The organism is Corynebacterium sp. HMSC29G08, assembly GCF_001806875.1.
Taxonomy (GTDB): Bacteria; Actinomycetota; Actinomycetes; order Mycobacteriales; family Mycobacteriaceae; genus Corynebacterium.
Window position 1 is genome coordinate 1 of the sequence record NZ_KV786268.1, and the last position, 57,671, is coordinate 57,671.

Below are 57,671 nucleotides of genomic sequence, written 5' to 3' on the forward strand. Positions count from 1 at the left end.
CACCGCCACACATACTCACATGGAATTCACATATGTTCCGAGGGTTCAAGGTTCCACCGGAACGAGCCCTAACCATCCGCACAGCACACGAGCGTCCATGCCCATCCGGACGGGGAGACGGAGCCCATTTGCCTACAACTGTTTGCTCGCAACGAAGCGTCCGTGATCCTAGACCGGCGCGCTGTGAGCTAACCGGGATTGGGGCATCACCCTGCCTGTATGAACCACCGAGACCAACCGGCAGATCAAGGCTACGTTGGTTGCCGTCGAAAAGATTGCGGGCTTACGCTTAAATAAGCCCGACCAGCTGCAGCCTTTTCGGCCCGTGCTGCTCGGCCCACACCTAGACTGCGGTAGCCCCAGAGGCAGCTGCTGCCGTGCGGATATACCTCCACCACAACCCCAAACCCAAACCCACAGGCAACAATGCAAAGGGCGATCTTCATCACCTCCCCGCGAGCCAAGACAGTGCAGAAAACTTCAACGGCGTTCGGGGCCGCGGCAAGCACGCATTCTAAGATATTCCGGTGTGGGAACATTTATCGCGCTGATCGGGCTGCTACTAGCCACCGTTTTCGTTGCTGCGATTGGTGAGCGCACCGGCATCCCCTGGCCAGCGCTTCTGACCATTGTCGTCGTGCCGTTTATTTTCATCCCGGGCATTGACACGGTGTCTATCCCCCCGCACCTGATCTTGCCGATCTTCCTGCCGCCCTTGTTGTGGTCGCTGGCGAGGCGCACAAGCTGGGGGCAGATTGCGTCGCAGCTGAACGTGGTGCTGACCATGAGCGTGATTTTGGTGTTTCTCACCATCGCGGCGCTCACGGCAACGGCGATGTGGATCCTGCCAGGGTTGAGCTTGGCCGCCGCGATGGTGATCGCCGCTGCGATCGCCCCGCCAGACCCGGTGGCTGTGGAAGCGGTCGCAGGACCCGCCGGTATCCCGAAACGCATTACCGGAACGTTGCAGACAGAGGGCTTGTTTAACGACGCCGCCTCCATCGTCACCTTCAACATGGCCATGGCCGCAGTGGTTGCGCACGGCGAAGTGAACTTCACCAAAGGCTTCTTCGAGTTCCTCTACGCCGCTGCGGTTGCTGTGGTGGTGGGTTTGATTGTGGGCAGGTTGGCCGCGTTGTTTGCTAACTCCGTTCCAGATTCGGTGATTCGTACCGCGTTTACCTGGGTGTTGCCGTTTGCCATCTACGCAGGGTGCGAAGCAATCCACGCTTCAGGCGTGATTGCGATTGTGATTGCCGCGGTGGAATTGTCATCACGCTCCACCATGACCGCGGAGGATCGTCTGACCGGTCACTCCTTCTGGGCCACCGTGGAGCTGCTGTTCACCGGTGTTGCCTTCGGCCTGATCGGCATGAGTGTTCGCGACGCTATTGATGACGCAGGTACGTCCATCTGGCCAGCAGTAAAAGTTGGCGTGGTGCTCTCCATCGTTGCGTTTGCAGTGCGCTTGGTTTGGATGTGGGTGCTGTACAAACTCAATCAACGCAAAGGACGCACCCGCATTGCCCCGCTTCGACTACAGGAAGTACTGCTGATGGCGTGGTCCGGCATGCGCGGCTTGGTCACCCTGGCGCTGGTGCTGGCGATTCCGCCCTCAGCCACCGAGTACCACCACGAGCTTTCCGTTATCGCGTTGACAGTATTGACGTGCACGATGGTGGTGCCGGGGTTGATGTTGCCGTGGCTCGTCGGGAGGCTTGACCTGCGAAAAGCGCCCGATGCAGACCGGGTGTACGAGGAGCTGAACCAACGGGCCTACGCCGCGGCGCGCCGGGCAGTGCGTGAGCACGGGCAGGAGTACGCGACGGAGGCTTACGCCATGGTGCAGGACTGGCTGGAATCCATCGCGGACAAACGCCTCCTGGATTCCGAGACCACCGACGAGCGCATGGCCACCTTTGAACGTGCCCGCGAAAGCGCCCGTGAGATGCAGAGAGTTGCGCTCAAAGCCGCAAGTCGTGAGCTGCACAAAGCGCGCAGGGAGCGCCGGTACGACCCGGCAGATGTTGATGCGGTCCAAGCGGATCTGGATCGCGTGATCCTTGGTACGAAGCGAAGCGTGCTGGCGCGCCCCAGCCAGGTCATCAAAATGGAGCGCGAGCAGCGCTAGCCCCAGTTGCGCTTGAACTCGGCGTCCCAATCCACACCGGAATCCGGGATGTCAGTGTTCAGCGGGTCGTAGCCGCCGGGCTGAATGCCGGGCTGAATGTCAGGCTGGTCGCCGGCCTGGTTACTGGCCTGCACACCTTTGATAATGAAGATCGCGCCGCCGATAGCACCGGCGATTGCGATGAACACGGCGGTGGTGCCGCTTAGAAACACAACCGCCGCTGCGCAGAGCACGATCAGCGCGACGCCGATGGCGTAGTCCCTCCCAGAATTCTGCATGGTGGCGAGACTACGCCTTTTCAATCACCGCAGCCAAGCCCTGGCCGCCGCCGATGCACATGGTGATCAGAGCACGCTTGGCGTCCGTACGCTGCATGCGGTGCGCCGCGGTGACCAACATGCGGGCGCCGGTGGCGCCAACCGGGTGGCCAAGGGAGATGCCGGAGCCGACTGGGTTGACACGCGGGTCGTCCTCGGAAATGCCCCAAGCGTCCAGCACGGCCAGTGCTTGGGCGGCGAAGGCTTCGTTGAGCTCAATCAGGTCAATGTCATCAAAGGTCAGGCCCTCGCGGTCGAAGACCTTCTTGGTTGCGGACACGGGGCCGATGCCCATGGTCTCAGGTGCAACGCCTGCGACGGCCCAGCCGCGCAGCACCGCCATCGGGGTCAGGCCCAGCTCCTCTGCCTTCTCGCGGGTGGTCACGATCATGGCTGCCGCGCCGTCGTTCTGGCCGGACGCGTTGCCGGCGGTTACGGTGGCGCTCTCAAGCTTCTTGCCCATTACCGGACGCAACTTGGCCAGGGACTCCACGGTGGTATTAGGGCGGATGTGCTCATCCTTGTCCACAATGATCGGGTCGCCCTTGCGCTGCGGGACGGACACCGGCACGATCTCAGCGTCAAAGTCACCAGCCTCCTGGGCTGCTGCTGCACGACGGTGGGACTCAGCCGCAACCTTGTCTTGGCGCTCACGGGTGATCGTGTACTCCTCGCGCAGGTTCTCTGCGGTTTCGATCATGCCGCCGGCGATCGGGTGGTGCTTACCGCCGGCTTTCTCGCGGCCTTCCTGCAGGCGGTCCGTCAGCTCCATCGAGCCGCCCTTGGCGCCCCAACGGATCCTGCCGTCAACGGTGTACTCAGTGTTCGACATGGATTCGGCACCACCGGCAATGATCAGGTCTGCCGCACCCGAGGCGATGTGCGCAGCCGCGGTGGTGATCGCCTGCAGGCCGGAGCCGCAACGGCGATCCAGCTGCATGCCCGGAACCTCGATGCCCAGCTCAGCGTCCAATGCGACGATGCGGCCCAGTGCGGGTGCAGCGCCGTTGGGGGAGGCCTGGCCAAAGATAATGTCATCAATATTGGCGCCGGAGATACCGGCTTCTTCGATCACTGCCTTGACCACGGTGGAGGCCAACTCCTGGACCGGGACGCCGACGAATGCGCCGCCGTAGCGGCCCACGGCGGTGCGCTTCGGGTTACAAATAACAATGTCAGACATGGTGTTCCTCATTTCTTTGTCCTAATAATGTCGTTGGAAATGGCGGTCGCTGTTTCCTTCAGTGGTGGCAAGAGCGTGTCTTTCAGTTGCTCAACCGAATACGCCGCAACGTGCGCCGAAACGTTGACCGCAGCAACCATCTCACCGTGGGCGTTAGTTATCGGGCAGGCCACCGAGCGAAGACCAAGCTCTAGCTCCTCATCCACGATGCAGTAGCCCTGCTCGGCAGCCTTGTGGATTGCTGCTTGAAGCTCGTCCCTGTTGGTGATGGTGCGCGGCGTGAGGTGTTTCAGCGTCACACCAGCCAAGTACGCATCCAGCTCCCGCTGACTTAAGCCGGACAGCAGCATCCGCCCCATGGACGTGGCGTGCGCCGGGAAGCGCGTGCCTATGGTGATGTTCACGCTCATGATCCGGTTCGCCGCCGCACGCGCCACGTACACCACGTCGGTGCCGTCCAGTACGGAGGTGGAGCACGACTCATTGAGTAGGTGCGACAGCGCTTCTAGGTGCGGCTGGGCGATCGCGGGCAACCCCAGGCTGGAGAGGTAGGAGTAGCCCAGCTCCAGGGTTTTGGGGGTGAGCCAGAACACGGTGCCGTCGGTACGCGCGAAGCCCTCTGCAACCAAGGTGTGCAGGAAGCGGCGGGTGGTTGCCCGCGGGAGGCCAGTGACCTCAGCTACTTGGGCGAGTGTCTGGCGTGGGCGAGTGCCGTCGAAGGCGCGGATAACCGCTAGTCCGCGGCTCAAGCTTTGGACGAGTTGTACGTCACTCTCTTTCATGAATGTGAGCCTACCTCATCAAGTTCACTTTGTGAACCCTTGTGCAACAGGCGAACTGGGGTTAGGATGGCCGCATGATCAACAAGGTGGTTTCTTCAGCGGAGGAAGCGGTCGCTGATATTCAAGACGGTGCATCGATTGCAGTCGGTGGCTTCGGGCTGGTGGGTATCCCCGCCCGGCTTATCGACGCATTACGTGCCCAAGGCGCCCGCGACCTCACAATCATTTCCAACAACCTGGGCACCGACGGCTTCGGTCTCGGCCTCCTCCTGCAGGACAAGCGCATCTCGCGTTCCATTGGTTCCTACCTGGGCACCAACAAGGAATACGCACGCCAGTACCTGGAGGGCGAGCTGACTGTGGAGTTCACCCCGCAGGGCACCCTGGCTGAGCGCATGCGCGCCGGCGGCGCGGGTATCCCGGCGTTCTACACCAAGGCAGGTGTTGGCACACCACTGGCCACCGGCGAAATCCCGACCCGCTACAACCCGGACGGCACCATCGCCGAGTACTCCAAACCGAAGGAGCTGCGCGAGTTTAACGGTGAGCAGTACGTGATGGAGACCGCCCTGACTCCGGACTTCGCATTCGTCCACGCGGCAAAGGCGGACCGTTACGGCAACCTGGTGTTTTCCAAGACTGCGCAGAATTTCAACCCGGATGCAGCCGTGAGCGCCAAGATCACGATCGTGCAGGCAGAAGAAGTAGTAGACGAAATCCCCGCAGCAGAGGTCAACCTGCCCGGCATCTACGTGGACCGTGTGGTCAACGTAGGCCCGCAGGAGACTGGTATTGAGTTCAGGACGGTGAGCGAATAATGGCTTGGTCTAGGCACGAAATGGCAGCGCGCGCTGCACAAGAACTGGAAAACGGCCAGTACGTCAACCTTGGTATTGGTATGCCAACGTTGATCCCGGGATACTTGCCCGAGGACATTGAGGTAGTGCTGCACTCCGAAAACGGCATCCTTGGCGTCGGCCCATACCCGAAGGAAGACGCCGTTGATCCGGAGCTGATCAACGCCGGCAAGGAAACCATCACGGTTGCGCCGGGCGGTTCCTTCTTCAGCTCCTCGGCGTCCTTCGGCATGATCCGCTCCCGCGCAATCGACGTTGCAGTGCTCGGCGCGATGGAAGTGTCCCAGTTTGGTGATCTTGCCAACTGGATGATCCCGGGCAAGATGGTCAAGGGCATGGGCGGCGCCATGGACCTGGTTCACGGTGCAAAGAAGGTCATCCTACTCATGGAGCACGTGAACAAGCATGGCAACTCCAAGGTGCTCAATGAGTGCCGCTTGCCGCTCACTGGCGCAAAGTGCGTCGATGTGATCATTACCAACCTGGCGGTGTTTGCGGTTGATCAGAAGAAGGGCCTAACCCTTGTAGAGGTTGCCCCGGGCGAGACCGTTGAGTCTGTCCGCGAAGCAACCGAAGCACCGTTTGAGGTAGCGGTTTGATACGCCGGTTTTAGTACGCCACCGCGTCCGTCGTGTTGGGGTGATCCGCAAGCGGGGTTACCTTGATCTTCATGTACGGGTACATGGGGAAACCAGACAGGACGCGGTGCAGCTCGTCGTTATCAGCAACGTCATAAATGGAGTAGTTGGCGTACTCGCCAACCACGCGCCAGATGCCCTTCATGGTTCCCTTGCGCTGCAGGTCCCCGGAGTATTGCTTTTCCGCTGCCTGGAAGTCAGCGACCTGCTCAGGGGTCAGGGACTCCGGGAACGTCACGTCCATACGGGCAAGAAACAACATGGTGTTTTCCTTTCGGTTGATTGCTTGAGAACTACTTGTTGGCCAAGGCGCGTGGCAGCTCGCCTCGGGAGCGAATGCCTAGCTTCCTGTATACGCGGGTCAGGTGGTATTCCACCGTCTTTGTAGACAGGTAGAACTCATCCGCAACCTCACGGTTGGTTGCCCCGGCTGCCACCGCCTGCGCGATCTCCTCTTCTTGCGGGGTCAGCCCGGCAAACTGCGGTGATTGCTGGCCCAGGCCACTGGCTCGCCGCTCACGGTTCGCCATGGCTAGGAAGTCGCCAGCCCCCATCGCTGAGAACAGGTCACCAGCCTGTGCAAGCACATCGTCGGCGTGCTTTCGCTTACCGACGCGACGCAGCACCTGCCCCATATTCAACAACAATCGAGCCTCGTAACAGGGCAGTTGCAATGGCCGCAGCATCTCCACGGCGTTATCAAGAACGGTCAGCCCTGCGCTAACATCGCCGCGCTCGATGAGCAGGTGCGCCTTTGGTCCGGCGATGCGTGCACGGGCCGAGGCGATACTGCCGGATGCGCTTCGCTCCTCAGCTACCTCCACAACCTTCTCAGCGGTCTTGGTGTAGCCCGATGCAAGCAGGAGCCTCGCATACGTGTCCTCCCACGGCCAGAACCCTGGCTGTGAAAAATCGATCTTCTCCTGCAGGATCGCTAGCTGTTTGCCGGCACGTACACCAGCGCTGACGTCTCCCAATAACACGGCGGTGTCCATTTGGGCCATGAGGGATGTGATGCGTTGGATCGTCGAAGCGTCGTAAATCAGCCCTGCTCGCTGACTGTAGTTTCGGGCCAGAGCTTGATCTCCCAAGATAGATGCAGCGGCGCAGCCCGTCCACACCAGTGGGCCGGTGAGAAACGTCAACCCGAACTGCTCGACGCGGTTTAAGCCGCGCTCCACCACGCGAAGCGCAGCCAATGGTTCCCCTAACAGCAGGATCGCCCGTGCGAGCCAGACGTCCATCCACAGCGAAATCCGGTGGGAGCCCTCAATGCGGGTGGTGAACTGGAGCCGCTGGCGTGTCTCCGAGGGGTTGTCATGAACTAGGGAAAGCCAGCCCAGCATCATTTCCCGCCGAAATGCCAGGACATGGTGCTCATCGGGTAGTGGCTCAAAGGGGGCGACGCGGCCGCTGAGCGCGCTCTCTGCAAGCTGCGCTTGGTAGTAGCTATCCGCTGCAGGTGCACCACCGTTTTCTCTGCGTGCTCGCGCGTCCCACGCAAGGACGTCATCTAGCTGCCACTCATGCAGATGAAACATGGCGCGTCGGACAGCTACATCGGTTCGTGCCTTCGGATCTGCTTCCGTTGCCCAAGCGCGATGAAGAAGTTGATCGGCGGTGCTTTGCCGGCCCTCATGGATTGCCAGGTACGCACGCATGGAATCGATGCGCGGGTTACTGAGCGAGGACGCCAAGTTTGAGGCATGGAGCTTCGCCTGCCTGATGTCAGAGGCAGAGATAAGCGACTCAACTGCGCGAAGGTTGCTCTGCTGCTCCTCTTCCACAGTCGATGCAATGGACGCCGAAAGGAGGTGGAAGCGCGCTGCGGCCTCCCATTGACCCGCGTTGGCAAGACCAGTAGCACGTTGCAGCAGCGCCTCGCATGCTTCAGACCTCGTGGCTGTTCGCCCCATCGCCCAGTGGAATGTTGCGGCGTCCATGTCACCGCGGTTTTGCCTTGGCTAGTGGATTTGCTTCTCCAGTCCTTCGGCAAAGTCTCGCAGGACCTTGTAACGACCAACGGCGTCGGTGCTCTCTTGCCCTTCGTAGGTGCGGAGGTTGCCGAGCTGCCACTCGGGCGGAGTCGGCTCCCCAGACAGTGCCCATGCAGCCTGTCGCGCCGCACCGAGTGCTACGAACTCTGACGAGGTGGGCACCACAACCGGAACACCGAAGATCGTCGGGGCGATCTTCCGTACTGCCTTGCTTTTCGCACCGCCGCCGATGAGCAGGATGTGCTCGGTGTTCACACCAGTCGCTCGCTGCAGCGCCTCAACCGCGTCGCGCATGGAGCACAGCAGGCCCTCCACCACAGCGCGCGCGATGTCCTCGCGGCTGGTGGTCGTGGTGATGCCGTAGAACTGCCCCTTCGCGTTGGGGCGGTTCGGGGTGCGCTCCCCGTCCAGGTATGGCAAGAGTGTCACACCGTTCGCGCCGGGCGTGCCGGCGAGCGCAAGCTCAGCGAGTTGCTGGTGGTTCACGCCCAGCATGTTCGCGGCGAAGTCGAGTACCTTCGCGCCGTTGAGGGTGCAGGCCAGAGGCAGGTAGTTGCCGGTGGCGTCGCAAAAACCGGTCACTCCCCCACTCGCATCGTGGACGCTCTTGGTAGATACAGCGCTCGCCACACCGGAGGTGCCGATGGAAACGCAGACGTCGCCGGGCTGCAGGTTCATGCCCAAAGCGGCCGCCATGTTGTCGCCGGTGCCTGCGGCGATCTTTGCGCCGTGGGCGGTGGTGCCGACGACCTCGCTGGGCTCGGCTATGCGCGGTAGCGTGAGCGGAGAGCCGAGGTACTGCTCGGCGAGCTCGGGGAGGAAAACCCGATCGCGGGTGGAGTAGTAGCCGGTGCCGGAGGCGTCTCCGTGGTCCGTGGTCAACTGCTCGCAGCCGCCCAAATGCCAGGTGAGGTAGTCGTGCGGCAGACAAACGGACGCGGTGCGCTTGGCGTTGTCCGGCTCGTTATCACGCATCCACCGCAGCTTTGTGCCGGTAAACGAGGCGACGAGCACGCTGCCGAGCTTTTCGGCAGAGGCTTCGGGCCCGCCGAGCTCGTCGATAAGCTCGAGCGCCTGCGGTGCGGAAGAGGTGTCGTTCCACAGCATGGCGTTGCGCACGACCTGGTCGCTGCTGTCTAGCGCGATCATGCCGTGCTGTTGCCCGCCTACGGCTACGGCCTCTGCGCGAGGTAAAAGCTCCGCGGTCATTTCCTGCATCGCGTCCAGCCACGCGGTCGGGTCGACCTGGGTGCCGGTGGGGTGGGCTGCGCGGCGTTGGTCGAGGATTTCGCCGGAGGAGGCGTCGACAAGCAGTGCCTTTGTCGACTGGGTGGAAGAGTCAATTCCAAGTACGAGTGACATGAGTACTCCTAGCTGCTTGCGAGGGCGGTGGGCAGTGCTGGTTGCTGTGTCTCAACGACGTGTAGCCGCGCCCCCGATTGCTCGAGGAGTCGGCTTTGCTCCGCGTTCGTGTGCTGGTCGATGACAATGTCATCAAACGTAGAGAGCCGAGCGACGAAATGCATCCCCTCGACCGCGAACTTCGAGGAATCCGCCACCAGCACCTTGCGCTGGCCGAGCCGGATCAGCTCAGTCTTGGTCACGGCGGCGTCCTCGTCGGGGTGGCACAGCGCATCGCCGTGAATCGCGGTGGTGGAGACGAAAGACATCGAAGCGGTGAGCGTCTCCATCGCCCGGCACGTGGAGACGCCGAGGAAGGAGTCCGTGGCGGGGACGTACCGCCCGCCCAGTGCGGTCAGCACCAGCTCATCCTGAGCCTGTGCGGTGTACGCGACGTGCTGCAGAATTACCAGCGAATGGGTGATCAGGCCTGCGGGCTGTGCCTTGAGCACCGCGTCGATCATCGCCCCGACTGTGGTGGAGTCATCGAGCGCGACGACCATGCCCGGCTCGATGAGCGATGCAGCTTTTGTGGCTAGGGCCTGTTTGACCTCGGTGTTGGTAGCGCGGCGGATCGCTACATCGCGCTCACGGAATTCATGGTCTCTTGCCCGTGCACCGCCGCGGAAAAGCTCGACCTTTCCGGCGTCCCCAAGCGCGCGGAGGTCGCGGTGGACGGTCATTGCGCTTACGCCAAGTCGATCAGCTAACTCGACGGTGCGTAAATCACCGTGTGTGCGCAGCTCATTCAACAGCGCCGCGTGCCTGAGGGTTCTTTGGCTCATTGTGTACTTCCGTGGTGGATCGGGCTCGGGTGTTCCACCCAATTCTAGTGGTGCAGACCGTCTGTGTTGAAGACAATCTAACATCTGCGTGTTATAAATTGTTGTAAATATGTGGGGTAGACCCCTATAAAGGGCGAGTTCCCGGCAAAATATGTCACAGAATGTTGTATATTTTGTGAAGTCGGTGTTGGTTGTTGGTTCAGTCACACCAAGCTCGATTATTGTGACAAGCAACAATCGTTTCTCAACTTCTCGCTGGAGTACACCTTGAACACTCAGCCATCACCTCCAAAGGATTGGGCAGAGCGACTCGGCTTCCCCAAACCGTTGCTCTGGGGCTTTATCGGTCTCACGATCTTCATGATCGGCGACGGTGTTGAAACCAACATCCTCGAACCCTTCCTGTCGGGCGAGCACGGTTTTAACGTCTCGCTCGTCGGCACACTCGTCACCGTCTATGGCGTGAGCGTCGCTATCGCAGCCTTCTCGGCCGCGGCACTGTCCGACCTGTGGGGCCCGCGCAAGGTGATGATCCTCGGCGCGGTGATCTGGGTCGTTCTGGAAATCCTGCTGCTCACCGTGGCACTACCCATGAGCAGCAAGTTCCTCATTTTCACGCTCTACGGGCTGCGCGGGTTGGGCTACCCGCTGTTCGCATACGCCTTCCTCGTCTGGATTACCGCAGTGTCCACGCCCGAGCACCGCGGGGCGGGCACCGGCTGGTTCTATGTCGGGTTCTCCGCAGGCTTGCCTACACTCGGCGCACTCGTAGCCACGATCTCGCTCGGAGTGCTGAACCTCTCCTTCTACCAAACGCTGTGGATCTCGCTGGCGCTCGTCGTCATCGGAGCGGTGATCGCCTTCGTCGGCGTGAAAGAGGCTCGCGGTCGCAAGCCATTGGTGGACAACCCCGAGGACATCAAGGAAACGCTCGGCGAGTCCTTCCGCCTGCTGGCCCACGACAAGCGCGCGGTCTACGTTGCCGCCATGCGCACCATCAACTCCATCCCCACCTACGCGATGGCCGTGTTCTTCCCGGCGTACTTCTCCGAACGCCTGGACTGGCCGCTCGAGTGGTTCCTCATCATGACCACGGTGATCTACCTGGTCAACCTGCCATTCAACCCGCTCTTCGGCATCGTCGGCGACAAGATCGGCTGGTCCAAGACGGTCGTGTGGGCCGGCGCCATTTCCTGCTGCATCGCGCTTGCACTCGTGTACTTCGTCCCAATGCTCTCGGTTGACGCAGGCCTGCCCGATGGTGTCGGCTTCGGCCTCTCACTCGTTGCCGCATGCCTGCTGGGCATCGCGCTGGCAGGGTTCGTGCCGCTTTCCCCCATCGCCGTCTCACTCAACCCGGAGCGCCCGGGCGCAGCCATGGCCGCATACAACCTGGGCATCGGCGGCGCAGTCGCAGCCGGCCCGCTGCTCGTCGCCGTGTTCTACCCGCTGGTCGGCGCCACCGGCCTCATCCTCATCTTCTGCGGACTGTTCCTCATCGCCGCGTGGATGGGCACCCAGCTCAAGGGCACCCAGCCAGGCTTTGACGGAGTACCGCACTCCGATGAAACCGTTGCACCCACAACTACCTCTCTTGCCTAAGGAAGAAATCATGACTCTCCACCTCTCCAACGACAGCCTGCAGCAGATCGCCGAAACCACCGACGTTGCTGTGCCGAGCTACGACCGCTCGGCGCTTACCCCCGGCATTGTCCACTTCGGTGTGGGCGGCTTCCACCGCGCACACCAGGCGCTCTACCTGGACAAGCTTCTCGAGCTCGGGCTGAATGCCGACTGGGGCATCGTCGGCATGGGCGTCATGCCTGGCGACGCCCGCATGCGCGACGCCCTCAAAACCCAGGACTGCCTCTATACCGTCACTGAGAAGGCACCCGATGGTTCCGAGCACTCCCGAGTAGTCGGCTCCATCGTGGACTACGTGTTTGCCCCCGATGACCCGAAGGCAGCCGTCGAGACGCTTGCGGACGAACAGATCAAGATCGTCTCGCTCACCGTCACCGAAGGCGGCTACAACTTCGACCACGTCCGCGGCGAATTTGACCTCAAGAACCCGCACATTGTAGCCGACATCGAGGCGCTTAAGCGTGGTGAACTCGCGTCACTGACCACCTTCTACGGGCTCATCACCGCGGCGATCCTTACCCGCAAGGAGCGCGGCACCCGCCCGTTTACCATCATGTCCTGCGACAACATCCAGGGCAACGGCCATATGGCGCAGCGCATGTTCCACGCGTTCGCAGACGCTGTCTCGCCGGAACTGGCCGCATGGGTTGAGGCCAACGTTGCCTTCCCCAACTCCATGGTTGACCGCATCACTCCGGAGACCACCGACGGAGACCGCGCCGACATTACCGAGAAGTTCAATTACGTCGACGAGTGGCCGGTGGTCTGCGAGGACTTCACCCAGTGGGTCCTAGAGGACAACTTTGTGGCCGGTCGCCCCGACTACGACAAGGTAGGCGTCGAGCTTGTGCAGGACGTGGTGCCGTACGAGCTGATGAAGCTGCGCTTGCTCAACGCCTCCCACCAGGGCCTGTGCTACTTCGGGCACCTCGCCGGCCACGAGCTGGTGCACGACGTGATGGCAGACAAGCGCTTCCGCGACTTCCTGCTCGCCTACATGGAGCGCGAGGGTACCCCGTCGCTGCGGCCACTGCCGGGTGTGGACCTCGACGCCTACCGCCACCAGCTCATCGACCGCTTCGGCAACGCCGCGGTCAAGGACACCGTCGCCCGCCTCTGCGCGGAGTCCTCCGACCGCATCCCGAAGTGGCTGCTCCCTGTCGTGCGCGAAAACCTCGGATCGGGTGCCGCGCCTGTGACGCTCTCCGCCGCAATCGTCGCCTCTTGGGCCCGATATGCAGAAGGTGTGGACGAGCAGGGCAACCCGATCAAGGTGGTCGACCGCATGGCGGATCGCCTGCAGGAAACCGCGCATAGCAACCGCGAGGACATCCTTGCCTTCCTCCGTGACCGCGAGGTCTTCGGCGACCTGGTTGATGACGAGCGCTTCACCGAGCCCTACGCGCGTGTGCTGAAGTCGCTGCACGAGGTTGGCGCGGAGGCGACGCTGGACGCGTTGCTGTCTGAGCTGGGGTAAGTGCCTGCCCTGTGTCTCAGGGCCATTACCTACTCATCCAGGGATCGGATTCGACGTGATTACTCCCATCTACAATTCTGTTCACAAATTCCCGACTCCGCTCGCGACGACTATCCCTTTCCCTACCAGGCCGTCTATCCACCGGTTGTCCGGCGAGATCATCGTGCGCGGCTCTGTGCGGTGGGTGGGGTGCTCCAGACAGGAAGCTGCTCCCAGTTTCGAGGGAAGCCCATGCGCTTCAAATAGTCCACGCAATCTGATTGTGGAAGGCCATCGTCGAGAAGCTTCTTCAGGCTCTTGCTCCAATCCATCTGGGGATGAATCTGAGTTATTAAGTACGAAATGATTGCCAGAGTGGGGTAAATGCGCGCATGGTGTTGAGGACTGAGCTCTGCAAGATCCTTCAAATCGGTTGGGAAAGGTTCAGAAGGTGCAATCTGTTCGACCATGTTGATGTTCCACAGCCGAGAGTGATGAGCACACGTATTTCGCGCAAAAGTCAGAGCTCGCAGCCAAGAACGCAGCGATTCTGCGAGTGGTTTTCCGTCCTCATCTGTGACGCCTAAGCTCCCAGCCACAGTGGAACGATCATCGTGGTTCATTCCTTCGTAAATTCTAGAAAGATCACTGAAATCGATGACTTCAGTGACTACCCAAATAGGAAGTGACATTCCGTACTTGCGTTTAAAATGCTTAACGAAGTCAGCCTTAGACCGGTCCGTTTTTCGGCTTGCTGTTTTTAACCATTCGTAGTGATCTGAACGCATCCAGTAATAGCGTTCGGCCGCTTCACCGCAAAGGTGAGCGTTCGTAAAGGAGTCACGGAACAATGAGGGATCAGTGTGTGACATGCTTCCGCGAGCGCCAAGAGTATGACCGATTGCTGCGCGAAGTGCCACCTCGATACGTTCAACTGCACTGAAGACAAGCATTCGAAGATCTCGGTCGAAGTTGTAGAGCTTCTCGATATCCCGGAGTGAGACGCCTTCCACAAAGGTGCCTTTTCGATGGGAGGCGTTATCTCTGTAGATGTACCAGTAGCCACTCAGTCTGTAGTAGCCCACACGCTGGAGAAGTTCGCGGGCATGATCGTAGTTCTCTATCTCCATCCCTCTGTCGTGGAGATGTTCGATTTGCTCACTGAGCGTGAGAAACTTCTTCTTATAGGGTTCACGAGTGGTACGTCCCGATGCCGGTTGCTGCCTGCGCTTCCCCTTGCGACTTCTAGACCCCATGGTCAGCATCCTTTAGTAGTGCAAATAAAAACACACCCCCTCGCGCGGAGGGGGTGGCCATGTTGCAGACAAGGATACCTAACCTGTACTGAGGAAGTCAAACCTCCTGCAAGTCCGCATAGTCCCCTGTCCTGTCCCCATGCCTACTATTCGCCGCGCCACGCCCGCCGACGCCGAAGCCTACGACCTCCAGAAACACAAAACTCTCCTCGCTGACCCGTCCCACGCCGCCCGGCTCGTCGAGGATGACGGTGCCCTGGTCGGCTACGCGCTGGCCGGCCCCTGCGGCCTCCCTCACCCCGACGTCCTTCCCGAGGACCGCGAACTGAAACCCCTTTACCTCCTTGCTGGTCACCAACAGTCAGGTTTCGGCTCCACTCTCATCGAGCTCGTCCTCGACTGGATCGGTTCGCGTACCGCGTGGTTAGGGGTGTGGTCCCAAAACTTTGGGGCGTAGCGCTTCTATCACCGCTACGGTTTCTCCAAGGCTGGCGAGTACTTCTTCAAGGTCGGCGGCCACCGCGACCACGAGTTCATCTATCGACGCCCCCGCCCCACTCGGTTGAGCCCACGGTGGTGAGGCAATCATTGGGCGTGAGTGCGCTTTTTCACCTGTCCTTTGACGTTTTTGTAAACCGGAAGCTTAATAAGCCAAATTTGTCTCGCGCTGAAGTGGCCCGCGCAATGCCAAATTACGCAGTTGACCGTCTCAGCTAGAACTGCTCCGATACTCCTATGATGACCGATCCTCGAAAAGAAACCTACCCACCCCGTAGCCGCTCGACCGCGTAGTCGAAGACGATGCGCTCCTGCTCGATGCGCAGGCACCCGGAGGATGAGTGGCTGCGCAGGTAGTCCAGGGCGTCGGCCTCCCCAGAAGTAAGTCGCTCCGAGATGAAGCGGCTGGGGTTCGGCTCCTCGACGGCGAGCGCGTCGTGGTCGCGGGCGGTGTCGATATCCATGAGCACGGACCGGACGTGTGGCAGGTACTTGCGCACCGTGTCCAGGATGTAGAAACCGTAGGAGTCCAGGTCACCCCAGTACAGCACCTCTTTCGAAGCAAGCCACGGCAGCTGTTTCGCCAGTACCTGTCCCAGTAGGCCACTGCTGAAGACGGCAACCGTGTCCGGCAGCTCCGGCAGGGCGAGGAAGGTCTGGTGGTTTTCCACGAACAGCACGCGGCGGGCAGGCAGTTCGGTGAGGTCGGAAAGTGGGCAGGACCAGTGCCTCACTCCGCAGAACGTCACGCCCGGGGCTAGGCTCCGCAGCTCCACCAAGACGGGCTTTTCGCGAAAAGCCAGGTCACCAACCACTGCGGTCAGTACCGCGCGGTGGGCCTCCACCCACTTCGAGTCCACGCCGAAGATTGGGAGCTCGCGGACGTGGTAGGCGGACGCGTCGTGGGTGCGCAGCCACTGCACCACGCTGACAAAGCGGGCGGCGGTGGCATCGTCCCATGCCTCCCACGCTGCGAGCTTGGTGGTCAAAGGGGTGCGAACCTGGGTGCCGAGCGAGTCGCAGAACCCGTCGAGAAGCATGTTGATGCGCTGCCACTGCTCCGCGCGCCCGGCCACAAAGGCGGCGGTGGTGGGTCTGTCCAGCACCACGCGCGCCGGGAGCGAGTAGGTGCCGAGGTAGCCGAGCTTTTTGTCCTCCCACTCGGCGGGAATGCGGCTGCGCTTCCATTCTTGGATCCAGGCTTGCACGGCGCGGCCGTCGTCAAGTTCGGCGGCGCGACCTGTCGGCGGCTGGAGGTTGATGGCCAGCGGAGTGAACTCGCCGGTGAGCCAGGCCCGGTGGTTGCGGGCGTAGAATGTCGCTGCGCGGGTGCGCACCTGGTCACAGGTTTTCATCGAGGGCCTCCTCGATGGTTAGCACGCTGGTCTGTGAGTGCTTGCGGTCGGGGCACTCGACTATGAGCACGCCGCCAATGTAGTCCTGCACCGGCTGCAAGAGCTTGTCGGGTGTTGCGAGGATCATGTGGAAGCCGAACTTGCGGAATGCCTCCATCCCTGCGCGGGTGAACTCGGCGTCGGCGAGGTCGAAGGCCTCGTCCAGCACGATCGTGCCGAAGCGGGGGTACATTGCGTCATCAACCTGGACCACCGAGGCCTGCGCCTGCGAGGTGGTGGCACCCATTCCGGTGAGCCGGTAGCGCAGCGCCGCGGCAAGGCAGAACGACGAGAGTTTCTGGGCTTGTCCGCCCGAGAGCCCTTCGGCTGAGTCGTAGACAGCGCCCCGGACACCGTCGGTGCCGTACTCCACGCCGAGGAACTTCACGTGCTGGCGGGTGTCCAGGCGGAGCTTCTGCTCGCGGGCGCTCGTGGTGTCGGAGATGGTCACGGCCTCGATGACCTCGCGGATTGTGTGGAAGCGGCGCTCGCTGTCCTCGAGATCGGCTTCGTTGATCATGCCTTCCAACGTGGCGTCGATAAGCTCGATGAAGTTGCGGGCGATCTGCGGCTGTGCCTCGCGGACCTCGATTTGCAGGTGCGTGCCCGGGTAAAACTCCACCTGGGCGAGTGAAGCGTTGATGGTCTCAATGGACTTGCGGGTGTTAGCGGCGGCCTCGCGGATGAGACGGCGCAGCCTGCCGAAGTGCGTGCGAGTCTGCTCCTGGAGCAGATCTTTGAACTCCTGCTCAACCTTGGGAAGGTTCTCGGTCTCCAGCCGGTCTAACTCTTGCATGAACGCGTGCTGGTAGCCCGCCTCTGCCTGGAGATCGCCCTTGCGGTTTTCCCACCTGTGCAGGTAGCGACGCATCGCGTCGAGCATTTTCGCCTCGAATTCGATGTCGCGGCGGTTGAGCTTCTCCAGCTCCGCGCTGATGGTTGTGCGCAGCTGCTGATGGACGCGGTCGACGTTCCCTTCGGTAATGTCGTCGGCCCGCTCGGCCAGCCTGCCCTGGATCTCCTCCGGCGGATGTCCCTGCTCCAGGCGCGCCTGCGCTTCGGCCAGCATTTGCTCCGCGTGCTCGAGCTTTTGCCGCAGCCCGCCACGCTGTTCAATCAACCCGTTGAGCTGGCCTTGCGCCTCGTGCAGCCGCGTCTCTCGGACGTGGAACTGCTTCTTCAGCTCGGCGATCTCCGCGTTGCCGTCGGTGAGCCGGTCCACCAGCTCTTGCGCCTCGTGAAGCAGGCGGGTGGCGGTGGCGGTGTCGATGGCGCTGAAGTCCGTGGTTTCCTGCAGCCGCTTCACCGTAGAGCTCTGTTCGCGGGCTGTGTCCACGCGGCGCTTCGCGGTATCGCGCGCCTTTCTCGCCTGCGCAAGCTCGTCTCCCACACGCCGCAGCTGCCCTACGAGCGCGTCGATCTTGTCGTCCAGGTTGCCCCACAACACCCACGTGCTCGTGTCGTCGATACGCCGGCGGTCGTCTTTTACGTGGTCCGTTTCGCTGTGTTTGACCTGGCCGCTTAGGGTCACCGCACGCCGAGCGCGGCGGAACTCATCCATGGATTCGCAGCACTGGTGGTCAAAACGGCGGGAGAGCTGCGACTGGACCCAATTGTGGAAGCGCCCCTCGGCCACGTCAATCTTCGTGCCAAGCGAGCCGCGCTGAAAGCGCATCGGTGCCGCGAGCTCGTGCTCCGGTGTGATGCGAGTGTACTGCAGCTTTGCGCCGAGATGCGTGGCGTCGATCGCCGTGGACACCGCCCGGTAGTGCTCCTCGGGCACCAACAACGTGCGGGCGAAACCGCCCATGACGCGCTCGGCCGCGCCCTGCCACGTGCCCTCTCCTTCTGTGACGGAGATCAGGTCGGCCACGAACGGCAGCTCCTTCTCCCGGATCCCGGCCGCGTCCGCGATCTTGGCGCGGGCCCGCAACAGCTTGGCGTCCATGGCGGAGCTGTACTTACGCAGCGTTTTCAGCTCGGTCTCGAAGGCCTGTTTTGCTTCTTCCAGTTTGCCTACCTGCTTGATCGCGGTGGTGGCTTTGGCGTCCTCTGCCTCCTGCTGCGCGTGCAGGTTCTCCAGGTCCTTGCCTAGCTGGTGGGTCAGTCGCGCGAACTCCTCGGCGGTGCCGGGAGGAGTCAGCTGGAGCGTCTGCAGGCGGGTGGTAAAGGCCTCCGCGGCTGCTTCGACCTGCACCAAGCGCTTGCGGCGGGTGTCGCGGGCTATTGCGGCTTTGACCAGGCCGGTGTCCTGTTTGCCGTCGATAAGCTGGCGCAGCTCCTCGCGCTCGCGGGAAAGCGTCTCAACCTCCGCTTCGCCCACGGCGATGGTGCTGCTGAGCGCGACCATGTCGGTGCTGTGCCGCTCGCAGGCGCGCTGGGCAAACTGCGCCTTCCAGCTGAAGACGAAGGGGTCGACCCAGGCCTGTTCCTCGGACACCGCGGCGGTGGCACGCGCGATTTTCTCACGCCCGAGCGCTGCCTCGCGGACGGGGACCAGGTGCTCGATCTGCTCGCGGGCGTTGACCACCGAGGTGTACGCGCCGTGCAGCGCGTTGAAATTCTCGGCGGCCTGTTTGGCCACGGCAAACGTGTCCGGCTCCGGCAGCATGAAGGTGCGCATGAGGTGGTTCAAATCGCCCAGCGTTTTCGCTGACTGCGTGCGGTGGAGCAGCTCGAGCGCGCCGCTATCGGCAATGCCCAGCGCGCGCTGCAGGGCGTGGATGAACTGGGAGTGCTTGCGGCCCACGTACAGCGCGTCCGCGTAGTCCTGCTTCGCCTGCGTGACTAGGAGGTTCTTCACCGCGAGCGCCTCAAACTGCGTCAGCTCTGCCTCCTCCGGCAGCAGCAGATAGAGGTCGGTGATGTCCTGATCCGTGTGCGCGTTCGCGCTTAAGAACATGAGCCGGCAGGCCGTCACCGTCTGGCCGAGTCCGTTGTCGTAGCGAAGCACCACGCCGCTCCAGGTCGCACCGAGGCGCAGGTAGGAGCGGGTCAGCTCGTCCAAGTCCTCGGAGTGCTCGCGACGCCAGGCACCACGGCAGTAGGTGATCATCGTGCGGCCCGAGCGCTTCTGGTTGTCCGCGGCCGCGTTGAAGGAGCGTTTACTCGGTGGGACGAGAAGCGCGGAGATGGCGTCGATAAGCGTGGACTTGCCCGAGCCCGAAGAGCCCGTGATCAGGTAGCCCTCACGCGCGATGTCGATGCTGTGCAGACCGTTGAAGGTGCCCCAGTTGTACACCTGGATGCGCGAAAGACGGAATTGGCCGGGGATGGGTGTCATGGTTGCTCCTTGGTCAGGGTGCGGAAGGATTCGGTGACGGCGGCGATTTCCTCGCCGCTGAAGACGATGCGCAGCACGGGAGAGACCTCGAAGCGGCCCTCAGTAGGGGTGTCGATGACTATTGAGCTCCGCTTCATCTTGTTCCAGGACGCGTTGAATTGCTTCCGCGGATTCGTCTTATCTGTCGTCGCCTGCCCCTGGTACGGCACGGTGGCCTCGAAGACTTCGTCCTCGTTAACGATCGTGCGCTCGTTCGGACTGGTGGAGACGAGCTCGCGCCGCAGGTGCAGAATGACCACCGTATCCATAAAGGTCAGCGGCAATTTCCGCAGCATCGTGCGCTTGTCCGGCACCTCCACGTCCCACGTCTTGGTGTAGGCCACGCCGGCGTCGTCGTCCACGATCAGCGTGAGAAACAGGTTGTCCAGCTGCTGCGCCAGTACCTCGCGCGAGGCCGACACCGTTTGAAACACCTCGCGCGTCTTCATGCTGGACACGTACGGTCCGCGGATCAGCTCGGCGAGCGCGCGCCGCTGCGGTCCGGTGAGCGTGCCCGTGTCGCCGTCGTAAAGCATGGTGTCCATTTATGCTCCAATCTTCGAGTCAAATTCGTATCGTTCGTACCGCGCGCGCCACCGCGTGCCGTCGGCCCGCTGCCAGTGCAGCCACTCCGTGCCGTCGCGTCGTTTACCGTGCGTGCGCGCGAGCTTGATCAGCCCCACCACGCTCGCCAGTCCCTGGGTCGCCGGGTGTGCGCCGAGCACATCGCTTATCGACGCCACACCCTCCCGCCCCACTACCTCATCCACAGCCCCACGCAACTCCGCCCAGTCGATCTCGTTCTCCCGGATACGCCTGCGCATCGCCTCCATGTCGATCGTGCCCTGCTCGTTGATCTCCATGCCCCGCTCGACCTTGTACTCCATCGGGTCGTGCAGCTTCCAGCTGGACAGCGACGTCGGCTGCATCGTGGTTAACTCCAGCTCAACACCGACCGACGACTGCGTGCCGATGTCCTCCTGCGCAAGCTGCAACGCCAACTGCTGCGCGGCATTAATGGACTTGATCAGCGCCTGCTGGGACTCGGCCTCGCGGGATTGCACGAAGCGCCGCAGCGAGCGCGAAAGCGTGGTCATCGAGTCGTGCACCTGGCCCGAGGACACATCCAGCGTGTCCACGAACTGGCCGAGCTCAGCGCGCTCCAGCGGCGAGAGCTTATGCACAAACTCGCGCGATAAGACGGTGTCCACCGTCGCGTCTAGCTGCTTCGACTGCTCCGGATCCAAGAACACCTCGTAGAATCCGCTGAACGCCTTGCCTGCCTCCGACTGCGTGATCAGGTCCACGCCCCGGAACACGTTGTCCAGCACGTCGCCCGCGTGCAGCGTCTCCTCCACAATGGACTCGCGTAAGTGCCGGTCCACCTCCTCGATCTCTTCGCGCACGCGCGAAAAGTCCGTGGGCAGGTCGCTGACTAGCGAGAGGATCTCGCGCGCCTTCTCGACCGCCTCTTCGTCCGAGATGGTGGCCACGCCGCCCACGCGAATCTGGTCGATCTTGCGCTGGATCGCGTCACGCTGCGCCTCCAACCTGCGGATCGCGTTGGTCTCGTCCTCATCCGTCTCGGCGGCCAGGTCCTCGAGGCCGGTGATCAGGGTGCTCAACCGCGATTTGGTCACCGAGCGCTGCGGGTTTGTCAGCTGCTGCACGTAGTCCAGCGCCTGGTGCGCATCCGTAGACAGCTCGTAGAACTCCTCGCGCGCGCTCTGGGGACTGCGGCGGATCAGGTAGCCTGCTTTGACCCAGTCGTTGATGTACGCGACCGCCGACTTCGGCAGCTCCAGCTCCGTCTGCTCGCGGATATCGGTGAGCAGCGCCTCTACCGACAGCGCGAGATCCGACCCCGCTACCTGCCGGTTATCCGCCTGGAAAACGGAGCTGAATATTGCCAGGATCGCTGGCGCGTTCGTGGCGCGCAGTAGAGCCCAGGCCGGGGTGTGATCCGCCAGTCTGAGCATCATCAGCGTGTCCGCAATGGCAGTTGTTCGGTTCATAGTTTTGAAGCTAGCAACGCCGTCGGACACGCCCCCGCTATCTTTCGAACAAACGCGCTACTCGGGGCTGTTCAGGCCAGATTTCCAGCCTGCGAGCGGGTACTTTGCGTTGAACGGCGTGTAGTTGACGGTGTATGTTCCCTCGGCAATCGGAGCCTGATAGCACTGCACCCCACTGGTGGTTTGCCCAAGCAGAACGGACCCGTCCCAGCGCGGAAATGCGGAAGGCTGCGCGTACTCCATCTTTTGTCCAGTTGGGGGTGAGAAGCGAGAAGTTGCAAGCCGCGTGCCAGGCAGTAGCTCGAAAGCTGGGGGTTTCATAGCACACGGCCCGTCAAAGGACCCAGTAGGCCCGCCGTGCTGGAAACATCCCAGAATCTGTGCCTGAAGATTTGGCCGCTGAGAACGCGAGACTACGTCGTGAACATCAAGAGCTACGCGACACTTACGAGCTGCTGAAAGCTGCCGCAGCTTTTTCGCGTCAGAACTGGACCCAAAACGTGGGAAATGATCCGGTTTATCGATGAGTACCGGAGTATTTTCTCTGTCGAGTTCATCTGTAAGACGTTGAAAAATAACCGGGCTGATGGGTTTATCACCTCGCGTGGGTACCGCCAATCCAAGGCCCGTGGGTCATGTGCTCGTCGTCTTCGCGATGCTGTGCTGGTTGAACGCATTAGTGCTGTTCATCGGGATAATTACGGTGTCTATGGTGTGTGGAAAATGTGGCATGCTCGCCGCCGTGACGGAATTGATATCGGTCGTGAACAAACTGTGGGTGGCTGACATTACGTATGCGCGCATTAAGAAAGGTTTTGTGTACGCCGCGTTTGTCACCGACGTTTTACTCCCGCCGGATCGTTGGGTGGGAGTTATCAGATTCCATGCGCACCGAAGCTTTGCCCAGGTGACTATTGCTGCTGCGGTCCTTTGCTTCCTAGTGCCAGCTGGCAAGAACGCAGCTAACCAGGACCGCAAATATCTGCTGGAGTGGGCAGATTCGAAGGATGTTCCCTGGGGTCTTCTTCTGTTCGGCGGTGGCCTGTCGCTTTCGGCAATGTTCTCGGCAACGGGATTGAGCGAATGGGTAGGTCAGCAGGTGAGCGGGTTGCAGTCGCTTCCTCACTGGGTGATCTTGCTTGCAGTGATGATTGTTTCGCTTGCTTTGACGGAACTTACTTCGAATACCGCAACTGCTGCTGCGTTCCTCTCCATCTTTGGATCCGTGGCAGTTGGCCTTGGAATCGACCCATTACTGATGACCGTGACGGTTACGCTGGCAGTGTGCTCCGCATACATGTTGCCGGTTGCTACTCCATCTAACGCTGTGGCGTACGGATCCGGTGAGATTTCGGTTGCACAAATGGCACGTGCAGGCGTGTGGCTGAATTTCATCTCGATCGCAGTCATCATGGCGGTCCTGCACTCGCTGGTACCTCTGGTATTTGGAACCTCAATTAGCTAATTCGAGGAGTGAACAAACGATGAGTGATCTACGCATTGAAAAAGTTGAAACGCGGATTCTAGATGTCCCGCTGTTTAGGCCCCACGGTTTTGCAACGTACACGGCAACGGCGCAGCCGATCTTGCTGGTGAGTGTCACGTTGGAGGGCGGCGTTACCGGTTTTGGTGAAGGCGTGGTGCCGGGTGGCCCGTGGTGGGGTGGGGAGTCGGTTGAGACGATGCAGGTGATCGTCGAAAAGTATCTTGCCCCAATCATGATCGGCCGTGAGGTGCATGACCTGGTTGGCATCCTGCGTGACTTCGAGGGGTCCGTGGCCAACATGCGTTTTGCCAAGGCGGCATGCGATGTTGCCATGCATGATGCGTGGGCGCGGGCGCTGAACGTGCAGGTACGCGACCTGCTTGGCGGTCGCGCGCGGGATGCGGTGGATGTGACCTGGGCGCTTGGCGTGCTCCCGCTGGAGGATGCGCTGGCTGAAATTCAGGAGCGCCGCGAGACACTCGGCACCCGCTCCTTCAAGCTCAAGATGGGTGCGGGCGACCCAGATCGTGACACCAAGCGCATCGCCGAGCTTGCGGCCGCACTCAATGGTGAGGTGGGCTTGCGTATCGACGTCAACGCCCGCTGGGACCGCCTCACCTCCCTGCGCTTTTTGCCCAGGCTTGCCGACGTCGGCGTAGAACTCTTCGAACAACCCACCCCAGCCCACGACCTGGACACCCTGCGCGAACTCACCACCCGCATCGGCGTACCCGTCATGGCGGATGAGTCAGTGTGCTCACCGGCAGACGCCCTGGCCGTGGTGCAGCACAAGGCTGCCGACGTGGTGGCGATCAAAACGACGAAGCTTGGCGGCCTGATCGAATCGAAGAAAACCGCCGCGATTGCCGAGGCCGCAGGGCTTGCATGCCACGGCGCAACCTCGCTTGAAGGCCCGTTCGGTACCGCGGCGTCACTGCACTTCGCGTGCGCGACGCCTGCGATCAACTTCGGCTCCGAGCTCTTCGGCCCGCTGCTGCTGAAGGAGTCCTACACCACCGAAGACCTGGTGTACGAAAACGGCGAAGTCCGCCTGCCTACCGGCCCGGGCCTGGGCCTGGAACCGGATTGGGACAAGGTCAACTTCTTTACGCGCAAATAATCCCGCGCGTTAGGCGGCGATGAACTCGCGCAGGGCCTCGGTGACTTCCTCAGGCACCTCGACGGTAGGAACGTGCGCACCAGCGCTCAGCGTCACCGCTGTCGCAGGCCCAGCCGTAGCCTGACCAATAGCGTGGACCACCTCGGGCGGTGTGGAAGCATCATCAGGTCCAGCGACGGTCAACACCGGGACCTGCACCTTTGCTAGATCCTCAGTGAAATTCCACTTTGCCAACGCATCCGAGCAGGAGGCGTAGCCGATACCGCGCGTGGTTAAAATCATGCGGCGCAACGCGTCGTTGGTGGCGGGGTGGGACTTCGCGAAAGCGTCGCTAAGCCAAAGCCCAACTACCGCATCTGCCATCGGCGCGATGCCCTCGGCGCGAGTGAGCTCCGCACGCGGGTCCCACTTCTCCGGGCCACCGAAATAGGAAGCGGTGCACAAAAACGCGGCCTTTTTCACGCGATCCGAGTTCGCAGCGAGGTATTGCGCAACCGCCCCACCAAGCGAAAGCCCAACCACAATGAACTCCGTCACGCCCGCGCAATCCAGTGTGTCCAGCACGTCCTGCGCCAAGTCCCCAACGGTGGTCTCGCCAGGCGCCACGGTTGGGTCAGAGGAGAGGCCGTGGCCGCGATGGTCAATCGCAATAACCCGGTTCTCTGCCGCCAGCGCGTTCAGCTGCGGCAGCCACATGTCCACCGTCGATGCAATGGAGCCAAGAAAAACAACCGTTTTTTCGGGTTTCGTTGGGCTTGTCGGGTTTGTCGGGCCAAAATCCACGTAGTGCAAAACCGTCATGCACAAAGACTACCCAGCAACAATGCCCACTGCCATCGTATGCAGCGTTGTTTGTGCCTCCGCGAGTTTGCTTGGGCGCTTGGCAAAATCCGCCGCCCGCAGGATCGCGGCGTTGAGTAGCGAGATGTCCACCGCCGACACCCCAGGACAAAATTTGGCCACAATTGTTTGGAAACCGGCATGCACGCGCTGCACCTCCGGGTCCGCAAAGGCCTCCGGAATATGCTGCACCGCCGTCATCAGCTGGCCGTGCGAGCTCTTCGTAAACAGCTCAAGCGTTGCATCGACGTAGGCGCAGATGCGCTCCTTGGGTGCTGGCGGCGCCTGTTGAATCTTCGCCTCAAGCTCCGCGTTCCACTCCTCAGTTGCTGTGATGAGAAGTTGCACCAGCAGGTCGTGCTGCGAGGACGCGTAGCGGTAGATGCTCGGGCGCGCCAGCCCAACCTCAGCGGCAACCTCCGCAAGTGACGGCACCTTGCCGCGGCCCTCAACGATCAACCTTTCCGCAGCCTCAAGCACCGCGCGGTGTTGCATGGCGCGGTGCTCGGCGACAGTCGGCTCTGTGATCTTGGGCATACTCGCCAGTTTACGACGCCTACCGCCCATGACATAACAACGCCGTGTTTCTAAGGTGTGCTGCCGCGTGTCTTGCGCTGCCGTGGGCTTGTGCTGCCGTGCGTCTTGTGCTGCCGCAGGCTTTGTAGCTAAACCCCGAACACAAGACTACGGATAGGCCCTCAAAACATGGCGTATCCGTAGTGTTCCGTTCGGGGTTTGCGGGAGATTCCGTTTCCGGGACCCCGTTTAGTCCCCGAAAACTCGGCGAAAACGGGATTCTTCAATCGGAGTTACTCCCAGAGTGCAGCTGCGGCGGGGCCCGGGGTTGGAGCGGGCGCCGGGGCTGCGGGGAAGCGCTGGAATAGTGCAGGGTCTGTGGGTGCCTCCGAAATTACGAAACGCAAAGTGAAACCGTTTCGAAACGCAAATTGTGCAGGTGGGGCGGGGTGAGTGTCGAGAGGTGAGCGTTGCCGCCAACGGCCAACGTTTTTGCAGTGCCCGGGTGGGCCGGAGCTGACGGTCCAGTTGCTCTTACTTCCAGGTCAGTTGCGCTGACCTTGTGTTTTTATGTCGAGGTGTTTTTATGTCGAGCTCCAGATCGAAACGGGGCAGCACGTTTCGATGTTGGTTAGGGGGCACGGTTGTCTCAGCGCCCGGTTCCCAGGATGGCTGCGGCGAACTCATCTACTCGAGGTCTGTAGGAAATCCGCGGGCTTTGTAGCTAAACCCCGAACACAAGACTACGGATAGGCCCTCAAAACATGGCGTATCCGTAGTGTTCCGTTCGGGGTTTGCGGGAAAACGCAGGAAAGCGCGCCAAACAACGCCGCCCGAGCGCAGCAAACCGCCCCGGCGGGAGCGGTTCAGAGCCCTGCTCAGCTCCTCCACAGCGAGCCACACCTGGATTCGGCCCTCGAGCGGTTACGCTGTGTGCTGTGGTATCTCAAAATGCTCAGAACACCCAGAACGCGCAGAACACGCAGAACGAAGACGCGGATCTGATGGATCGCGTGCTCGCGCGTGTGCTCATGCCGAAGAAGGGCGAGCCGCACGATGTGCGCATGCTGTACCTGATTGAGCAGGAGCGCAATAAGCAGCGTCTGACGTGGTCGGACCGCACGAGCTTCAGCATCCCGGCTGGCAACGAGGTCAGCTTCCAGACGTATTTCAACGCGTTTCCGGCAAGCTACTGGCGCCGCTGGTCGCAGCTGGACACCGTTGTCCTGGCCATGGAGGTTGAGGGCCGCGCGACGGTGTCGGTGTACCGCTCGAAGTACGACGGCACCCGCATCAGCGTGACCAACGTGGACGCCACCGGCTACACGGAGATCCCGCTGAAGCTCAACAACTTCGAGGACGGCGGCTGGCTGTGGTTCGACATCACGGCTGAGGAGGACTCGCTGGTCCGCAACGCTGCGTGGGTTGCTCCGCAGGCTCCGCAGGAGCAGTTGCTTGCCGACGGCACACGCATCGCCCCCCAACCCAAACAAGTAGCAGTGGGCATCCCTACGTTTAACCGCCCCCGCGACGCTGTCAACGCGTTGCATGCGTTGGGTGAGGACTCGTACGTGGGGGCGTCGATAAGCCATGTGCTCATGCCGGACCAGGGCAACCAGCACCCGGCGGACGAGCCGGACTTTAACGAGGCTGAGGTCAACCTCAACGGCAAACTGCAGATCTTCCACCAGGGCAACCTCGGTGGCTCCGGCGGCTACTCGCGCATCATGTACGAGGCGCTGAATAGCACCGACGCGCCGTTCATCCTGTACATGGATGATGACATTGCGATTGAGCCGGACTCGATCGTGCGCGCGGTGCAGGCGGCACGCTACGCCAAGCAACCGATTCTGGTGGGCGGGCAGATGCTGAACCTGCAGGATCGCTCGCAGCTACGCACCACGGGTGAGACGGTGGACGCGAACATCTTCATGTTCTCCGCCGCGAAGCACGCCGTGTACGACCACGACTTTGCCAAGTACCCACTCGGCTACGTGGGTACGGAGGAAGAGGACCTGGATCCGCGCAAGACCACCTCGCGCCCGCTGCATCGCCGCATCGACGTGGACTACAACGGCTGGTGGATGAACCTCTTCCCGCGCGTCGTCGCAGAGAAGATGGGCCTGCCTCTGCCGCTGTTTATCAAGTGGGACGACAACGAGTACGCCCTGCGCGCCAAGGAAGCAGACTTCCCAACGGTGACCTGGCCGGGCGTTGCCATTTGGCACATGGCGTGGGCGGATAAGGACGACGCGATTGATTGGCAGGCGTACTTCCACATGCGCAACCGCCTGATCGTAGCCAGCATCTACGGCCCGGAAAACCCAAAGGCGATGCTGAAGAACATGCAGAAGTCCACGCTCAAGCACTACTTCTGCATGGAGTATTCGACGATCGCTATCCAAAACGAGGCGATGCGCGACTTCCTTAAGGGCCCGGACCAGCTCTTCGACATCCTGGAATCCTCGTTACCTCGGATTCAAGAGATCCGTAAGGAGTACTCGGATGCGCAGGTTCTGCCGTCTGCAACCGAACTGCCGGCGCCCACCGGCGCGCCGGGCGTGCCCACCAACAAGCTTGGCGGGCGCCTGGCCAAGGTGAAGAAGATCCCGTGGGCGGCGAAGGCGTTGCTGCACTTGCGTAAGGAGGAAGACCGTGCCCACTGGGAAGCACCGCAGCTGAACCTGACCGCGGAGGAGGCTCGCTGGTACACGCTGGCACGTGTGGATTCCGCAACCGTGTCCACCGCTGGTGGTACCGGCGTGGCGTTCCGCAAGCGCAACAAGAAGTTGGCGGATCAGCTGGTGGAGGAGCAGAAGCAGCTGCGCGCTGAGATCAAGGAGCGTTGGGCTGAGCTGAGGCGCACGTATCGTGAGGCTCGCCCGGAGCTGAGCAGTCATGAGAACTGGGGGAAGATTTTTGATGCTCAATAAGGAAACCGACCTGTTGGTCGCCATCCAGGACGCGTTGTACTGCCCATCCACCGTCAAGGGTGCACGTGCGTTGAGCCACTTCGGCGAGCACGACCTTGGTTGGTTGGCGCTCGCGGCGACGGGCGCTGTTGCCAGTGCCGCGGCTGGGGAAAAGGCGAAGAGTAGGAAGTGGGTTGCGTTGGGCGTGGGTACGTTTGCGGCGCATGCCGCAACAGTGGTGCTCAAGCGCATCGTGCGTCGCCCGCGGCCGAACGATTCGCGGGTGAAGATTGGCGTGAAGACGCCTTCGCAGCTGTCGTTTCCTTCCTCCCACGCCGCAAACACGGGTGCCGCTGCCGTGCACTTGGTGGACATCACCGGAAAGAAGTGGCCGTGGCTTTTGGTTCCGGTGATGATGTTGTCGCGTAACGTGCTGGGCGTGCATTACCCAACTGATACGCTCGCCGGCGCAACGTTGGGTGCGCTGTCAGCAAAGGTTGTGATTGAGGGAGAAAGGCGAACGCGATGACTTTGCCCCCAGAGCCGCTTCTCAGGCCTGAGCCGCACACGGCCGGGGTGGATGTGGTGGTGTCTAAGACGCCGCCGAAGAACGTTCCGGATGCGATGATCAAGGGGCTTCGTCCCAAGCAGTGGGTGAAGAACGTCCTGGTGCTGGCCGCTCCGCTTGCGGCTGGTTTGGATACGTTGCATGCGCGCACCTTTGTGGATATCGCGTTGGCGTTTGTGGTGTTCTGCTTCGGCGCCTCCTCGATTTACCTGATCAATGACGCGCGTGATGTGGAGTCGGATCGTCAGCACCCAACGAAGCGTTTCCGCCCGATTGCCTCGGGCATGCTGCCAATCAATTTGGCGTATGCCATGGCGGTGATCCTGATTGTGCTGGCGGTGGGGCTTTCCTTCTTTGCGACGGACGGCGTTTCCCTCGCCACCGTCATCTCCGTCTACATCGCGCTACAGCTGGGTTATTGCTTTGGTTGGAAGCACATTCCGGTGATTGATATCGCCCTGGTGTCTTCTGGCTTCATGCTGCGCACAATGGCCGGTGGTGTGGCCGCGGGCATTGTGCTTTCGCAGTGGTTCCTGCTGGTTGCGGCGTTTGGTTCGTTGTTTATGGCTTCGGGTAAGCGTTATGCGGAGCTGATTTTGGCGCAGGAGACTGGTGCGAAGATCCGCAAGGCGCTGGAGGGTTATACGCCGACGTATTTGCGTTTCGTGTGGACCTTGTCTGCTGCCGCCGTGGTGATCTTCTACGCCCTGTGGGGTTTTGAACTGTCTGCCGCCGTGGGTGGTGCGCCGGCGTTGTGGTACCAGATCTCCATGGTGCCGTTTGTGATTGCGATTCTGCGCTACGCCGCTGAGGTTGACGGCGGCCGTGGTGGCGCGCCTGATGAGATCGCTTTGGAGGACCGTGTGCTGCAACTGCTGGCTGCGGCGTGGCTGGTGTGCATCGCTATGGCTGTGTACGTGGCGCCTGCGTTGGGTGGGACTGCACTGTAAACATGCGGTCTGAAACGATGCGGTCTCAGGAGAGGGTTTCGCTCTACGTTGCCACCGTCATTGCGGCGGTGTTGGCGTTTTGGGGTGGCTGGAATCGGCGTTGGATGTCAGATGACGGGCTGATTGTGCTGCGCACCGTTCGTAACCTGCTGGCTGGCAACGGGCCGGTGTTCAACATCGGGGAGCGTGTAGAGGCCAACACGTCCACTCTCTGGCAGTACCTGATTACCGCGTTTGCGTGGGTGACCGGTGGGCGTTTGGAAGACATCGCAACGTCGCTCGCCTTGACGTTGACTGTCCTTGCCGCGGGCGTTGCCACGTATGCGTCGGGCAGGCTCTGGCAGCGAAGCGCGTTGCAACCGCTTCCTGTCGTGCCGTTTGGCATTGTCATCTACCTGGCGCTGCCGCCGGCGCGCGACTTTGCCACCTCTGGTTTGGAGTGGGGCCTGTCGCTGTTCTGGATGGCCACGTGGTTTGCGCTACTTGTAGATTGGGCAACGCCCGCCCGCCGCGCCATGCCCGGCGCCGGTTACCTGCTGGCGTTTTGGGCGGGGCTTTCGTGGTTGGTGCGCCCTGAGCTTGCGCTTTACGGCGGGCTGACCGGTATCGTGTTGCTCGCGTTTTCCCCGCGCAAAACGTTGGGAATCTTGGCCGCCGCGCTGCCTGTCCCGGCCGCGTATCAGATTTTCCGCATGGGTTACTACGGCCTGCTCACTCCGCATACGGCGGTGGCGAAGTCGGCGTCGGATAGCCAGTGGGTCCAGGGTTGGGTCTACGTGCGTGACTTTGTGGACCCGTACGTGTTGTGGCTGCCGCTTCTCGTCGCGTTGGTAACCGCCGTTGGTCTGGTGGTGGCCAGGGGGGTGGCGCGTGGACGTCGACAAGCAATTGTCCTGCTCATCGTGGGTTGCGCCTTCGTTCATGTGCTGTATGTCACCCGTGTCGGCGGCGATTTCATGCACGGCCGCATGTTGCTGCTTCCCCTGTTTGCCCTGCTGCTGCCGTTGATGACGGTGCCGTATTCCCGCAAGGTCGCCGTCGGCGTCACCATCGTTGCGGTGTGGGCGACCGTGATCGTGTTCCGTGGGCATGAGGCGGATCCGGCGAAGTTCAACCGTCCTAACGCAGAGCTTGGGATTGTAGACGAGCGCAGTTTCTGGACTGCCGCCCTCGGCCGCGAGCAAGGTGACGCCCCCATGTACGCCGAGGACTTCCTCACCTCACCGCTGATGGTGAGCTATGAGCCCGTGCTGCGCCAGGCGCTGAAGGATGACGCGGCGCAGATCGCGCTGGTGCGCACCTCGCAAGATCCGTTGACGTACGAGTGGTACCCGCGCGAGCGCATGCAGGAAGACTCGGACCTACAAAACCTGGGCACCACGGTCTACTGGATCAATCTGGGCATGACCAGTATGAACGCTTCTTTGGATGCGCGCATCCTGGACACTGTTGGCCTTGCCACGCCGCTTGCCGCCCGCATGCCGCGCGACCCAGACGGCCGCGTGGGGCACGACAAACAGCTTTCCGCCGAGTGGCAGGTTGCTGATAGCGCCGTTGACCTCAGCCAGCTTCCGGAGTGGATTGATGCAGAAACCGCCCGCCAGGCCCGCGCCGCGCTGCGCACCCCGCAGATCGCCGAACTGCTCGCCACCTCGCGCGAGCCGATGAGCCGCGAGCGCTTCCTGGCCAACCTTCGCTACAGCATTGGCCCAGGTAGGAGCCTTATGCTTGACGACGCCCCCACGCACTACCTCAACCCCACCACCCTTAGCCAAATACGCAACGGCGCCGATGTGGGGTTGAAGCCAAACGGCAATCAGATCGCTTGGTGACTTATTGTTTGGTAAGGTTCTGTGAATGTTGCGATCACAGACCCGCCGCTCACCACTGGCGCTTCTCACTGCTCTGCTTACTGTCCTGTTGACGTTTGTTGTCACCTTCGTCGTGCCGCCGCAGGCCTCGGCCGCAAACCGTGATTGGTTGCGCCCGGATTCCACCGGCCACTGTGAGTGGGACGGCGTTGGTTTTTGGGTGCAGCGTTGCACGGTCTGGTCGCCGGCAATGAACCGCCACATCACGGTGCAGATCCAGCCGGCCGCTCGCGGCGGCAACGCGGGTCTGTACATGCTCGACGGCCTGCGCGCCCAGGAAACCTCCAACGCCTGGGTAGTAGATGTCAACGCCGCCCAAACCTTCGTTGACAGCAACATCACCCTGGTCATGCCGGTTGGCGGCCAGTCCTCCTTCTACACGGACTGGAACGCGCCTGCCACCTATGATTTCAACAGCCCGGTGACCTACAAGTGGGATACGTTTTTGACCAAGGAGCTTCCGCCGTACCTGCAGCAGCACTTCGGTGTGTCGCCGACCAACAACTCCATCCTGGGCCTGTCCATGGGTGGCACCGCCGCGATCAACCTTGCGGCGCTGCACCCGGAGATGTTCCGCCAGGTGTTGAGCTTCTCCGGCTACCTCACCACCACGATCCCGGGTGCGCAGACGGCGTTGCGCCTCGCGCTTCTCGACGGCGGCCTGTACAACCTCAACGCCATGTGGGGCTCCATCCTGAACCCGCGCCGTTACGAGAATGACCCGTTCCTTAACATGGGCAACCTGCGCGGCAAGGACGTCTACGTCTCCGCTGGCTCCGCGACCCCGGGCCCGGCGGACGCGAAGTATCTGCCTGAGCACCAGGCCGCCGGCATCGCGCTTGAGGTCGTGGCGAACTTCACCACCCGCATGTGGAGCGCAAAGGCAACCGCCACCGGCGTCCAGCACACCGCAGTGTTCACGCCGACCGGCCTGCACAACTGGGACCAGTTTGGTACGCAGCTTGAGGCGAACAAGGCGCGCATCCTCGACGTGATGAACGCCTGGTAGCCCCGGCCCGACTGGCCCCGGCCCGCTCCCGGCTCCTGTGGCCTCTGCAATCCGCCCGGCTCCTGTGGCCTCTGCAGCCCGCCCGGGTGCTGGGGGACCTTTTTTCAATTGCGGCGGCATGTTGCCAAACCGGGGATATCTGCCGCAATTGCCAGCTACCCCACAGGAACCGCCCACGCTGCTCCACCGCGCCCACCGCGCCCCGCTGCGCTCACCGCACTCACCGCGCTCACCGCGCCCCGCTGCGCTCACCGCACTCACCGCGCCCCGCTGCGCTGATCTTTGTTGCATCGGTTTCGTTAACGTGACTTGCGCTTTTGTATTTATCTTCTCGCAGCTAGTTTCGACCTGCTAGACGGCATTGAACATGTCTCATGTCTCATTGGACAGAGGAAGCCGTACACCTTGGCTGGTATTTCGCCAGCGACCACCGAGACCACCGAGGCCGTCGAGACTGCCGAGACCGCTGAGACTGCCGAGACCGCTGAGACTGCCGAGACCGCTGAGAGGGGTCACTAGCATACAATGCAAAAAACGTGCTGAGTCAAGACAACTGACCTGGGGAAATATAGGACTAAAATCCTTATCTGCTAGTGGGGAGGGCATGGCCGTCCCCGGCAAGGCTCCGGCCACGTCTTAAACTTGCCAATTGCCTGGCAGTCAATGCAACTATCCCCGGTTTGGCAACATGCTGCCGCAATTGAAAAAAGGTCCCCCACTGGTCAAGGCCGACTTAAGTCTGGGGCTTAAGTCTGGGGCAACACCGGGCCGGGGCTGAACCCGACCAGGGCCGAACCCGACCAGAGCCAACAAGTCACAAAAACAACAAAGACAACAAAAAATAACAAGAAACATCACCTGTCTCCGGCGTGTCACCCTCCTCAAGTTTCAAGTGAAACTTAACCTTTGTGGGACTGACCCCTGACGAGAGGCTGATTCCCATGCGCGACTTCCGCACCCGCCGTATCTTCGCGGCCCTTGCTGCAACGGCCGTAGTTACCCCGCTGATGATGGCGCCGAATGCGGCGGCGCAGTCTTCGGACCTGTCCAGCGCCATTGGTTCTTCCAACGGCATCAGTGACGGACTGCGTCCGTCGGACCCGCCAAAGCGCACGCCGATTGAGGTTGACAAGAACCCGCAGATCCCGAATCTGCCGGAGGGTGTGTCGGTGGATCGTATTGAGTGGTTGACGCAGCGTCGTGTAGCGGTGTTCATCAAGTCCGCTGCTATGCCGGAGCAACTGATGCAGGTGCAGATCCTGCTGGCGCGTGATTGGCACTCCAACCCGGGCGCGAAGTTCCCTGAGGTGTGGGCGCTCGATGGTCTGCGCGCGCGTGATGATGAAAACGGTTGGACCATTGAGACCAACATCGAGCAGTTTTACGCTGACAAGAACGTTAACGTGATCCTGCCGGTGGGCGGCGAGTCTTCCTTCTATGCGGACTGGCTGCGTCCGGATAACGGCAAGAACTACAAGTGGGAGTCGTTCCTGACCAAGGAGCTCGTCCCGATTTTGAACAATGAGTTCCGCTCCAACCATAAGCGCGCTGTTGTGGGTATCTCCATGGGCGGCACTGCTGCGATGAACTTGGCGGAGCGCAACCCGCACTTGTTCGACTTTGTTGGTTCTTTCTCGGGGTACTTGGACACCACGACCACTGGCATGCCGAGTGCGATCAGGGCTGCGCAGATGGATGCTGGCGGTTACAACACTGATGCGATGTGGGGTCCTGCGGGCTCGCAGGCGTGGGTGGACCACGATCCGAAGCTGGGCATTGAGGCTCTTGAGGGCAAGGTTGTCTACGTTTCCGCTGGCTCGGGCCGTGATGATTTCGGTTCTGCGGAGTCAGTGGCTAAGGGCGCGGCAAACCCGGCGGGTAAGGGCCTTGAGGTTATTTCCCGCCTGTCTACGCAGACGTTTGTGGAATACGCGAGCCGTACGAAGGTGAAGCCGATTGTGCGTTTCCGTCCGTCGGGTGTGCACTCGTGGGAGTACTGGCAGTTCGAGATGGCGCAGGCGTGGCCGTACATTGCGAATACGTTGAACTTGCCGGAGGGTGATCGCGGTGCGCAGTGTGTACCGATTGGTGCGATTGCTGAGGCGACCCAGTCCGGTGTCATCGGTAATTGTGTGAATGATGAGTACGTGGTGGCGGAGCAGGGTCGTGCGCAGGACTTCCGTGGTGGTACGGCGTTCTGGTCGCCGGAGACTGGTGCGCATGCGTTGTTCGGCGCGATTTTGGCGAAGTACAACGGCCTGGGCGGCGCCACGGGTTGGTTGGGCTTTCCAACCACGGGTGAGCTGAAGACACCGGACGGCAACGGACGTTTCGTGCACTTCCAGAACGGTTCGATCTACTGGACGGCTGAGACTGGCGCGTACGCAATCCCTGGCGACATGTTCAAGGCTTGGGGTGAGAAGGGCTATGAGACTTCCACGTTGGGCTACCCGGTGGCTGAGGCAACCAAGGTTGGCGAGGGCTACGTGCAGAAGTTCCAGGGCGGTTTCTTGACCCGTAACCCGGATGGCAAGAACTTCCTGGTCTTTGGCAAGATCGGCGAGAAGTACGGCGAGATGGGTGCTGCTACCAGCGCGCTTGGTTTCCCAACTGGCAATGAGATTGCCATCAAGGGTGGTTTCTTCCAGCAGTTTGAGAAGGGCAACATTTACTGGAGCCCGCAGTCTGGCGCGCACGCCATTTTCTACGGTGACATTTTCAACGAGTGGGGCAAGCGCGGCTATGAGCAGGGTGAGCTGGGCTGGCCGACTTCGGATATGAAGGACATCCCGGCTGGCGGCTTGACCATTGATTTCCAGCACGGTTCGCTGGATCAGGTCAATGGTGTGGTGATTGCGAGGAAGCGATGAGGGCTTTTCGCTTAACGACGCTCACGTGCACCCTCATCCTCGCCCTGCCCTTGGCCGCCTGCGGCGGCTCGGCGACGGTGTCGAAAACTGACGCGCCTGTGACCAGCACCGAATCAAGTGCTGCAACCTCTGCGACGGAAACTGCACGTGCCACGAGCACGGTGAATCCGGCGCCGGCGCAGTCGGCGGGGCCTGTTGATAAGCCTGCAAGCGCTATTGAGACCTTGCCTGAGCAGGCAAGCCAATTCTCCGCGGAGGAGCAGGCTTATCTGGATTACTTAAGCGAAAACGGGCTCAACTTTGCGGGGGTTGAGGATCAACTCACAGCTACGGGTCATAACGTTTGCGCAGATGATTTGATCACTCGCGACGCGGTGGCCGGCCAGCTGGTTGAGCAGCGACGTACGGATATGACTCCGGATGCGCTTAGCCAGCTGATTGAGGACGCCGCTCGCGCTAACCTTTGCTAGGAGCGCCCATGCGCAAATCGCGCAATGTGTTTACTGTTGCCGCCGTACTTGTTGTGGTGGCGTTGATTGGCCTCGGTATTTTTCAGTGGCAGAAGCCGGGGGGTGTGCCGTCGTCAGGCGAAGGCCCTGATACTGACACCGGTGAAACAACGCAGGCTGCCCCTCCTGAGCCCGAGTGGTGCCCGGCGGTGGAGTTTGTCTCTGTGCCGGGTACGTGGGAGTCGGCTGCGGATGATGATCCGTTTAACCCGCAGGCGAACCCGGCGAGCTTCATGCTGTCTATTACGCGCCCGCTGCAGGAGCGCTATGACATTGGGCATGTTCGTGTGTTCACCGTGCCGTACACGGCGCAGTTTAGGAACATTCAGACAGACCACGGGCGCCGAGAGATGTCTTATGACGACTCTCGTGCAGAGGGCTTAGCCAAGCTGAACGGTGAGCTGAGCTTTGTGGCTGAGCAGTGCCCGAGCACCAAGTTCATCATCGCGGGCTTCTCCCAAGGTGCGGTGATTGTTGGTGATGCCGCGGATGCGATTGGTACGCGCACCGGCGCGATTGAGCCGGAGCGTCTGTTGGGCGCGGTGATGATTGCGGACGGGCGTCGTGAGAACGGGGTAGGCGTGAACCCTGGTGTGGAACTTGCTGGTCAGGGTGCGGAAATTACGATGCAGCCCTTCCAGGCTGTGGTGAACCTGGCTACCCCGGGGGCGACGATGACGGGGCCGCGTGAGGGCAAGTTTGGTGAGGTAGCGGACCGGGCGTTTGAGATCTGCGCGCCAAATGACTCGGTGTGTGACGCACCTTTCGCTGTGGGTAACGCCATTGATCGGGCGAGCGATCTATTGCTTGCAAGCGGTAACCATGCGCTTTATGCGTCCAATCCGGATGTAATTCCGGGTACTACCGTGCCGCAGTGGACGCTCAGTTGGGCTACGTCTACGATCGATACTTTGTAGTACAAAACTATCTCACGTTTAAGGAGTCCTATGGATATCGGCAGCATCATCCAACGCTTCCTCGATGACAAGGGTCAGGTCAATATCCCACCGGGATTCACTTTGCCAGCACTGACCGAAATGCTGTACCAAGCGGGCGAAAAAGAAAACGTCAACGTTCGCTTCTGGGACTACTCGCAAAACCCTGATGGTGACAATGTTGCCTACACCCGCCGCGAGGCCAATACACGCATCAAGGCTATTGCTTCCCGCCTGATGCAGGTGGGCCAGCCGGGGGACCGCGTGGCCATCCTGGCGAGCAACTCGCCGGAGTACATCTTCGCGTTCATGGGCGTGCTCTACGCCGGCCAGGTGCCGATCCCACTGTATGACCCGAATGAGCCGGGCCATGAGCAGCACCTGAAGGCTGTGCTGCATGACTCGCACGCGCAGACGGTGCTGACCAACAAGCAAGGTGCGCCGGCAGTGCGCGAGTACTTCTCGGCGCTGCCGGCTGCAAAGCGCCCGCGCGTGATCACTGTGGATGCGTTGCCGGATACGCTCGCTGAGTCCTTCCAGCCGCCGGCAGTAGACCCGGCTACCGCCCTGGACACCGCGCACAACACGGCGTTTCTGCAGTACACCTCCGGCTCCACCAGGAACCCGGCGGGTGTGATGCTGACCAATGAGTCCATTGTTACCAACGTCATCCAGATCTACACCGCGGCGCAGATCAAGGAGCCGATGCGCATTGTGTCCTGGCTGCCAATGCACCATGACATGGGCATCATCCTGGCAACGCTGGCCATGGTGTTGGGCGATGAGTTTGAGATCTTCAGTCCGCGCGATTTCATCCAGCGCCCGGAGCGTTGGATGGAGCGCCTTGACCGCCGTGCCGAGGATCCGGAAGACATGCACATCTACACCGTGGCGCCGAACTTCGCCCTTGAGCTTGCCGCCCGCTACGCGGGTGAGAAGGACTATGACCTCTCCCAGGTTGAGGCTGTGATCTGTGGCTCTGAGCCGGTGACCAAGTCCAGCGTTGATGCTTTCTTGGACACCTTCACCCCGAAGGGCCTGGACCGCAAGGCGCTGCGGCCTTCCTACGGTCTGGCGGAGGCCACCTTGCTGGTGTCCACCCCGCAGACGGATGAGCGGCCGAAGTTCACCTACTTCGACCGTGAGGCGCTTGCGCAGGGCCGTGCGGAGGAGTCCGCAGATGGTGTGCCGTTTGCGTCCAACGGCCAGCCGGTGCCGCTGATGAAGTTTGCCATTGTGGACACTGAGACCCGCAATGAGCTGGCAGACGGCAACGTGGGTGAGATCTGGGTCCACGGCGCGAACGTGGCCAAGGGCTACCAGGACCGTGATGAGGAAACCGCGGAGACCTTCGGCAACACCATTGGTGAGACGCTGCAGGCAAACCTGCCGAAGGACGGCTGGCTTAACACCGGTGACCTGGGTGTGCTGAAGGATGGCCACCTCTACATCACCGGGCGCGTGAAAGACTTGGTGGTTGTAGCTGGCCGTAACCACTACCCGCAGGACATTGAGGCCACCGTGCAGGAGGCGAGCGAGCACGTGCGCCCGGACTCCGTCGCGGCGTTTGCTGTGCCGGGTGAGAACGTGGAGCGTCTGATTCTTCTGGTGGAGCGTGCTGACACGGCAACTGAGGAGGGTGATGCGGCCGCAGAGGACGCGATCCGTCTCGCGGTGACCAACAAGCACGGTATTGCGCCTTCTGTTATTGAGTTCTACCCCCCGAATGGCATTGCGCGTTCCTCTTCTGGCAAGATCGCTCGCCGCGTAAACGCTAAGAAATTCATGGAGCGGTAATAAGGTCTGTGTGTATGACTGAACACGAATTGATCCAATGGCTCGAGCAGTGGGTAATGAAAACAACGGGGGAGACCACCGTTGACCCCGTCAAGCCGCTTGAGTCCTACGGACTTTCGTCTCGGGACGCTGTCATTTTGTCCGGTGAGCTGGAGACCCTCCTGGGTCGCCGCCTGGACCCCACGATTGCGTACCAATATCCCACGATCGCGGAGCTTGCGCGGGCGTTGACGGTGGTGCCTGAGAGGGTGTTGCGTGGGCGTCGGCAAGCAAATCTAAGCTCCCCCGCGCAGCGCGACATTGCGATTGTGGGTGCGGCCGGCCGATTCCCGGGCGCTGCCAACACCAGCGAGTTTTGGCAGCTGCTTATTAACGGCCGCGTGAGCACCTCCCCACTGCCCCCTGGGCGCTGGAGCGAGTACTCGGGCGATGCGTACCTGAAAACCAAGATGGCGGAGGAATCCACCGACGGCGGGTACTTGGACGACATCGCCAGCTTTGACAACGAGTTCTTCGGGCTGTCGCCGCTGGAAGCGCAGCACATGGACCCGCAGCAGCGCATCATGCTGGAAACAGCATGGGAGGCGCTGGAGGATGCACACATTCCGGCCGACAGCCTGCGTGGCACACCGGTAGGTGTATTCGTGGGTTCGAGTGCGAACGATTACGGGATGCTGATGGGCGCGGACCCAGCGCAGGCGCACCCCTATGCGCTCACCGGAGCGTCCAGTGCGATTATCCCGAACCGTATTTCTTACGCCTTTGATTTCCGCGGCCCCAGCATGAACGTGGACACGGCGTGCTCTTCTTCGCTGGTGTCTACTCACCATGCGGTGCGCGCGTTGCGTGAGCACGAGTGCGACGTGGCGCTCGCTGGTGGCGTGAACGTGCTGGCCAACCCGTTTGCGTCGTTGATGTTCTCCGAGCTCGGCGTGATTTCGCCGACCGGCACGATCAAGGCGTTTTCTGATGACGCGGACGGCATCGTGCGCTCCGAGGCTGCAGGTTTTGTGGTGCTCAAGCGCGTGGCGGACGCGATTGCGAACGGCGACAACATCATCGCCGTGATCAAGGGCTCTGCCACCAACTCGGACGGCCACTCCAACGGCCTGACCGCGCCGAACCCGGACGCGCAGGTCGACGTGTTGGAGCGCGCCTACGCGGATGCGGACATTGACCCGGCCGACGTGGACCTTGTTGAGGCCCACGGCACCGGCACCATCCTGGGCGATCCGATTGAGGCAACTGCGTTGGGTCGCGTTTTGGGCCGCGACCGCACGCCGGCCAACCCCGTGCTGTTGGGCTCCGCTAAGTCCAACATCGGCCACTCAGAGTCCGCCGCAGGTGTGGTGGCGCTGATCAAGGTGCTGGAGGCGTTTAAGCACGACACGATTCCGGCAACTGCGAACTTCAACGGCCCGAACCGTTACGTGGACTTTGACGCTGAGCACATTGAGGTGGTGGCTGATCCGCGCGAGTGGCCTCGCTACTCCGGGCGCAGGGTTGCTGGCGTCTCCGGCTTTGGCTTCGGTGGCACCAACGCGCACGTGGTGGTCACGGATTTTGATCCGGCGGACTACGAGGATGATGCGGCTGTTTCCGCTGTTTCTGGCGCCAAGAGCACCGGCTTTGCTGGCCTTGACGTAGCGGCGCTGCCGGTATCCGGCATGTTGCCAAGCCGCAGGAAAGCCGCAGCTGCATCCCTGGCTGACTTCCTGGAGGGCCGCTCGGACGCTGATCTGATTCCGGTCGCGCGTTGCCTGGCTAAGCGCAACCATGGGCGTTCTTCCGCCGTGGTTACTGCTAGCACGGTGGATGAGGCGGTGAGCCGCATGCGTCTGATTGCTGAGGGCAAGGGCGCGGGTCTTGCCGTGGCGGATTCCCCGGAAGCACTGGGGCCGGTGTTTGTGTACTCCGGTTTTGGTTCGCAGCACCGCAAGATGGCGAAGCGTTTGATGGAGGCCAGCGAGCTGTTCGCCACCCGTATGCGTGAGCTGGATGAGGCAGTGAGGTTCGAATCCGGCTGGTCCATGATCGAGCTGATTGATAACGACGAGCAGACGTACGACACCCAAACCGGCCAGGTGACCATCACCGCCATCCAGATCGCTCAGACGGACCTGCTTGCAAGTATGGGCATCCGCCCGTCTGGGGTGATGGGCATGTCCATGGGCGAGATCGCCGCTGCCTATGCCGCAGGCGGTATCACGGATAAAGACGCGATGCTAATCGCCTGCCAGCGTGCCCGCCTGATGGGCGAGGGCGAAGCCCTAATCGCCGACACTGATCAGGAAGGCGCGATGGCCGTGGTGGAGCTGGCCGCAGACCAGCTCGCCGACATTGAGGGTGTGGAGGCCGCTGTCTACGCAGGCCCGGGCATGACCACGGTCGGTGGTCGGAGCAAGGCCGTCGATGCCCTAGTGGAGAAGCTCACCGCTGAGGAGAAGTTCGCCCGCAAGCTCAACGTGCGCGGTGCGGGGCACACCTCCATGTTGGATTCCATCATGGGTGATCTAGCTGGCGAGATTGCTGGCATTGCGGCTCGCCCGGTCACGGTGCCGCTGTTTTCCTCCGTAGACCAGGGCGTGACGTACCCGGTCGGCTCCGTGGTGCACACCGATGAGTATTTCCTGCGCATGACCCGCCAGCCGGTGTACTTCCAGGACGCCACCCAGGCGGCCTTTGATGCTGGGCATTCCACGTTGGTGGAGATCACCCCGAACCCGGTTGCGTTGATGGGCATGATGAACACCGCGTTTGCCGCGGGCAAGCCTGATGCACAGCTGCTGTTCACCACCAAGCGCAAGCTTGATGAGGCCGAGACCCTGCTGGATCTCGCCGCCAAGCTGTACGTGCAGGGCCAGAAGGTTGACTTCACTGGGTTCTACGGTGAGGGCAAGCGTATCGACGCCCCGCATACCATCTTCCAGCGCAACCATCTGTGGACCACGTCGCGTCCGCAGTCGGGCGCTGCTTCGGTGAAGCTGCCTGGTGGCGTGACGGCGTTCTCCGCACCTGCGGATTCGGTATTCAGTCCGTACCAGCTCATCGAGTCCGCCGCGGCAGAGGTACTGCCGGGCTCGCGCGTGGTTGCCACCGAGGAGCATGGCTACCTGCCTGCGGACGGCGAGGTGACCACCATGGTCACCACCACCCTTGGCGGCGCAAGCATTCGGGTATTCGACGGCGACACCTTGATCGCGGAAGGTTTCGCCACCACGTTGGGTACAAACGCCGCACCGCTGGCCGGCGTTGCCGAGGTTGCTGCCTCTGATGCGGATGCGGGGTCTGGCTCCGCCGACGCCGACACCGACGCTGAGGACATTGAGGCGTTCCGTTGGAACCCAGCGGAGGAGACGGTGGAGGAGCGCCTGCGCGCCATCGTGTCTGACTCCATGGGCTTTGAGGCAGAGGACCTGCCGGATGAGTTGCCGCTGATTGATCTGGGTCTGGATTCGCTCATGGGTATGCGCATCAAGAACCGCATTGAGAACGACTTCCAGATTCCCCCGCTGCAGGTGCAGGCGCTTCGCGACGCCTCCGTGGCGGATGTCATCACCATGGTCGAGGACGCCGTAGCCGGAAGGGCTGAGACTGCGCCAGAGGCTGTGGTTGCGCCAGTTGCTGAGAAACCAGCTGCTGTCGGCGGCGGTGTTGGTGTGGCGCCGCGTGATGCGTCGGAACGCATGGTGTTTGGCACCTGGGCGAAGTATGCGGGCGCGGCTGCAGCTGGCGTGACCAGCCAGCTGCCGCAGATCACCAACGAGCAGGCGGAAGAGATTGCCGCGCACCTGACGGAGCGCTCTGGCATTGAGGTCAGCGCCGAGGAAGTGCTGGCCGCGGAAACCTTGGAGCCGTTGGCTAACAAGGTGCGTGAAGGCCTTGAGACCCCGGTGGATGGCAACATCCGCGTGTTCCGCGACGGTTCACCTAATAAGTCGCCGGTGTTTGTGTTCCACCCGGCCGGTGGTTCGAGCTCCGTGTATGCGCCGCTTGCGCGACGCTTGGGCGATGACGTGCCGGTGTATGGCGTTGAGCGCAGAGAAGGATCGCTCGAAGAGCGCGCGACAGAGTACGTGCGTGACATTGAGCGCATCGCGGGTGAGCGGAAGGTAATCCTGGCCGGCTGGTCCTTCGGCGGCGCGTTGGCGTACGAGGTTGCACACCAGCTGGGCAACGAGCGCATTGATTTCATTGCGCTGCTGGACACCACGCAACCGTCGGTGCCGATCCCGCGCACGATGGAGGAAACCAAGGCACGTTGGGGCCGCTACGCCGAATTTGCCAAGGAGACCTACGGCCTGGACTTCGAGGTGCCGTATGAGCTGCTAGAGACCGCAGGCGAAGAGGCGCTGATGGAGATGCTGCGGGAATTCCTCACCAACACGGACGCTTCCGAGCACGGTCTGGCCTCCGGTGTGTTGGAACATCAGCGGGCGTCATTTGTGGATAACCAGATCCTGAACCACCTAGACTTCACCCGCTGGGCGGATGTGACAGTGCCGGTGCTGCTGTTCCGTGCGCAGCGGATGCATGACGGTGCGATCCGGTTGGAGCCCAATTACGCCCACATTGATGAGGACGGCGGCTGGGGCAAAATCGTCCAGGATTTGACCATTGTGCACTTGCCGGGTGACCATCTAGCGGTAGTGGATGAGCCGGCGGTAGGCATCGTTGGCAAGCACATGAACGATTGGATCGAAGGCAAGCGATGACAACCGCTGAAAAACTCGCCGATTTGCGCGAGCGCCTAGACAAGGCGCAGGACCCAGGCTCTGAGCGCTCCCGCAAGAAGCGCGATGACGCAGGTATTACCACGCCGCGCCAACGCATTGCGGCGCTTTTGGACGAAGGCTCCTTCGTCGAGATCGGCGCCCTGGCCCGCACCCCAGGCGATGAAAACGCGGTGTATTCCGACGGTGTTGTGACGGGCTACGGGCGTATCGACGGCCGCCCCGTTGCCATCTACGCCCACGACAAAACCGTCTACGGCGGTTCCGTTGGCGTGACCTTTGGCCGCAAGGTGGTCGAAGTGATGGAGTTTGCCATCAAGATCGGCTGCCCAGTGATTGGCATCCAGGATTCTGGTGGCGCGCGTATTCAGGACGCTGTGACGTCTCTGGCCATGTATTCGGAGATTGCGCGCCGTCAGTTGCCGCTGTCTGGCCGGTGCCCGCAGATCTCCATCATGCTGGGCAAGTCTGCCGGTGGTGCGGTGTACGCACCGGTGACCACGGACTTTGTCATCGCTGTGGATGGGCAGACGGAGATGTACGTCACCGGCCCGAACGTGATCCGTGAGGTTACTGGTGAGGACATTACGTCCGCTGAGCTTGGTGGCGCGCGCCAACAGGAGCAGGCAGGCAATATTTCTGCCGTTGTGGATTCGGAGGAAGAGGCCTTCGAGTTTGTGCGTGACCTGCTGGATCACCTGCCCACTTCCGCGTTTGATGCGGTGCCAACCTTCCCGGCACCTGCGGACGATGAGCTCGATGATGCCCACCTCAACGAGTTTTTGCCGGATGACACCAACGCTGGCTACGACATGATGGACCTGTTGGTCCAGCTTGGGGACGATGAAGAGCTCGTTGAAATCCAATCCAACTACGCCGAGAACCTCATTTGTGCCTTCGGCCGTATCGACGGCAAACCCGTTGGCTTCGTAGCCAACAATCCGATGTACCTCGCGGGGTGTATCGACGCGGATGCCGCCGATAAAGGCGCACGTTTTATCCGTACGTGCGACGCGTACAACATTCCCATCGTGTACGTCGTTGACACCCCTGGCTACATGCCGGGTGTGGAGCAAGAGCGTCAGGGCCTGATTCACCGCGGCGCGAAGTTTGCGTTCGCCGGTGTGGAGGCGACCGTGCCGAAGGTGACGCTGATTGTGCGTAAGGCGTACGGCGGCGCGTATGCGGTGATGGGCTCCAAGAACCTGTCGGGTGATTTGAACCTGGCGTGGCCGACGGCGCAGATCGCTGTAATGGGAGCGGCGGCTGCAGCGATTACATTACAGGGCAAGCAACTCAATGCGATTGAGGACCCGGAGCAGCGCGAGGCAATGAAGAAGATGTTCATGGACTTCTACGACGAGAACATGACATCTCCGTATGTTGCCGCTGAGCGCGGTTTCATCGATTCAATGATCGAGCCGTCCGAAACGCGCCTTGCGTTGCGGCGTGCCCTGCGCCAACTGGCAACCAAGCAGGAATTCGACCTGCCCAAGAAGCACACAATTGCACCCCTGTAACAACTGGAGAAACCCAGTAAGAAAGGTTTTCATATGCTTTCCAGCGCTGTAGATATCCTCGGTGACCTGATCAACGGCCTCGTTTGGTTCTTCAACGGCTTGGCATCCGGCAACCCGCTGTACAACTGGGGTTCTTCGTTCTAACCCTGGGACTTGACTTTCGACGCCACAAAGCGCCACCCCAGCATCAGCAGGGCCGACATGATGGTGGCCACGATGACAAACGACCAGTGCGGGATCGCCTGGTTGCGAATCCCCCAGATTGCCAGTCCGGTGATCACGGTGATGCCCCAGATGGCGCCGCCCTTGTTGTCGCGCACAATCAGCCAGCCCAGCGTCACGCCAAGCGCGAAGGGCCAGAGGGTGGATAGCCAGCCGGTGAAGTTAAACGGCATGGTTTCAGACTGATGTGCGCCGCGTGCTGCCAACGCGAAGACTGCGATGGCTACGTAGTCAGCGGCAATGGCAGTGGGGGTCTTGAGGGAGGTCTTGGCGGAGGCGTTCTTCATGACCGTAAGCCTAGCCCCATCCGCGCGTAGGTCGTGGCATATACCACCCAGCCGAAGACTGTGATCAGTGCGAATGAGATGAGGCGGTAGATGAGGGTGGCGGCGGTGGCGTCGGTAAGCGAAAAGCCCCCGGCTACCAGCATGGCAACCGCAACGGGCTCGACGGTGCCTACTCCACCTGGGGTGATCTGGGCGGCGCCGGCGAGTTTCGTCATAATGAACGCCAGGCAGATCGCGGAGACGCTAAGGCGGGAGTCGGTGACGGCGGCGGCGCAGAGGAGGAGCGTCAGTACGTCCAAAAGCTGATTGAGCAACGAAAATAGCGCGGCAAGCACAAATGCACCGGGCGTGATCCGGATCGCCGCAACCTGGTCAATCAGCGAATGCGCGCGCGCCGGCGTCCAGCGTTTCAACGCCGCAGGATGCATGATCGCCCAGAACACCCCCGCCATGATCGCCACCGCACCGCCGAGGCTCACAGCGAGCGTGACGGGGGAGAGCTCAGCGCCCAGAAACACCACCGCGGCTACGCCGATCAGCGCCATCCACACGGTGCTCAGCGCACCCGAGACCACGAAAAACCAGCCGCACACGCCCGTGGATGCACCCCAGGAGCGATGCACCCGATACGTCAGCCACGCTGAGATCGCCGGGCCTCCCGGCACCGAGGTAGACCAGGCGTTTGAGGCGTACACAATCGCGTTCGTGTTCACCGGGTTGGCCACACGCCGGTGAACATTGAGCAGAATCTGCATGACCGCAGACATGGCACACATGGCCAGGTTCGCGCTCAGTGCCGCACCAAGCAACAACCCGGTGTCCGCGTGCCGGGCCAGCTCCCACGCCTGGCTCAGAAACGGCATTCGGTCCCGGAACACCACCAGGACCAGCACCAACACCGCAAGTGGTGCGAGCCAACGCAGCCAGGCTTTAGCGTTCACGCTCTTTAAGATCACGCATCAGCTGCGAAAACGGCACGAGCTGGGAATCGTCATCCACGCTCACCCCGCTGCGGTAGGGCTGCGTGTCCACCACCGTGTCCTCAATCGGGATTTCGCCCTCCGGGCGGGAGCTATTGCTTGCCGACGCCCTACCGAACATCCACCAATTGTCCTCTCCAAGCAAATGCATCACAGCAGGCACAAGTAACAGTCGGATGATTGTGGCGTCGAGCGCCAGCGAGAAGATCATGCCGTAGGCAATGTACTTCATCATCACGATGTCGCTGGCCGCAAACGCCGCGGCAACCACGATCATGATGGCGGCCGCTGCGGTGATGATGCCGCCGGTATGGGCGGTGCCGTCCTTAATCGCCGTGTCCGTATCCGCTCCCTTGTGGCGTGCCTCCACCATGCGCGAGACCAAAAACACCTCATAGTCCGTGGATAGGCCGTAGAGGATGGAGATGATCAGCACCAGCACCGGACTCATCAGCGGGCCAGGTGTGAAGTTGAGCAGGCCGGAGCCCACGCCCTGCACAAACACCAGGGTGAGGAAGCCCAGCGTTGCGCCGATGCCCAGTACGTTCATGATCACGGCTTTGACCGGCAGGATCATTGAGCGGAACACGATAGCCATGAGCAGGAACGTGGCCAGGATCATGTAGAGCGCCATCCACGGCAGGCGCTCCAGCAGTGCCTCGATGGACTCGACCTCCATGGCAGGCGTGCCGGCAATGTAGACGTCCACGCCTTCAGGGGTGTCGATAGCGCGCAGCTGATCAATGACCTTCTGGCCACCGTTGCGGTCTGCTAGGGGAGCGGAAAGCACGTTCACTCCGTCCGTAGTGGGGCGCGAGGGCGCCAGTGGGGTGGCAAAGCCCTCCACCTGGCGAGCCTGCTGCATGATTGCGCCCAGCTGCTGGTTGTCCGCCCCGGAGATCACCAGCTTCACCGGGTCGGTGCGGTACGCCGGGAAGGCCTCGTTGAACGCGTCTTGGGCTTGGCGAGTCTCCTGCTGCGGCGGCAAATACGACTCATTGATGCCACCGAACGTGATGGTGACAATCGGCACCGTGACCAGTAGCAGCAACGCCGTGACACCGGTCGTGGTGGATTTGGCGTGGCGCATGGCCCAGGACGGCATAGACGTCCACAAGCGGTGCGGTTTGGTGTTGCTGCGACGCACCGCCCACTTATCAATCTTCGGCCCCAGCATGCCGAACATGGCAGGCAGCACCGTCACGGAAATGATCGCGGCGAGCAGCACCGCGCTAATCGCGCCGTATGCCACCGATTTCAAAAACGCTTGCGGGAACATGAACAGACCCGACAACGCCACACCCACCATCAGCGCGGAGAAAAACACCGTCTTGCCAGCCGTGGCGGTGGTTTCAATCACGGCTTCTTCGGTGGTGCGTCCCTTATCCAGCTCCTCGCGGAAGCGGGAGACCATAAACAAGCCGTAATCAATGGCCAGGCCCAGGCCCAGCAGCGTGATAATGGACTGGGAGAAGATGTTGACCTGCTGGAACTGTGCAAGCACGGCCAACAGGGACAGCGATCCGATGATGGACAAAATGCCCACAATCAAAGGCATCGCCGCTGCGATCACGCCGCCGAAGACGAACAGCAGAATGATCGCCACAAAAATCAGGCCGACTTTTTCTGCACGCGCGATGTCGTTGGCCATGCCTTTATCCAAGGCGTCAGCCACCGCGGTCGCACCGGCGATCTGCACCTTTGCGCCTGGGATCTCGATGGCCTCAAGCTCAGGCAAAAGGGAGCGGAAATCCTTCAGGGTCTGCTCACCGTCACCACTCAAGCCAATTGAGGCAAACGCTTTCGTCCCATCCGGCGTCATCAACGCCGCATTCGGGGTGGCAAAGTAGCTGCGGATACCAGCAACCTCAGGACGGTCCTTCAGTGCGTTGATCTGATCGTTTGCTGAAGTAAATACCGCAGGGTCATTCACATCAGCAGCGCTGACAAGCAAGATCACGTCGCCGGAATTATCTCGGCCAAACGTCTCCTGCTCAATTACCGCAGCTGTAGTGGAATCAGCCCGCGGGTCCTCCCAACCCTCCTGGGAAAGACGGTCGCCCAAATGGACACCGAACAGCAGATGCCCCAACGCGATCAGTGCGATCAGAATGACCGGGATGATGCGCCGGCCGCGATACGCAGCGCGCCCCCATTGGGCGAAGGCACCGCTACTCACTGCCCAGCTCACTGTCCAGCCCCCGAAGCGCCGTGGCCACTAAGCAGGGCTGCCAGCGGCCTGAACGGCTGCAGCCACGCGCCACCAACCGGCAGGTTATCCAGGTTCACGCGAGGCAGCGGCTCACGGAACACGCCCGGGATGTCCTCCAAGTCCACAAAGGTCAGGTGCTCGGAGTTCACAGCCCACGCGGCGTGCTCGTGGAACCCGATCACGGTGACCGGGATCGTCTCCGCCAGGCGTTCGATCTCTTCCTGGAAGTTCTGGCCGTCTGCCGACGCCACCACAAGGCCACGCAACACGCCTTCATCTACACGACGCTGGATGTGATCCAGCATGTCCTGGTCCACATCGGAGTTTTCGCCGTCCTTCGGCTTGGCAAACACAGCAAAACCGACGTTGCGCAGGGCTTCTACCCAGGGTCGGACCGAATCCGCGCTTGCGGGAGCAACGTTGGTGAACAAGGTTGCCTCGGGCTCTGCGCCGAGGCGTGTGGCCTCACCAACCAGCCAGCGACCAACAGCGTCAAAACGCGGGCGGTGCGACGCTGTTGGGCGACCACCCAGGATTGCGCCCAAGCCCATGTCTAGGTTCGGCGCGTCCCAAACCAGCAGGTAGCTTGCAGGCCCTGGTGCTGCGCCTGGGGTGTACGGGTGGATTTTGTCGTGCAGGTCCATGTAGGGTTACTTCTCCTCGCGCTTTTGCCAGAGGTACTCGCGGATCACATGATCCTTGTCCAGGCCCTTGCCCTCAAACTTGGTGATCACCTGGCGATCCGTGAGCAGCGGGGCATCCGCCCACGGCCAGCCCTTGTACTCCAGGCTCGGCTCCACATTCACCAGCTCATCGATCCACTCCGCGTAATCCGCGTGGTCTGTAGCTACGTGCAGTACGCCACCTGCTTTGAGACGGCTGGCTATCAAATTCAACGTCCCCGACTGAATAATCCGACGCTTGTGGTGACGCGCTTTCGGCCATGGATCCGGGAAGAAAATGCGCACGCCGTCCAACGATTCCGGGGCGATCATGCGGGCAAGGACCTCAACGCCGTCGCCACGCACCATGCGAATGTTGTCAATCTCACCACGAACAACCGAGCCCAAGAGCTTGGCCAAACCCGGCTTGTACAGCTCAACTGCAATAATGTTGGTGTCCGCCTCCAGCGGTGCCATCGCCGCGGTGGACGTGCCGGTGCCGGAGCCGATCTCCACAACCGTGGGGTGGCCGGTGCGGCCAAACCAAGCGTCTACATCAATCAGCTCATCAGCCAAAATGCGACCCAGCCGCGGCCAGTGCTGTTCAAACAACACCTCTTGGTTATCCGTCAGCGTGCCACGGCGAAACGTCACGGAACCCAAACGGGGGTAATCCAACCCAGTATCAAACTGGGTTTGCATCGGCCTGCCGGAGGGCAGCTCGGAAATGTTTTGTGCCTCTTTATTCATTGCCTCAATTGTCCACATGACGTGCATCCTTGCAAGTAAGCGCGCCGGGGGAGAAAAAGTCTGCGTCTATAAGCAAAAAGCTCTGTAGTGTTGGGAGGTAGGGACTGTACTTACTAAGGCCAAGGAGTAACCATGACTGCAGTGCAGCGATTGGAAGGCACGCAACCTACGGACAACCAGGCACTGATCGCCTGGATCAACGACGCAGTAGAACTCTTCAACCCGGACCGCGTGGTGTTTGCGGATGGCTCCCAGGAGGAATGGGACCGCCTCGCCGCTGAGCTGGTTGAAAAAGGCACACTGATCAAACTGAACGAGGAAAAGCGACCGAATTCCTTCCTCGCTCGCTCCAACCCGTCCGACGTGGCACGTGTGGAATCCCGCACCTTCATCTCCACCGAGAAGCAGGAAGGCGCGGGCCCAACCAACAACTGGATGAAGCCGGATGCGCTCAAGGCAGAGATGCTTGAGCACTTCAAGGGCTCCATGAAGGGCCGCACGATGTACGTTGTGCCGTTCTGCATGGGTCCAATCACGGACCCGGACCCGAAGCTGGGCGTGCAGCTGACTGACTCCGAATATGTGGTCATGTCCATGCGCGTCATGACCCGCATGGGCACCGAGGCCCTGGACAAGATCAAGGGAGACAACTTCGTTCCCTGCCTGCACTCCGTGGGCGCACCGCTAGAGCCGGGCGAGGAAGACGTTGCTTGGCCGTGCAATGAGACGAAGTACATCTCCCAGTTCCCGGAGACCAAGGAGATCTGGTCCTACGGCTCCGGCTACGGCGGCAACGCCATCCTGGCTAAGAAGTGCTACGCGCTGCGTATCGCATCCGTCATGGGTAAGGAAGAAGGCTGGATGGCGGAGCACATGCTCATCCTGAAGCTGACTTCCCCAGAGGGCAAGGTTTACCACGTCACCGGCGCATTCCCGTCCGCATGTGGCAAGACCAACCTGGCCATGATCACTCCGACCCTGGAAGGCTGGAAGTCCGAGGTTGTGGGCGACGATATTGCGTGGCTGCACCTGCGCGAGGACGGCCTGTACGCCGTCAATCCGGAGAACGGCTTCTTCGGCGTTGCGCCGGGCACCAACTACGCCTCCAACCCGATCGCCATGCGCACCATGGAGCCGGGCAACACCCTGTTCACCAACGTCGCCCTGACTGATGACGGTGACGTGTGGTGGGAAGGCATGGACGGCGACGTACCGGAGCATCTCATTGACTGGCGCGGCAACGACTGGACGCCGGACGATGAGCGCAAGGCTGCACACCCGAACTCCCGCTACTGCGTGGCAATCGAACAGTGCCCGACCGCCGCACCCGAGTACAACGACCCGGCTGGTGTGAAGATTGACGCGATCCTGTTCGGCGGCCGCCGCCCGGACACCGTCCCACTGGTTACCCAAGCACACAACTGGAACCATGGCACCCTGATCGGTGCGATGCTCTCCTCCGGTCAGACCGCAGCGTCCGCTGAGGCAAAGGTTGGCTCCCTGCGCCACGACCCGATGGCGATGCTGCCGTTCATTGGCTACAACGTGGGCGACTACCTGCAGCACTGGATCGACATGGGCGCCAAGGGCGGCGACCGCATGCCGGCCGTCTTCCTGGTCAACTGGTTCCGCCGTGGCGATGACGGCCGCTTCCTCTGGCCGGGCTTCGGCGACAACTCCCGCGTGCTCAAGTGGATCGTGGACCGCATCGAAGGCCGCGTTGGTGGCAACGAGACCGTCGCTGGCCTGACCGCTCGTGCAGAAGACATCGACCTCACCGGCCTGGACATCCCGTTCCAGGACGTTGAGGAAGCGCTCTACGCAGGTCCGGACCTGTGGAAGAACGACGTTGAGGAGGCCTACGAGTACTTCGAGGAGCTCGGTGCACGCGTGCCGAAGGAGATCTTCGACGAGCTCGGCCGCCTGGGTGACCGGGTAAAGGCCGCCAACAAGGCCACCCGCGAGTGGCTGGAGTCCAACGGCCAGGCGTAGCGGCTTCACGTTAGGAGCTGCTGAAAAATGCTTGACTAGAGCAGATTTAGTCATGTAGCTTTAGTAGCGGAAAACTTCAGACAAGATCTGTTGTTAATTTTGCAGGATGCCCGCCGTGAGGCGGGCATTTTGTTATGCTCATCGCATGGTGGGTGAAATGCTTGGGGGATTAAGTGACCCTCGAATTCGGTCGTACCGAATGGTTATCGTAGGAGAAACCGGCCGAAGCGCGGACAGTGTTTCGGACAGTTCAGTTCAGTCTCTCTATTTGTGGCAGGTCGCAGTTGCCTCAGCCTGGTACGAGGCACTTTCTATTCTGGAACCAGTGCTCAGAAATCGTATTGATTCGGTGTTGAGGTGCTGGAACCAAGAACAGGGCAAAACGGAGGACTGGCTCGAAGACCCTGCTCGTCCACTACAGAGTGAAGTCAGACGGATGGCGGCATCTGCAAGGGGTGCGGCAGAACGTGGCGCGTGTAGGAGGCCTCAGAATCACCCAAGATTTAACGCTCCGGTGACGCTCGATGACAGGGTTTCGCAGCTCTCGTTCGGAAATCTAAGTGCGCTCTTCCCGTTGCGCCCACCAGTTAATCGTAGGAATTTTGCGACAGGTTTCTCTGCCAAAGAAAACCTATGGATCTATGCGTTGTCGAGGGCTTTTCCTGGACTGACATCGAAGCTTGCTCAGCGTCACGTCGCGAGCATACATCCTGCGGTTCCCACTGAAGTCAGGGACGGGTATGCGGTAGCGATTGCTTTAGAACAGTTGAGGAGGCTTCGGAATCGTGTGAGCCACCAGGAACAGATTCTTAATGTTGACCATCAGGAACGGCTTGCAGACATGTACGCCTTGGCGCACGCACTTTCTCCCCAAACCCTCGGAGTGATGAAGAAGATGGATCGCGTGCAACGCACTCTTTTGATGCGGCCTCGATTCAGCTAACCCTTTTTCAACACAATCACGAGGTTGGAGACGGCGAACTCGCGAAGCAGCGGCACGCGAGTAAGCCACCACGCCCACCACGGGTGGTAGCGGGGAAACGCGAAGGCAAGCTGGCCGGTGGATGCGGCCCAGCGCAGACCCTCAGCAGCGGAGACGGCGAAGAGGGTCTCACCAAAGCGGTTCTTCGGTTCGTGGCCATGCACATTCGTGTACCTGCGCCGCGCAAACTCCCCGCCCACGTAGTGCGGCCACATACCTGTTTCGTGCCCGCCGAACGGCCCGAGCCACACCGTGTAACTCACGATGACAAGGCCGCCGGGGCGGGTCACGCGCTGCATCTCACGCGCCATGGCCTGCCAGTCGGGGATGTGTTCTGCCACGTTGGAGGAAAACGTGATGTCGAAGGTGTTGTCCGCAAACGGCAGCGCAAGCGCATCGCCACGCACGGCGCCGTAACCGCTGATGCCGGCGGCGCTCATTTCAGAAACGTCCGGCTCAAGGCTTATGTACTGGGTGTCTGAAAATACGTCGGCGAAGTACCCCGGCCCGCCCCCCACATCCAACACGCGTTGACCTGCCAGCCTGTGGTTGTTTAGGTCGTGCGTGAGGGCGTCGATAAGCAAGTGTGTATCGCGAGCCAACCCTTCGTAGAAGATCCGCGGCCGGAACTGTTCGTAGGTGAAGGAGCGCAGCAGGCGCAGCGAACGTCGAAGCGTGGCTAGTCTGCGGGTACGGTACATACCGATGAAGATACTGCTGATGTGCTGGCGCGATTCAACCCACCCGCAAGGCGGTGGCTCGGAGCGCTACCTTGAGCGTGTTGGCGAGTACCTGGCGGCGCAGGGCCATGAGGTGATTTACCGCACCGCAAAGCATACGGATGCGCCACGGCGCAGCACCAAAAATGGGGTGCGGTATGAGCGCGCCGGCGGCAAATACAGCGTCTACGTGCTGGCACCGCTGTCGATTCTGCGTAACCGGCCGGACGTGGTGGTGGATACGCAAAACGGCATCCCGTTTTTCGCCCGCCTGTTTTTCCGCCCAACGGTGCTGCTCACGCACCATTGCCACCGTGAACAATGGCCGGTGGCGGGTCCGGTTATTGGTCGCTTCGGCTGGTTTTTGGAGTCCAAGATCGCGCCACTGGTGTATCGCGGGGCGAGGTATGTGACGGTGTCGGAGGCGTCGAAAAGCGAACTGCTCTCCCTCGGTGTGACTGAGCCGATCGACATTGTGGAAAACGGGGTAGACTCGGTGGCGAGGGGCATCTCTTTGCTTGACGACGCCCACGTCCACCTCATCACCGTCTCCCGCCTCGTCCCGCACAAGCGCATTGAGCTTGCGATTGATGCCGTCGCCACGATTGAGGGGGCGGTGCTGGACGTGGTCGGCTCCGGCTGGTGGGACGACAAGCTGCGCGAATACGCGCACAACCGTGGCCTGGGGCCGGACAAGGTGGTGTTCCACGGGCACGTCTCCGAGGAACACAAGCACGCGCTTTTGCAGCGTGCCGCGGTGCACTTGCTGCCTTCGCGCAAGGAGGGGTGGGGGATTGCGGTGATTGAGGCTGCGCAACACGGCGTGCCGACGGTTGCGTTTTCCTCCGCCGGCGGCGTGCGCGACTCCATCGTGGACGGCGTGACTGGCCGCCTTGTTGCTGACGGCGAGTCCTTTACCGACGCCGTCATTGAAACCATGCGCGGCGATTATGGCGAGGCCGCTCGCGCATGGGCCGCGCAGTTCTCCTGGGAGAAGACGGGGCGCCGGTTCGAGCAGATACTTGAAGAAGTTGTCGAGGGCTGTGCTGTCGAGGGCTGTGATGTCGATGAGCTGGCTAGATGAGCTGGGTGGACCAGTTCAGCTGCTGAATCTTGGTGTCTAGCTGGCGGTACTCAGCCGATGCGGTATCGGCCATGGTGCGCAGCTGGGCCACATCCACGGTAGGGATGAAACGCACCTCTGAACGGGAGTAACGGTTCTGGCGTGCAGAGCCGGCGTCCGCAACATGCGTGTACAGGCGGCGGGCGCGCAGCAGTGCATCTCGACGCGCAATCGCATCCGTCAGCGTCGCCCCCTCAAACGAGGTCTGCGAGTTGGTGTGGTTAATGCGGCGCACCAGCGTCTCAATCTCTTGCAGAAGCTCCGCGGCCTCGTTGAGCAAGGCAGCCGGGTCCTCAGCAGGCGTGTCGCCTTCCTGGATCAGCGCGCCTTCCGTCAGGCGCTGCGTCAAAGCGTTGAGACGGTCCTGTGCCTCAGCGCGGCGGGCGAGTGCTTCTGCAAGCAACATGCTGGTTCTCCTTCTGTCTGCCTCTATCTGCTTCTGATGGCCTGGTGGCCTCTGGGGGCCTGGTGGCCCAAGTGTATGTCCCCGTTCCCAACCCTCACCTGCACGTAACTGCTGCTTCAAACTCCCAACGCCGCGGTAATAACTGGTAATCAATGCTGACCCTGGTGTGGGTCTATGCCCATGTGCGTTATGTAGGCTACAAAACTGTGCTGTGGGCAGAGTCGAACTGCCCAGCCCTAATGTGTAGCCACAGGGCGCCACAGAGCTGCCATAACCCAGGCAGTGGAGGGGTTCTTGGCGTTCGCTGAGTTTTTTGCAGGCAGCCCGTGCAGGCTACCGACATGGTCCAAAGCCTAGCAGATTGTGGTCTGCGCGGAGCCGGCCCTGGCTCCGCCCTGGTTCCGGCTCTGCCCTGGCTGCGGCTCTGCCTTGGCTCCGAGCCGGCCCTGGCTCCGCCTTGGTTCGTTGTCGGCCCGGCTCCGCCTTGGCTTTGCGCCCGTTATCTGGCCCTTACTTGGCATAACGTTTATCTGCTAGAGGAGCCTGCGGGCTACTAGCACACAATGCATTTTCGACGATTTATCTCAACAGCCGACCTGCGGAAATAGGGGGCGATAAAAAATGTCTGCTAGTGAGACGCCACGTCTCACTAGCAGACAAATACAGCTATGGATTTCAAGCTATGAAATCTTGCGAAGTCTTGCGCAGTCTTACGCGGAAGCAGGGAAGAGCTCGCCCGCGTACAGGCGGTTTTTCATTTCCTTCTCCACCAGGATCGGCAGGAAGTCTTCAACCTTGGCGCCTGCGCGGCGGCTGCGAAGTACTGCATCGAAGGCGTCGCCGATCTCGATGGCGTCGAAGCGGTCGGACCACTCAGCGATCAGGTCTTCGCGGATATTGCGCAGGGCGCGCTCGCGAACGATGGAGAAGTCGATGTTGTTAATGTCCTTGGGGCTACGCATTGTTCTGGTTCCTTTCAGATGAGTTGTGTGGTTACGCGGTTCGTATGTGTGTGGCTCGTGTTTGTGAGGCCGAAAAATTGGAAAAGCTGTCTGTTGTGATTGCAGATGTTGCGTGGTGCCTATGTGGCATCCGGGGGCCTCCTCTCGTAACCATTTGTTTACCTGGCGTTCACTTTAAACATGTGGCACAGGTCATGCAAGGATGTCCACGATTGGCGACTGCCATTAATGGGTGAAACTCAACTAATGTCGATAAAGCGGCAGGTTAGAGGCGTTTCTGTCCAAAATGTGATTCTAGTCACGTTTGGCGATTCCAAGCAGTGGAGCGGCACACCACAACGCGAAAAGTGTTACGCCAAGCGGTGGGAGACCACGCGCAGGAGCCCCCGTGTCCAGCACGGAACCGTCTTGAAAGACCACGAGACCAACGCCGAGGTCCCGGAGCAAATCCACATCCACAGAATCAGCAGCACCAGAACCAACAGCATCAGAACCAGCAGGACCAACAGGACCAACAGGACCAACAGGACCAACACCAGAACCATGAGCACCAACAGCACCGGAGGCAGCCAACCAACGTTCGGACGGCGGGTCCACTTCCACGCCGTCCACCGAAAGTGCCCCAGACTCGACCACGTTCATGGCTTTGGGGGTGGGGTTGAGGGTGGGCGTGTGGGCGTCGTGAAGCAGAAGCGTTGGGGCGTTTTCGAAGAAAACATCGCGGCCTCGGTGCTCCACCGCAGGTACAGCCACCGTGGTGGGGGTCAGTGCGGACAAAGCGAGTGAGGCGTCTGGGACCTGCAAGAACGCAACGCCAACAGCGGCGGCTGCGCACCGGCTGGTGAGGTGGCCCGCGGCGGCGGTGCAGGCGGGGAGGGTGAGGAGGAGGAACTTGGTGGCGTCGCGAAGCAACCCGCCCCCGGGCAGGTGCTGGACAAGCGGTGCGGTGAGACCGGCCCAGGCAGCTAGGGGGATTGCTAGGCCAAGGCCGCCAAGCCATAGCCAGCGGCGCGGCACGCCGCGCCAACCGAGCGCCAACAGCGGCAAAAGCAACAGGCCAAA

The 57,671-nt window shown here is 61.3% G+C and carries 46 protein-coding genes (1 of these 46 running past the window's edge); 22 read left to right on the forward strand and 24 right to left on the reverse strand.

Annotated elements, in window-relative coordinates; translation table 11 throughout:
* The first annotated feature begins 529 nt into the window (after positions 1-529).
* Positions 530-2,131 carry a cation:proton antiporter gene (locus tag HMPREF3101_RS09430; protein WP_070464818.1) on the forward strand — a complete coding sequence of 534 codons (1,602 nt, stop codon included), beginning with the start codon at positions 530-532 and terminating at the stop codon, positions 2,129-2,131.
* On the opposite strand, the gene HMPREF3101_RS09435 is transcribed toward HMPREF3101_RS09430, so the two are convergent.
* The 3 genes from HMPREF3101_RS09435 to HMPREF3101_RS09445 are packed head-to-tail and all read right to left on the reverse strand — an operon-like array spanning position 2,128 to position 4,413.
* Entirely contained in the window at positions 2,128-2,409 is a 282-nt protein-coding gene (locus tag HMPREF3101_RS09435; RefSeq protein ID WP_070464821.1) for a hypothetical protein, read from the reverse strand. The genes HMPREF3101_RS09430 and HMPREF3101_RS09435 overlap by 4 nt on opposite strands.
* A gap of 10 nt (positions 2,410-2,419) precedes the next feature.
* On the reverse strand, positions 2,420-3,631 hold the full coding sequence (locus HMPREF3101_RS09440) for an acetyl-CoA C-acetyltransferase (RefSeq protein WP_246816723.1): 1,212 nt from the start codon (positions 3,629-3,631) through the stop codon (positions 2,420-2,422).
* An 8-nt stretch (positions 3,632-3,639) separates the two neighbouring features.
* Complete coding sequence (locus HMPREF3101_RS09445) at positions 3,640-4,413, reverse strand: IclR family transcriptional regulator domain-containing protein (protein WP_070464828.1); 774 nt, start codon at positions 4,411-4,413, stop codon at positions 3,640-3,642.
* 74 nt (positions 4,414-4,487) lie between these two features.
* Here HMPREF3101_RS09445 and HMPREF3101_RS09450 point away from each other — a divergent pair, with 74 nt between their 5' ends.
* Both HMPREF3101_RS09450 and HMPREF3101_RS09455 read left to right on the forward strand, forming a co-directional pair.
* Entirely contained in the window at positions 4,488-5,231 is a 744-nt protein-coding gene (locus HMPREF3101_RS09450) for a CoA transferase subunit A (protein WP_070464830.1), read from the forward strand.
* Positions 5,231-5,869 (forward strand): 3-oxoacid CoA-transferase subunit B, encoded by a 639-nt coding sequence (locus HMPREF3101_RS09455; protein WP_070464833.1) that lies wholly within the window; start codon positions 5,231-5,233, stop codon positions 5,867-5,869. The genes HMPREF3101_RS09450 and HMPREF3101_RS09455 overlap by 1 nt, the downstream gene beginning before the upstream one ends.
* 10 nt (positions 5,870-5,879) lie before the next feature.
* On the opposite strand, the gene catC is transcribed toward HMPREF3101_RS09455, so the two are convergent.
* Genes catC through HMPREF3101_RS09475 form a run of 4 tightly spaced genes read right to left on the reverse strand, consistent with a single transcriptional unit; the run spans position 5,880 to position 10,091 of the window.
* Entirely contained in the window at positions 5,880-6,170 is a 291-nt protein-coding gene (catC, locus tag HMPREF3101_RS09460; protein WP_070464836.1) for a muconolactone Delta-isomerase, read from the reverse strand.
* A gap of 31 nt (positions 6,171-6,201) precedes the next feature.
* Positions 6,202-7,851: a helix-turn-helix transcriptional regulator gene (locus HMPREF3101_RS09465; RefSeq protein ID WP_070464838.1), complete on the reverse strand. Its 1,650-nt coding sequence runs from the start codon at positions 7,849-7,851 to the stop codon at positions 6,202-6,204.
* Between the two features lie 21 nt (positions 7,852-7,872).
* Positions 7,873-9,267: a xylulokinase gene (gene xylB, locus HMPREF3101_RS09470; RefSeq protein ID WP_070464841.1), complete on the reverse strand. Its 1,395-nt coding sequence runs from the start codon at positions 9,265-9,267 to the stop codon at positions 7,873-7,875.
* 8 nt (positions 9,268-9,275) lie between these two features.
* Positions 9,276-10,091, reverse strand: a complete 816-nt coding sequence (locus HMPREF3101_RS09475; RefSeq protein WP_070464844.1) for a DeoR/GlpR family DNA-binding transcription regulator — start codon at positions 10,089-10,091, stop codon at positions 9,276-9,278.
* A 267-nt stretch (positions 10,092-10,358) separates the two neighbouring features.
* Here HMPREF3101_RS09475 and HMPREF3101_RS09480 point away from each other — a divergent pair, with 267 nt between their 5' ends.
* Positions 10,359-11,693, forward strand: coding sequence for an RbtT/DalT/CsbX family MFS transporter (locus HMPREF3101_RS09480; RefSeq protein ID WP_070464847.1), 1,335 nt, complete (start codon positions 10,359-10,361; stop codon positions 11,691-11,693).
* 10 nt (positions 11,694-11,703) lie between these two features.
* Positions 11,704-13,212, forward strand: a complete 1,509-nt coding sequence (locus tag HMPREF3101_RS09485; protein WP_070464850.1) for a mannitol dehydrogenase family protein — start codon at positions 11,704-11,706, stop codon at positions 13,210-13,212.
* A 158-nt stretch (positions 13,213-13,370) separates the two neighbouring features.
* On the opposite strand, the gene HMPREF3101_RS09490 is transcribed toward HMPREF3101_RS09485, so the two are convergent.
* Positions 13,371-14,447: an Abi family protein gene (locus HMPREF3101_RS09490; RefSeq protein ID WP_246816724.1), complete on the reverse strand. Its 1,077-nt coding sequence runs from the start codon at positions 14,445-14,447 to the stop codon at positions 13,371-13,373.
* 139 nt (positions 14,448-14,586) lie between these two features.
* On the opposite strand from HMPREF3101_RS09490, the gene HMPREF3101_RS12580 reads away from it, so the two are divergent.
* Complete coding sequence (locus HMPREF3101_RS12580; RefSeq protein ID WP_371327077.1) at positions 14,587-14,904, forward strand: GNAT family N-acetyltransferase; 318 nt, start codon at positions 14,587-14,589, stop codon at positions 14,902-14,904.
* Between the two features lie 304 nt (positions 14,905-15,208).
* Here the strand turns inward: HMPREF3101_RS12580 and HMPREF3101_RS09500 are convergent, their stop codons facing one another.
* From HMPREF3101_RS09500 to HMPREF3101_RS09520, 5 genes are read right to left on the reverse strand one after another with little or no spacing between them, the layout of a single operon-like run.
* On the reverse strand, positions 15,209-16,300 hold the full coding sequence (locus HMPREF3101_RS09500; RefSeq protein WP_070464857.1) for a Wadjet anti-phage system protein JetD domain-containing protein: 1,092 nt from the start codon (positions 16,298-16,300) through the stop codon (positions 15,209-15,211).
* On the reverse strand, positions 16,287-19,622 hold the full coding sequence (locus HMPREF3101_RS09505) for an ATP-binding protein (protein ID WP_070464860.1): 3,336 nt from the start codon (positions 19,620-19,622) through the stop codon (positions 16,287-16,289). Before HMPREF3101_RS09505 ends, HMPREF3101_RS09500 begins: the two co-directional genes overlap by 14 nt.
* The gene (locus HMPREF3101_RS09510) at positions 19,619-20,206 is read right to left on the reverse strand and encodes a DUF4194 domain-containing protein (RefSeq protein WP_070464863.1); all 588 of its coding nucleotides are present in this window, start codon (positions 20,204-20,206) and stop codon (positions 19,619-19,621) included. Before HMPREF3101_RS09510 ends, HMPREF3101_RS09505 begins: the two co-directional genes overlap by 4 nt.
* Complete coding sequence (locus tag HMPREF3101_RS09515; RefSeq protein WP_083280199.1) at positions 20,207-21,676, reverse strand: DUF3375 domain-containing protein; 1,470 nt, start codon at positions 21,674-21,676, stop codon at positions 20,207-20,209.
* A gap of 57 nt (positions 21,677-21,733) precedes the next feature.
* Positions 21,734-21,997, reverse strand: a complete 264-nt coding sequence (locus HMPREF3101_RS09520) for a hypothetical protein (RefSeq protein WP_141737426.1) — start codon at positions 21,995-21,997, stop codon at positions 21,734-21,736.
* Positions 21,998-22,418: 421 nt separating this feature from the next.
* On the opposite strand from HMPREF3101_RS09520, the gene HMPREF3101_RS09525 reads away from it, so the two are divergent.
* Complete coding sequence (locus HMPREF3101_RS09525) at positions 22,419-23,141, forward strand: SLC13 family permease (RefSeq protein WP_246816725.1); 723 nt, start codon at positions 22,419-22,421, stop codon at positions 23,139-23,141.
* Between the two features lie 19 nt (positions 23,142-23,160).
* Positions 23,161-24,282, forward strand: a complete 1,122-nt coding sequence (locus HMPREF3101_RS09530) for a muconate/chloromuconate family cycloisomerase (RefSeq protein WP_070464872.1) — start codon at positions 23,161-23,163, stop codon at positions 24,280-24,282.
* Positions 24,283-24,291: 9 nt separating this feature from the next.
* Here HMPREF3101_RS09530 and HMPREF3101_RS09535 read toward each other — a convergent pair whose 3' ends face one another.
* Together HMPREF3101_RS09535 and HMPREF3101_RS09540 are read right to left on the reverse strand one after the other, a co-directional pair.
* Positions 24,292-25,083 (reverse strand): alpha/beta fold hydrolase, encoded by a 792-nt coding sequence (locus tag HMPREF3101_RS09535; RefSeq protein WP_070464874.1) that lies wholly within the window; start codon positions 25,081-25,083, stop codon positions 24,292-24,294.
* Between the two features lie 9 nt (positions 25,084-25,092).
* Positions 25,093-25,659 carry a TetR/AcrR family transcriptional regulator gene (locus HMPREF3101_RS09540; RefSeq protein WP_070464876.1) on the reverse strand — a complete coding sequence of 189 codons (567 nt, stop codon included), beginning with the start codon at positions 25,657-25,659 and terminating at the stop codon, positions 25,093-25,095.
* Between the two features lie 983 nt (positions 25,660-26,642).
* Here HMPREF3101_RS09540 and HMPREF3101_RS09545 point away from each other — a divergent pair.
* The 11 genes from HMPREF3101_RS09545 (at position 26,643) to HMPREF3101_RS09595 (ending at position 45,312) form a co-directional block, all read left to right on the forward strand.
* The gene (locus HMPREF3101_RS09545; RefSeq protein WP_070464970.1) at positions 26,643-28,571 is read left to right on the forward strand and encodes a glycosyltransferase; all 1,929 of its coding nucleotides are present in this window, start codon (positions 26,643-26,645) and stop codon (positions 28,569-28,571) included.
* Complete coding sequence (locus HMPREF3101_RS09550) at positions 28,561-29,079, forward strand: phosphatase PAP2 family protein (protein ID WP_070464878.1); 519 nt, start codon at positions 28,561-28,563, stop codon at positions 29,077-29,079. Before HMPREF3101_RS09545 ends, HMPREF3101_RS09550 begins: the two co-directional genes overlap by 11 nt.
* Positions 29,076-30,068, forward strand: coding sequence for a decaprenyl-phosphate phosphoribosyltransferase (locus HMPREF3101_RS09555; protein ID WP_070464881.1), 993 nt, complete (start codon positions 29,076-29,078; stop codon positions 30,066-30,068). Before HMPREF3101_RS09550 ends, HMPREF3101_RS09555 begins: the two co-directional genes overlap by 4 nt.
* 2 nt (positions 30,069-30,070) lie before the next feature.
* Positions 30,071-31,900 (forward strand): arabinofuranosyltransferase AftB family protein, encoded by a 1,830-nt coding sequence (gene zomB, locus HMPREF3101_RS09560; RefSeq protein WP_246816726.1) that lies wholly within the window; start codon positions 30,071-30,073, stop codon positions 31,898-31,900.
* A 25-nt stretch (positions 31,901-31,925) separates the two neighbouring features.
* Positions 31,926-32,948 (forward strand): alpha/beta hydrolase, encoded by a 1,023-nt coding sequence (locus HMPREF3101_RS09565; protein ID WP_070464885.1) that lies wholly within the window; start codon positions 31,926-31,928, stop codon positions 32,946-32,948.
* Positions 32,949-33,889: 941 nt separating this feature from the next.
* Complete coding sequence (locus HMPREF3101_RS09570; protein WP_070464888.1) at positions 33,890-35,818, forward strand: alpha/beta hydrolase-fold protein; 1,929 nt, start codon at positions 33,890-33,892, stop codon at positions 35,816-35,818.
* On the forward strand, positions 35,815-36,288 hold the full coding sequence (locus HMPREF3101_RS09575) for a DUF732 domain-containing protein (protein ID WP_070464894.1): 474 nt from the start codon (positions 35,815-35,817) through the stop codon (positions 36,286-36,288). Before HMPREF3101_RS09570 ends, HMPREF3101_RS09575 begins: the two co-directional genes overlap by 4 nt.
* 8 nt (positions 36,289-36,296) lie before the next feature.
* Positions 36,297-37,244, forward strand: a complete 948-nt coding sequence (locus HMPREF3101_RS09580; RefSeq protein WP_070464897.1) for a cutinase family protein — start codon at positions 36,297-36,299, stop codon at positions 37,242-37,244.
* A gap of 30 nt (positions 37,245-37,274) precedes the next feature.
* Positions 37,275-39,059: a FadD32-like long-chain-fatty-acid--AMP ligase gene (locus HMPREF3101_RS09585; protein ID WP_070464900.1), complete on the forward strand. Its 1,785-nt coding sequence runs from the start codon at positions 37,275-37,277 to the stop codon at positions 39,057-39,059.
* Between the two features lie 14 nt (positions 39,060-39,073).
* A complete protein-coding gene (pks13, locus tag HMPREF3101_RS09590; RefSeq protein WP_070464904.1) occupies positions 39,074-43,774 on the forward strand; it encodes a polyketide synthase Pks13 in 4,701 nt (1,566 codons plus the stop codon).
* Positions 43,771-45,312, forward strand: a complete 1,542-nt coding sequence (locus HMPREF3101_RS09595) for an acyl-CoA carboxylase subunit beta (protein WP_070464908.1) — start codon at positions 43,771-43,773, stop codon at positions 45,310-45,312. Before pks13 ends, HMPREF3101_RS09595 begins: the two co-directional genes overlap by 4 nt.
* A gap of 140 nt (positions 45,313-45,452) precedes the next feature.
* On the opposite strand, the gene HMPREF3101_RS09600 is transcribed toward HMPREF3101_RS09595, so the two are convergent.
* From HMPREF3101_RS09600 to trmB, 5 genes are read right to left on the reverse strand one after another with little or no spacing between them, the layout of a single operon-like run.
* Positions 45,453-45,821 carry a DUF3054 domain-containing protein gene (locus HMPREF3101_RS09600; protein ID WP_070464911.1) on the reverse strand — a complete coding sequence of 123 codons (369 nt, stop codon included), beginning with the start codon at positions 45,819-45,821 and terminating at the stop codon, positions 45,453-45,455.
* On the reverse strand, positions 45,818-46,762 hold the full coding sequence (locus tag HMPREF3101_RS09605) for a lysylphosphatidylglycerol synthase transmembrane domain-containing protein (RefSeq protein ID WP_070464914.1): 945 nt from the start codon (positions 46,760-46,762) through the stop codon (positions 45,818-45,820). The genes HMPREF3101_RS09600 and HMPREF3101_RS09605 overlap by 4 nt, the downstream gene beginning before the upstream one ends.
* Positions 46,752-48,992 carry an MMPL family transporter gene (locus HMPREF3101_RS09610; RefSeq protein WP_246816727.1) on the reverse strand — a complete coding sequence of 747 codons (2,241 nt, stop codon included), beginning with the start codon at positions 48,990-48,992 and terminating at the stop codon, positions 46,752-46,754. The genes HMPREF3101_RS09605 and HMPREF3101_RS09610 overlap by 11 nt, the downstream gene beginning before the upstream one ends.
* Entirely contained in the window at positions 48,989-49,657 is a 669-nt protein-coding gene (locus HMPREF3101_RS09615; RefSeq protein ID WP_083280197.1) for a PIN domain-containing protein, read from the reverse strand. Before HMPREF3101_RS09615 ends, HMPREF3101_RS09610 begins: the two co-directional genes overlap by 4 nt.
* A gap of 6 nt (positions 49,658-49,663) precedes the next feature.
* Positions 49,664-50,425 (reverse strand): tRNA (guanosine(46)-N7)-methyltransferase TrmB, encoded by a 762-nt coding sequence (trmB, locus tag HMPREF3101_RS09620; protein ID WP_070464982.1) that lies wholly within the window; start codon positions 50,423-50,425, stop codon positions 49,664-49,666.
* Between the two features lie 132 nt (positions 50,426-50,557).
* Between trmB and HMPREF3101_RS09625 the strand changes: the two genes are divergently transcribed.
* Together HMPREF3101_RS09625 and HMPREF3101_RS12175 are read left to right on the forward strand one after the other, a co-directional pair.
* Positions 50,558-52,417 (forward strand): phosphoenolpyruvate carboxykinase (GTP), encoded by a 1,860-nt coding sequence (locus HMPREF3101_RS09625; RefSeq protein WP_070464917.1) that lies wholly within the window; start codon positions 50,558-50,560, stop codon positions 52,415-52,417.
* Between the two features lie 787 nt (positions 52,418-53,204).
* On the forward strand, positions 53,205-53,360 hold the full coding sequence (locus HMPREF3101_RS12175) for a hypothetical protein (protein ID WP_168160183.1): 156 nt from the start codon (positions 53,205-53,207) through the stop codon (positions 53,358-53,360).
* Here the strand turns inward: HMPREF3101_RS12175 and HMPREF3101_RS09635 are convergent.
* A complete protein-coding gene (locus HMPREF3101_RS09635) occupies positions 53,357-54,100 on the reverse strand; it encodes a class I SAM-dependent methyltransferase (protein WP_070464924.1) in 744 nt (247 codons plus the stop codon). The two genes, HMPREF3101_RS12175 and HMPREF3101_RS09635, sit on opposite strands and share 4 nt — an antisense overlap.
* A gap of 4 nt (positions 54,101-54,104) precedes the next feature.
* Between HMPREF3101_RS09635 and HMPREF3101_RS09640 the strand changes: the two genes are divergently transcribed.
* Complete coding sequence (locus HMPREF3101_RS09640; protein WP_070464926.1) at positions 54,105-55,202, forward strand: glycosyltransferase family 4 protein; 1,098 nt, start codon at positions 54,105-54,107, stop codon at positions 55,200-55,202.
* On the opposite strand, the gene HMPREF3101_RS09645 is transcribed toward HMPREF3101_RS09640, so the two are convergent.
* From HMPREF3101_RS09645 to HMPREF3101_RS12180, 3 genes are all read right to left on the reverse strand, one after another.
* A complete protein-coding gene (locus HMPREF3101_RS09645) occupies positions 55,195-55,647 on the reverse strand; it encodes a DIP1984 family protein (protein ID WP_070464929.1) in 453 nt (150 codons plus the stop codon). The genes HMPREF3101_RS09640 and HMPREF3101_RS09645 overlap by 8 nt on opposite strands.
* 710 nt (positions 55,648-56,357) lie before the next feature.
* Entirely contained in the window at positions 56,358-56,609 is a 252-nt protein-coding gene (locus tag HMPREF3101_RS09650; RefSeq protein WP_070464932.1) for a three-helix bundle dimerization domain-containing protein, read from the reverse strand.
* 294 nt (positions 56,610-56,903) lie between these two features.
* Positions 56,904-57,671: the 3' portion of an MmpA family trehalose lipid delivery protein gene (locus HMPREF3101_RS12180; protein WP_168160184.1), read on the reverse strand. 720 nt of this gene lie beyond the right edge of the window; the window shows 768 of its 1,488 coding nt (coding positions 721-1,488); its start codon lies off the right edge, out of view — the gene reads right to left on this strand; the stop codon is at positions 56,904-56,906.

What these genes read in the sequence shown, in the direction of transcription:
- HMPREF3101_RS09565 (WP_070464885.1), top strand. Translation starts at nt 31,926, where the DNA reads ATGTTGCGATCACAGACCCGCCGCTCACCACTGGCGCTTCTCACTGCT.
- HMPREF3101_RS09530 (WP_070464872.1), top strand. Translation starts at nt 23,161, where the DNA reads ATGAGTGATCTACGCATTGAAAAAGTTGAAACGCGGATTCTAGATGTC.
- HMPREF3101_RS09625 (WP_070464917.1), top strand. Translation starts at nt 50,558, where the DNA reads ATGACTGCAGTGCAGCGATTGGAAGGCACGCAACCTACGGACAACCAG.
- HMPREF3101_RS09500 (WP_070464857.1), bottom strand. Translation starts at nt 16,300, where the DNA reads ATGAAAACCTGTGACCAGGTGCGCACCCGCGCAGCGACATTCTACGCC.
- HMPREF3101_RS09545 (WP_070464970.1), top strand. Translation starts at nt 26,643, where the DNA reads ATGGATCGCGTGCTCGCGCGTGTGCTCATGCCGAAGAAGGGCGAGCCG.
- HMPREF3101_RS09510 (WP_070464863.1), bottom strand. Translation starts at nt 20,206, where the DNA reads ATGGACACCATGCTTTACGACGGCGACACGGGCACGCTCACCGGACCG.
- HMPREF3101_RS12580 (WP_371327077.1), top strand. Translation starts at nt 14,587, where the DNA reads ATGCCTACTATTCGCCGCGCCACGCCCGCCGACGCCGAAGCCTACGAC.
- HMPREF3101_RS09585 (WP_070464900.1), top strand. Translation starts at nt 37,275, where the DNA reads ATGGATATCGGCAGCATCATCCAACGCTTCCTCGATGACAAGGGTCAG.
- catC (WP_070464836.1), bottom strand. Translation starts at nt 6,170, where the DNA reads ATGTTGTTTCTTGCCCGTATGGACGTGACGTTCCCGGAGTCCCTGACC.
- HMPREF3101_RS09490 (WP_246816724.1), bottom strand. Translation starts at nt 14,447, where the DNA reads ATGGGGTCTAGAAGTCGCAAGGGGAAGCGCAGGCAGCAACCGGCATCG.
- HMPREF3101_RS09445 (WP_070464828.1), bottom strand. Translation starts at nt 4,413, where the DNA reads ATGAAAGAGAGTGACGTACAACTCGTCCAAAGCTTGAGCCGCGGACTA.
- HMPREF3101_RS09435 (WP_070464821.1), bottom strand. Translation starts at nt 2,409, where the DNA reads ATGCAGAATTCTGGGAGGGACTACGCCATCGGCGTCGCGCTGATCGTG.
- HMPREF3101_RS09575 (WP_070464894.1), top strand. Translation starts at nt 35,815, where the DNA reads ATGAGGGCTTTTCGCTTAACGACGCTCACGTGCACCCTCATCCTCGCC.
- zomB (WP_246816726.1), top strand. Translation starts at nt 30,071, where the DNA reads ATGCGGTCTGAAACGATGCGGTCTCAGGAGAGGGTTTCGCTCTACGTT.
- HMPREF3101_RS09615 (WP_083280197.1), bottom strand. Translation starts at nt 49,657, where the DNA reads ATGGACCTGCACGACAAAATCCACCCGTACACCCCAGGCGCAGCACCA.
- HMPREF3101_RS09650 (WP_070464932.1), bottom strand. Translation starts at nt 56,609, where the DNA reads ATGCGTAGCCCCAAGGACATTAACAACATCGACTTCTCCATCGTTCGC.
- HMPREF3101_RS09635 (WP_070464924.1), bottom strand. Translation starts at nt 54,100, where the DNA reads ATGTACCGTACCCGCAGACTAGCCACGCTTCGACGTTCGCTGCGCCTG.
- xylB (WP_070464841.1), bottom strand. Translation starts at nt 9,267, where the DNA reads ATGTCACTCGTACTTGGAATTGACTCTTCCACCCAGTCGACAAAGGCA.
- HMPREF3101_RS09550 (WP_070464878.1), top strand. Translation starts at nt 28,561, where the DNA reads ATGCTCAATAAGGAAACCGACCTGTTGGTCGCCATCCAGGACGCGTTG.
- HMPREF3101_RS09520 (WP_141737426.1), bottom strand. Translation starts at nt 21,997, where the DNA reads ATGAAACCCCCAGCTTTCGAGCTACTGCCTGGCACGCGGCTTGCAACT.
- HMPREF3101_RS09570 (WP_070464888.1), top strand. Translation starts at nt 33,890, where the DNA reads ATGCGCGACTTCCGCACCCGCCGTATCTTCGCGGCCCTTGCTGCAACG.
- HMPREF3101_RS09485 (WP_070464850.1), top strand. Translation starts at nt 11,704, where the DNA reads ATGACTCTCCACCTCTCCAACGACAGCCTGCAGCAGATCGCCGAAACC.
- HMPREF3101_RS09595 (WP_070464908.1), top strand. Translation starts at nt 43,771, where the DNA reads ATGACAACCGCTGAAAAACTCGCCGATTTGCGCGAGCGCCTAGACAAG.
- HMPREF3101_RS09540 (WP_070464876.1), bottom strand. Translation starts at nt 25,659, where the DNA reads ATGCCCAAGATCACAGAGCCGACTGTCGCCGAGCACCGCGCCATGCAA.
- HMPREF3101_RS09640 (WP_070464926.1), top strand. Translation starts at nt 54,105, where the DNA reads ATGAAGATACTGCTGATGTGCTGGCGCGATTCAACCCACCCGCAAGGC.
- HMPREF3101_RS09580 (WP_070464897.1), top strand. Translation starts at nt 36,297, where the DNA reads ATGCGCAAATCGCGCAATGTGTTTACTGTTGCCGCCGTACTTGTTGTG.
- HMPREF3101_RS09515 (WP_083280199.1), bottom strand. Translation starts at nt 21,676, where the DNA reads ATGAACCGAACAACTGCCATTGCGGACACGCTGATGATGCTCAGACTG.
- HMPREF3101_RS09450 (WP_070464830.1), top strand. Translation starts at nt 4,488, where the DNA reads ATGATCAACAAGGTGGTTTCTTCAGCGGAGGAAGCGGTCGCTGATATT.
- HMPREF3101_RS09505 (WP_070464860.1), bottom strand. Translation starts at nt 19,622, where the DNA reads ATGACACCCATCCCCGGCCAATTCCGTCTTTCGCGCATCCAGGTGTAC.
- HMPREF3101_RS09645 (WP_070464929.1), bottom strand. Translation starts at nt 55,647, where the DNA reads ATGTTGCTTGCAGAAGCACTCGCCCGCCGCGCTGAGGCACAGGACCGT.
- HMPREF3101_RS09600 (WP_070464911.1), bottom strand. Translation starts at nt 45,821, where the DNA reads ATGAAGAACGCCTCCGCCAAGACCTCCCTCAAGACCCCCACTGCCATT.
- HMPREF3101_RS09535 (WP_070464874.1), bottom strand. Translation starts at nt 25,083, where the DNA reads ATGACGGTTTTGCACTACGTGGATTTTGGCCCGACAAACCCGACAAGC.
- HMPREF3101_RS09555 (WP_070464881.1), top strand. Translation starts at nt 29,076, where the DNA reads ATGACTTTGCCCCCAGAGCCGCTTCTCAGGCCTGAGCCGCACACGGCC.
- HMPREF3101_RS09465 (WP_070464838.1), bottom strand. Translation starts at nt 7,851, where the DNA reads ATGGACGCCGCAACATTCCACTGGGCGATGGGGCGAACAGCCACGAGG.
- HMPREF3101_RS09440 (WP_246816723.1), bottom strand. Translation starts at nt 3,631, where the DNA reads ATGTCTGACATTGTTATTTGTAACCCGAAGCGCACCGCCGTGGGCCGC.
- HMPREF3101_RS09455 (WP_070464833.1), top strand. Translation starts at nt 5,231, where the DNA reads ATGGCTTGGTCTAGGCACGAAATGGCAGCGCGCGCTGCACAAGAACTG.
- trmB (WP_070464982.1), bottom strand. Translation starts at nt 50,425, where the DNA reads ATGAATAAAGAGGCACAAAACATTTCCGAGCTGCCCTCCGGCAGGCCG.
- pks13 (WP_070464904.1), top strand. Translation starts at nt 39,074, where the DNA reads ATGACTGAACACGAATTGATCCAATGGCTCGAGCAGTGGGTAATGAAA.
- HMPREF3101_RS09475 (WP_070464844.1), bottom strand. Translation starts at nt 10,091, where the DNA reads ATGAGCCAAAGAACCCTCAGGCACGCGGCGCTGTTGAATGAGCTGCGC.